Below are 57,671 nucleotides of genomic sequence, written 5' to 3' on the forward strand. Positions count from 1 at the left end.
TTAAATACTCTGGTTACACCTTTGGGTTACGTTATTGCTTGGTAGAAATTTTTAGACGCGATAAAGATTTATACTACGACATACTTTCCACAGTAAATAAAGGTATTTTAAAGAATTACCAAGAGGTTGAAGACTTTTGGAGATCTTATGAAAACCCTTTAGAGCCTATGTTTGAAAAAACATTCGATAGCTTTTTAAAAGCCAACAATCAATCTGCCGGAATGAAAAGCTACAGCTATGTTGTTGCACTTTTGGTTAATTATTATGATGACAAAGTTTTATAAACTTCAAACCTAGTTAAAATGATTCTGAAGAATAAGAAATCTTCTCAAGAACAATTTTAGAACAACACTTATACATCTCAATATAAATTTTTCTTGGTTACAATCGAAAAATTTATTCGAAGAAGCATTTCCTTGAGAACAATGGATTCTAAAAGTTAAAATAAACTTATCCAAGTTTCTTTTATCTATTATACTTATCTTTAGATTTCTAATTATTAACTAACCAGCTATATGATAAAAGTACATCTACGTCTGCTCATATTTATGTGCAGTGTTTCGCTGTTTGCACAAGACTACTTTCCAAGTAATACTGGAGTGAAAGCAAATAATTCCAATTACACAGCATTTACCAATGCAACTATACACTTATCACCGACTGAGACTATCGAAAACGCCACGTTATTAATAAAAGATGGCAAGGTGGTTAATGTAGGTAAATCTATAAATATTCCCAAAAACACTACTAAAGTTGACCTTACGGGAAAAATGATTTACCCTTCATTTATTGATATGTACACAACTTTTGGGGTTAAAAAACCAGAACGTAATGGTAACGGACCAATATATGGAGCGAGTAGAAGTGGGTTTTATTGGAATGACCATATTATGCCAGAACAAGACGTAATGGCTAGTTTTAAGTACGATAGCAAATCAGCTTCTGAGTTGCATAAATTAGGTTTTGGAGTCGTAAACACGCATATGCCAGATGGTATTGTAAGAGGTACTGGAGCACTTATTGCACTAAATAACGGTGCCGATAATTCTATGCGTGTTTTAGATGGTGAAACCACACAGCACTTTTCGTTTCGTAAAAGTGTAACCTCCCGTCAGTCTTATCCATCTTCTATTATGGGAAGTATGGCATTATTGCGTCAAATGTATAATGATGCAAAATGGTATTCAGACGGAAATGTGGACACTAAAGATTTATCACTCGAAGCTTTAAACAGCAACAAAAACTTACTTCAAATTTTTGAAGCTGGTAGTAGAGCCAATGTAATGCGAGCTGATAAAGTTGGTGATGCATCTAATGTACAATACACCATTGTTGGTGGCGGTGATGAATATGAGCGTATTAATGAAGTAAAGAATACCAATGCTACCATTATTCTTCCTATCGATTTTCAATTGGCCTACGATGTAGACAATGCATTCTTGGCTTCTACTCTGTCATTGAGCGACATGCGCGCATGGAATCAAGCACCACATAATCCGAGATTATTGGCAGAGAATGGTATTCAATTTGCTTTAACAACGCATGGTTTAAAATCTAAAAAGACCTTTAAATCCAATCTTATGAAAGCCATAGAAAGTGGTCTTTCCAAACAAAAAGCTCTGGAGGCTTTAACCACTATCCCAGCTAGTTTGTTAGGCAAGTCTGATGTTTTAGGAACACTAAAGCCTGGAAGTTATGCTAACTTTTTAATTACTTCAGGAGATGTTTTCGATACGAAAACGCAGTTATTTGAAAACTGGGTGCAAGGTAAACCTCATGTTATTACCAACATGGATGTAAAAGATATAGATGGAGATTATAATTTTAAACTAGCAGGCAAAGACTATAAACTTTCGATTTCCGAAAGCACAACTAAACCTAATGCCAAATTAGAAAGTAACAGCAAAAGCTTGGGCACTAAAATCAGTTATGCCAATGATTGGGTGAATCTCACTTTTAAAACAGCCGATAGTACTAAAAAAGAATACATAAGAGTTGTTGCAAATTCTGTGAACGTAAACAGTTTAAGTGGTAAAGCCATTATGCCCAACGGGAATGAATTATCATTTTATGCAAATAAATCAGAAAATGACACTGAAGAAAAGAGCGAAAAAGAAAAGAAAGCAGATTCTATATCTGAAAAGATGTACATGAGCCCAATTACCTATCCAAATTTGGCTTATGGCTTTAAAGAAAAACCAAAATCTGAAACCCTCTTATTTAAAAATGCAACCATTTGGACTAATGAACAAGATGGGGTTTTAGAGAATTCAGACTTACTTATAAAAAATGGTAAGATCTCAAAAATTGGAAAGAACCTCTCTGATGGGAATGCCAAAGTGATCGATGCTACGGGTAAACACATTACTGCTGGTATTATTGATGAACATTCGCATATTGCAGCAGCGTCAATTAATGAAGGTGGTCAGAATTCTTCTGCCGAAGTTACAATTGAGGATGTTATTGATGATGAAGATATTGATATATATCGCAATTTAGCTGGTGGAGTAACCTCTATACAGATTCTACATGGCTCTGCAAATCCTATCGGTGGACGTTCAGCCATCATCAAATTAAAATGGGGAGAATCTGCTGAAGATTTAATATATGACAACTCACCAAAGTTTATCAAATTTGCTTTAGGTGAAAATGTAAAGCAATCACGCTTCAATAGAAACGAGCGTTTTCCGCAATCGCGTATGGGAGTTGAACAAGTTTTTATGGATTATTTCTCGAGAGCAAAAGCTTATGATGATGCCAAAAAAAGAGGAAAACCTTACCGTAAAGACACCGAAATGGAAGTATTGGCAGAAATATTAAACAAAGAACGTTTTATTTCTTGCCACTCTTATGTACAGAGCGAGATTAATATGCTCATGAAAGTTGCTGAAAAGTTTGACTTTAATATTAATACATTCACGCATATTCTTGAAGGTTATAAAGTTGCCGATAAGATGAAAGCTCATGGAGTTGGAGGTTCTACCTTTAGCGATTGGTGGGCATATAAATATGAAGTTAACGATGCCATACCCTACAATGCTGCTATAATGCATAATGTTGGAGTTGTTGTTGCCATAAATAGTGATGATGCTGAAATGGCACGTCGTCTCAATCAAGAGGCAGCAAAGTCCGTAAAGTATGGTAACGTTAGTGAAGAAGAGGCTTTAAGATTTGTAACGTTGAACCCTGCAAAACTCTTGCATCTAGATGACCGTGTTGGCAGTCTTAAAGTAGGAAAAGATGCCGATGTTGTATTATGGTCAGATCATCCACTATCTGTGTACGCCAAAGCCGAAAAAACAATCATTGAAGGTATCACTTATTTTGATATTGAACGTGATAAACAAATGCGAGAAGCCATCAAAAAAGAAAAAAGCGAGCTGATTAATCTTATGCTTCAGGATAAGAATAAAGGTTTAAAAACGCAACCTGTAAAAAAGAAAGAAAAAGAATTATTGCATTGCGACTCAATGGATTCACACAATTAAAAACTATCAAACATGAAAAGATTAAATAAAATAAATATCGTATTGATTTTGTTGTGTATCACTATAAGTTTTGCACAGCAAACTCCTGCTCCAAAACAAACAAAAGATATTGCCATCGTCGGTGCTACTGCACATATAGGTAATGGCGAGGTCATTGAAAATAGTATTATCGTTTTTGGTAATGGGAAGATAAAGAACGTTTTAGACGCTAGCAAGCCCAATGCTATAACTTTGCAAGCTATGGATATCATTGATGCCAAAGGCAAACATGTCTATCCAGGATTTATTGTTTCTAACGGCACTTTAGGCCTAGTTGAAGTTGATGCGGTTAAAGCCTCTAATGATCTTTCAGAAATGGGAACTTATAACCCACATATACGCAGTATTATTGCATACAATGCCGAATCTAAAGTCATAGAATCCATGAGACCGAACGGTGTTCTATTAGGTCAAGTTGTACCCAGAGGAGGTCGTATCACCGGAACCTCTTCCATAGTACAATATGATGCTTGGAACTGGGAAGATGCCGCCATTAAAACTGATGATGGCATACACATTAATTGGCCAAATAGTTTTAGTAGAGGACGCTGGTGGCTTGGTGAAGATCCAGGATTAAAACCCAATAAGGATTATGCAAAGCAAGTTAAAGAGCTAACGGATTATTTTAATGAAGCTAAGAGTTATAGTAAAGGTGATAGTAAAGAACGTAATTTACCTTTCGAAGCTATGACAGGGTTGTTTGATGGTTCTAAACAGCTTTACATTAATGTGGATGACGAAAAAGGCATTACAGATGCTGTAAATTTTGCAAAATCTCAAGGATTTTTAAAAATCACTATCGTTGGTGCCTACCAAGCCGGTAATATTGGCAATTTTTTGAAGCAGAATAGCGTATCAGTAATGTTGCAGCGTGTACATACACGACCAGAGCTAGAAGACCATGATTATGATTACACCTTTAAGTTAGCTAAAAAATTAGTGGATGCAGGTGTTTTGGTATCACTCGAAACCAGTGGGCAAATGGAACGCATGAACTCTCGTAATTTACCTTTTTATGCAGGTACTACAGTGGCTTATGGTTTAACTAAAGAACAAGCTTTACAATTAATTACACAGAATGCTGCAAAGATTTTAGGTATAGATGATATGTATGGCACATTAGAGGTTGGTAAAAGCGCTACATTGTTTATAAGCGAAGGAGATGCTTTAGATATGCGTACCAATCAATTGATACATGCATTTATTGATGGTAGAAATATAAGCCTAGAAACTCATCAAACAGAACTTTGGAAGCGGTACTCAAATAAATACATTCAACAAGACTAAAACAAAAAAAGGCGAGCTTGAAAGCTCGCCTTTTTCACTGTCATTCAGAGTATTTCGAATATATTCTGTGTCTAAGAATCTATCATAAAATGTCACACTTTTCCCGCAATGACACTATAATTATATTATTCTATAACTTTCCCACCTTCAGGCATTTTAAATATAGTATCATCTGGTGCTTTTTCTGAGAGCATTACATCTTTAAACACTATCGTGTTACGCAATTCCGTAGGTACATTATTTTCATAGTTGTACCAACTGATACGTTTTGGTAATACCAACCCATTGATTTCTTGCCAATCGTTATAACGTATATACTTAAAATTATCGCTTTTCCCTTCTTTTCCAAATGTTACCGTGTAACTCAGCCATTCCATTTGCCCAGTCTCAGAATTATAATACACTACATATTGATCATCAGGAGATACACCTACTTCGGCTTCGTAGGAGATTAAGATACCCGGATAGCTCTTACCTTCAAAAATTAATGGTTCAACCTCTTCATAAATTATTCCATCATCACCAATAATAAATGGCATGGCATAGAAATACATCATTAAACCTTTATAAAATTTGGCATTGCCTTTATACTCGTTTTCATCTTTTTCATTCACCCACAAGTTGTTTCCATCATAACCCATGGTATAAGTAGGGGTATCTATCAACTCTGCTCGTGTCTGTAAGTTAGTCGTGGTTACTTCCTTTCCGTTTGGTTTTTCCATGGTAAAGGATAGTGTTTTCATTTTATTCCAGTTGTCTATTCCACCGTGAGCATCGAACACCTTGGTAATGGACTCAGGGTAAATACTTGTAGTGATGTCTTCTTTAGTAACCGTTTCAATTTCCGTGGACTTAACTTTTACTTCATTTTTACAGGAAACAAATACTATTGCAAAAAGAAATATTGATGTTAGTTTTTTCATCTGTTAATATTTATTGGTCTTTTTAGCTATTATGCATAAAACAAACTTAGTATTAAATCTCTTAGTCTTTTTTAAACCTAATGCAAAATACATTAATATTTACAGTATTTTAGTCAACTATTATATTTTTCATGACTAAGCTAATCACCAGTCCACAAAACCCATTAATAAAACAACTTACACAGTTAAAAGAAAAGTCGCGAGAGCGTAAAAAAACCAACACCTTTTTAATTGAAGGCAAACGTGAATTATCTCTTGCCATAAAAAGTAGTTATAAAATTGAAAAACTACTTTTCTATGCCGATTTATTTTCGGAAAGTGAAGCCAAAGCGATGAGTAGTTACGGTATAGAAATTATCGAAATCTCCAAAGATGTTTTTCAGAAACTAGCACACCGTGATACTACTGAAGGTATCATTGCTGTAGTAAAATCCAAAGCACATGAGCTAGAAGGCTTGAAATTTGAATCTAAAGACCCATTGATCTTAGTTGCTGAAGCACCAGAAAAACCAGGTAATATTGGTGCCCTTTTAAGAACTGCTGATGCCGCAAATGTTGATGCTGTGATTATTGCCAACCCAAAATCCGATTTATACAATCCAAATATTATCCGGTCTAGTGTTGGCTGTGTGTTTACTACTGAAATTGCTTTGGCTAGCTCTGAAAAAGCTATTGCCTTTTTAAAAAAATATAATTTCAATATTTTTTCAGCGATTCTACAAGAATCCGAACCTTACCATATCCAAGATTACACCTTACCAACAGCTATTGTCGTAGGTACAGAAGCTACAGGCTTAACGCAAGAATGGCGAGATGCAGCAACCAAAAATATCAGTATACCCATGCAGGGCATTATCGATTCTATGAACGTGTCAGTTGCCGCTGGAATTCTTATTTTTGAAGCCAAAAGACAACGAGATTTTAATTAACTAAATGATGTCAGTTCGAGTGATTCCGAATTTTCGGAATTGTACCAAGAACCCATAAAACTATCTAATGGAAGCAAAAACTCTTTTTTATATAATTATAGGAATCATTATTATCAATTTCATTAAAGACAAAGTCTTAGATGCTATAAACGCTAAACATTTTAATGATGCTGTGCCCGGAGAATTAAAAGATGTCTACGATGAAGATGAATATAAAAAATCACAGGCTTACAAAGCCACCAACTACAGATTTGGAATTTGGTCCTCTCTATTTTCATTAGTCTTAACCTTGGCCTTTTTGTTTTTAGATGGTTTTGAATATGTGGACAATATTGCCAGAAATTATTCAGACCAACCCATAGTTATCGCTTTAATTTTCTTCGGAATTATTATGATTGCCAGCGATATCATCACCACACCGTTTGCCTATTACAAAACCTTTGTCATCGAAGAACGCTTTGGATTTAATAAAACCACAAAGAATACTTTTGTGTTAGATAAGTTAAAAGGATTGTTAATGATGGCTATAATCGGAGGAGGTATCATCGCATTAATCGTTTGGTTTTATCAAGTGACAGAACATCAATTCTGGCTTTATGCTTGGGGAATAGTAACGGTTTTTACGGTGTTTATGAATATGTTTTACTCTAAACTAATTGTACCGCTATTTAACAAGCAAACACCTTTAGAAGACGGAGAATTACGCCATAAAATTTCAGATTATGCCAAATCTGTTGGGTTTAGTTTAAATAAAATTTTTATTATAGATGGCTCAAAGCGTAGTACTAAAGCCAATGCTTATTTCTCGGGATTTGGAAACGAAAAGCGTGTTACCTTATACGACACCTTAGTTAATGATTTAGAGGATGAAGAAATCGTTGCAGTTTTAGCCCACGAGGTAGGACATTACAAACGTAAGCACATCATTTTTAATTTGGTGGCTTCTGTACTACTCACAGGATTAACACTTTATATTTTATCCATATTTATTTCTAATCCCTTATTATCTAATGCTATTGGTGTGGCAACACCAAGTTTTCATGTCGGACTAATTACTTTTGGACTACTCTACTCCCCTATTTCTGAGCTTACAGGTTTAATAATGAATTACGTCTCACGCGTATTTGAATACCAAGCCGATGATTATGCCAAAAACACTTATAAAGCAGAACCATTAATTAGCTCATTAAAAAAGCTATCTAAAAACAGTTTGAGCAATTTAACACCGCACAAAGCCTATGTGTTTATGCATTATTCGCATCCCACACTTTTAGAACGTATTAGGAATTTGAGAAAGTAAACCTTGACTTTGTAAAAATTTTTAGCAAACTTCGTTAACAAAACCTCCAAAAATTTCCCTCAAAAAAACCATTGCACATTACATAAGCTTTCATTACTTTAGTTCTATGACCGAGGAAGCCATAGAAATAGAAAACAAAGCCATTGCCAAAGCTTACAAAGAATTACTTAAGGTAAGCTACCAGACCTTAACTGCAGATGATAAAAAATTGATTCGCCATGCCTTTGAGGTCGCTGTTGACGCACACAAAGACCAACGGCGTAAGTCTGGTGAAGCTTACATTTTTCATCCTATAGCTGTGGCTAAAATCGTAGCTCAAGAGATTGGCTTGGATGCCACATCCATAGCAGCAGCATTACTGCACGATGTCGTTGAAGACAACCCAAATTATACTATTGCTGATATGGAACAGCTTTTTGGGGAAACGGTAGCGAGAATTGTAGATGGCCTTACCAAAATATCTTCGCTCAAAAAAGATATGGACGTCTCCTTGCAAGCTGAGAACTTTCGTAAAATGCTATTAACGCTAAATGACGATGTAAGAGTTATCATCATTAAGATTGCAGACCGTTTACACAATATGCAGACCATGGATTCCATGCGGTCGGATAAACAAGTAAAAATTGCTTCAGAAACACTTTATATCTATGCACCCTTGGCACATAGAATCGGACTCTACAACATTAAAACCGAGCTCGAAGATTTAGGTCTTAAGTATACCGAACCCGAAGTCTATAATGACATTGCAGAGAAAATGCAAGAAAGTAAGGAAGAACAAGATGCTTATATTAAATCATTTTCAAAAGTCATAGAAAAATCACTAAACAAAGAAGGGCTTAGCTACGAGATTAAAGGACGACCAAAATCCATTTTTAGCATTCGACGTAAAATGGTAAAGCAAGGGGTTTCTTTTGAGGAAGTCTATGATAAATTTGCGATTAGAATTATTTTTAAGTCCGACCTTGACAATGAAAAGTTCCTCGCCTGGAAAATATATTCAGTAGTTACGGATCACTTTACACCAAATCCTATTCGACTGAGAGATTGGATCTCTTCACCTAAGTCTACAGGTTACGAAGCCTTACACATTACGGTTGTGGGCCCAAAAAGCCGTTGGGTAGAAGTTCAGATTCGTAGTGAACGTATGAATGAAATTGCCGAAAAGGGCTATGCTGCACATTACAAATACAAAAATGCTGATGATAAGGAAGATAATCTAGACCTTTGGATCAACCGTTTACAGGAAGCGTTGGAGAATAACGAAGCCGATGCCGTGGATTTTGTAGAGCAGTTTAAACTCAACCTCTACTCAAAAGAAATTTTTGTATTCTCACCAAAAGGTGACTTAAAATCGTTACCAAAAGGAGCCACTCCGCTCGACTTTGCTTTTAGCATTCATACCGAAGTTGGTATGAAAACACGTGGAGCAAAAGTCAATGGTAAATTAGTGCCACTGAGTCACGAATTACAGAGTGGTGATCGTGTGGAAATCTTAACATCCGAAAATGCCAAACCAAACGCCAATTGGTTAGACTATGCAACAACGGCCAGAGCACGAAGCAAAATTAAATCGGCCTTAAATGCTCATACTAAAGAGATTGCTGAAGAAGGCAAGGAAATCTTACGACGAAAATTAAAACAGCTAAAAATCACATTGAATGAAAAATCCATAAATGAGCTCGTCAGCTATTTTAAACTAAAAACGTCTTTAGATTTATTTTATCGTGTTGGTATTGGCACCATAGACAACACCAAACTCAAAGCTTATGCTTCATCACGAAGCAATATGTTTATGAGTTACATCAAAAATAAAATCCGAAAGCCAGAAACTCCAAAGGATATCAACAAAGACGAGATTACCTCCAAATATGATATGTTGGTTTTTGGCAAAGAGGAAGAACGCCTAGATTACACGCACGCCAACTGTTGCAATCCTATTCCTGGTGACAAAGTCTTTGGTTTTGTTACAGTTAATGACGGTATTAAAGTGCACAAAAAGAATTGTCCAAATGCTGTGAGTTTGCAATCTAACTATGCGTACAGAATTATACAAGCCAAGTGGATCGACTCCTCTCAGCGTACATATACGTCGCATATTAGACTTTCAGGAATAGATAATTTAGGATTGGTTAATGACATTACCAGTCTTATTTCCGAAAACCTTCATGTTAATATGAAAAGCCTAAGTTTTTCAAGTGACGATGGGATTTTTAACGGTGACATCACGGTCGAAGTAAAAAACCAGACCATGCTAAAAAACCTTATGGAAAAACTCAAAAAGATCAATGGGATTGATAAAGTCTCAAGAGTCTAATCTTGATTATTATAAAAGTCTTGAAAACTTGTTCATTTCTTTCGGCTTTAATACCTATTTTAATCATCCATATCCTATAAATTTACGTAAATTTGCACCTTAATTATGAATGCAACAACAGAAGAAAGTAATCAGGAAATCGTAAAGCGCGTTTTTACGCAATTCCTTGAAGACAAAGGTCATAGAAAAACACCTGAGCGTTACGCTATACTTCAAGAAATATATGATAGTGAAGAGCATTTTGATATAGAATCCTTATACATCAAAATGAAAAACAAAAACTATCGTGTAAGTAGAGCTACACTTTATAATACTATAGAATTACTATTGGAATGTGCCTTGGTTCGTAAACATCAGTTTGGACAAAATCAGGCGCACTATGAAAAATCATACTTCGACAAACAACACGATCACGTAATACTTACGGACACAGGAGAAGTTATTGAGTTCTGTGATCCACGCATTCAATCCATCAAAAAAACCATAGAAGAGGTTTTTGATATCGAGATAACTAATCATTCACTATACTTTTACGGCAACCGTAAAACAGACGACTAACTAATTTTTTAAAATGGCAGTAGATTTACTACTTGGATTACAATGGGGCGACGAAGGCAAAGGAAAAATTGTCGATGTATTTACCTCAAAATACGATATTATTGCACGCTTTCAAGGTGGGCCAAATGCAGGTCATACCTTAGTTTTCAATGGCAGAAAGCACGTGCTGCATACCATACCATCTGGGATTTTTCATGACAATACGGTTAATCTTGTTGGTAATGGTGTGGTGATAGATCCCGTCATTTTTAAAAAAGAACTAGAAAAACTCGATGAGCAAAATGTGGATTATAAAACCTCACTTTGCATCTCGCGCAAGGCACATATCATTTTACCTACGCATCGCCTATTGGATGCTGCGAGCGAAACTGCAAAAGGAAAAGCAAAAATAGGCTCTACACTTAAAGGTATAGGACCAACCTACATGGATAAAACTGGGAGAAATGGTATAAGAGTTGGTGATATTGAACTGGCAGATTGGAAAGATAAATACAGAGCTTTGGCCAATAAGCACGAAGCAATGATAGATTTCTATAATGTAGATATTGAATACAATTTAGATGAGCTTGAAGCAGATTTCTTTACTGCTATTGAAACACTCAAGACATTAAAATTTATAGATTCTGAAGAATTTATACATCAATCGCAAACTTCAGGAAAATCTATTTTAGCGGAAGGAGCTCAAGGCTCACTTTTAGATATCGACTTTGGAACTTACCCTTTTGTAACCTCTTCTAATACCACAGCTGCTGGTGCTTGTACAGGATTGGGTGTAGCGCCAAACCAAATCGGTGATGTATTCGGAATTTTTAAGGCTTATACCACACGTGTAGGTTCGGGACCATTTCCAACTGAACTATTTGATAAAGCTGGTGAAACCATGGCACGGGTTGGTCACGAATTTGGTGCCACTACAGGTCGCCCAAGACGATGTGGCTGGTTAGATTTAGTTGCTTTACGTTATGCTTGCCAAGTCAATGGCGTAACCCAACTCATTATGATGAAAGGTGATGTACTTTCGGGTTTTAAAACCTTAAAAGTTTGTACGGCATACAATTATAAGGGAGAAACGATTCATCATTTACCTTATAACATAGAAGCAGAAAATGTAACTCCAATTTACACAGAAGTAAAAGGATGGTCAGAGGATTTAACCGCTATGACAAAAGCTTCAGAATTACCTAAAGCGTTTAATGACTATGTAATATTCTTAGAAAAGGAACTCAATATACCAATTACCATAGTATCTGTGGGTCCAGATCGTAAGCAGACAATTGTAAGACAAACGGTATAGTTTTTTTAAAATTCTAGATTCTGTTAAAAAAACTGTTAACCGATACTAAAGCTAATCTAATAGGTGTTACTTTATACAAGACATATGGTTATGAATCCTTTAAAGAATCTATTTTTAATACTTACATTTTGCCTTTCAGTATTTGGTTTTGCGCAAGAAAAGCAAAAGATTACCATAGAATATGCTGGTATCGCAGCCTCTGACCCAGAAATTGAAGATGGTGCCTTAGTTTTTCTGCGTGACGAATCACAACAAGTACACTTTATCCACAAAGGCGTTAATATGTGGTGCGATAAAGCTATTTATTATGAAGACCAAGATTATATAGAAGCGTTTAGCAACGTCAACATGAAACAAGGTGATTCTATTAATATGGTCGCCAAGTATGTTGAGTACAGTGGTAAAACTGAGTTAGCTTTTGCACAAGGTGATGTGATCTTAACAGAACCACAATCTGTATTAACAACAGATAAGCTTTATTTTGATAGAACACGTCAATTGGCCTATTACAATACCAATGGCGAAGTAGTGCGAGATTCTTCCGGAACAATTACAAGTCAAATTGGTCGCTATTACATGAACGCCAAAAAATATCAATTTACCAAAGATGTGGTCTTAGTAAATCCAGATTATACATTAAATACAGATCGCCTCGATTTTTTCCCAGATAACGGCCATGCGTATTTGTACGGACCTTCCACAATTGTTGGAGAAACAAGCGAAGTATATTGTGAGCGTGGTTTTTATGACACCAATAACGATATAGGTTATTTTCAGCGTAACGCAAAAATAGATTATGAAAGCAGAACCGTAGAAGGTGATAGTCTCTTTTTTGATAGAAACAGAAGTTTTGCCTCTGCGACCAATAACATTACAGTTACAGATACTATTAACAATAGTATCGTTAGAGGCCATTATGCCGAAGTTTGGCGCGATAAAGATTCTTTATTTATAACCAAGCGCGCTTTGGCAATAACGGTTCAAGAAAAAGATTCTGTGTATTTACATGCAGACACTTTAATGGTTACAGGTAAAGAAGATAATCGTATTACAAGAGCATTTTACAATGCAAGACTTTACAAGAGTGATTTGGCAGGCAAAGCAGATTCCATTCACGTCAACCACCAAACTGGGTTAACACAATTCATTAACTTGGATCGCTTTAGCTCTACCGATGCATTTGCAATAGCCAGAAAACCTGTACTATGGAATTTAGATAACCAAATGACAGGAGACACCATTCATTTAATTTCTGATGTTAAAACTGAAAAACTTGATTCACTCAAAGTATTCAACAATGCATTTTTGGTAAGTAAGGATACGATTAGCGAAGATGGCTATAACCAAATCAAAGGACAAAGACTTATAGGTTTATTCAGGGAAAATGAGCTGTATAATGTAGATATTATTAAAAATGCTGAAACGATACGCTATATGCGAAATGATAAAAATGAGCTTATCGGTATACAAAAATCAAAATCTGGAAGTATTAACATTCAAATTGTAGAAAAAGCCATTGATGAAGTACGGTTTATAAACCAAATTGACGGTAATATTTTTCCCGAATCTGAATTCCCCAAAAGCGGAAGACGACTTAGGGGTTTTGATTGGAGAGGAGAAGAACGCCCGATTTCTGTAGAAGATTTTTTCAAGGACGATCCACCATTAATTTTACCAAAAATAAAAGGTCTTGAAGATTATATCCCGCCAGAAGAATTTACTAATGAAGACCTTGAAAAACGTATTGAGGAAGCAGGAAAAGCTACACCAAAAAAGATCAATAAAGCAGCTAGAAATGTACCAAAGAAAAGTACTTCTAAGCCTTCAAAGCATAAGCTCATGCCTTTTGACGCATCAAAAAAACAATAGTAATACTTGCAAGACGATTTTATTAAATATCAAGCACAAACGACACCGCATCCTTTAGCAATGGAAGTCAGCCATGCTAAAGGCTCTTACATTTATGATAAAAATGGAAAGGCCTATCTTGATTTTGTAGCTGGTGTTTCCGCATGTAGTTTAGGGCATTCGCACCCTAGGATAATCCATGCTGTTAAAACACAATTAGACAAATATCTTCATGTGATGGTTTATGGAGAATATATTCAAGAACCAGCACTTGAGTTATCTAAGCTTTTAGGAAAATATTTACCAGCACCTTTAGAAAGTACCTATTTGGTCAATTCTGGCACCGAAGCTATCGAAGGAAGCATTAAATTAGCAAGACGATATACTGGCAGAAGCGAAATTATTGCAGCCAAAAATGCTTATCACGGTAATACAATGGGAGCGTTGAGTCTAATGGATTATGAAGAACGTAAAACACCCTTTCTTCCGTTAATTCCAAATATAAAGCACATCACGTTTAATGCTGAAGTCGATTTAAATCAAATTACAGAACAAACTGCGGCAGTTATTTTAGAAACTATACAAGGAGGTGCTGGTTTTATAGAACCTAAACACGATTATCTAAAGAAAGTACAAGAACGTTGTAATGCCGTCGGCTCTATTTTTATATTGGATGAAATTCAGCCTGGCATAGGCAGAACCGGGAAGCTTTTTGGTTTTGAAAATTACAATTGCCAGCCAGACATAGTGGTTACAGGCAAAGGATTAGGCGGAGGATTACCTATAGGTGCTTTCACGGCTTCAACAGAGATGATGCTTACATTAAGTGATAATCCAAAATTAGGGCATATTACTACTTTTGGAGGTAATCCAGTTATAGCAGCCGCTGCTCTTGCAACTTTAAAGGAAATTACTGAAACCGATCTTATGCAAAAAGCTCTAGAAAAAGAGCAGTTAATAAGAAAACATCTTCAACACAAACATATTAAAGCAATAAGAGGTCGTGGTCTAATGTTGGCAGCAATTCTTGAAAATTCCGAGCTTGTCAATACTGTAATTCTTAAGGCACAAGACCAAGGATTGATTCTATTTTGGCTACTTTTTGAACCCAAAGCCATCAGAATTACCCCTCCACTAACTATTTCAAACGAAGAAATCATCAAAGGTTGTAAGATGATAACTTCAATTTTGGATTCTCAATAAACTAATCCTTTTAATTTCAACCAATTGACTCTCAATGTAAAGCAAACTTTAAGTGAAGTTTTATTTCAATGTTAATTAATTTGTTAAAAACATTAGTTCAACAATCGACAAAAAGCAAACGATAACTGTAATTTAGATTAGTGAATCATTAAACCGCTTATGAATTACAGTCACAACGACGAAAATTTTCCGCTTACCCGATTTGAATCCATGCTAAAAACAAATGATATTTTGTTTTTTGATTCAAGTGAATTCGAAAACATTATACACTACTATCTCGAAAACGGTAAAATTGCACTAGCAAAACGCGCCATTAAACTCGGTCTTGAGCAACATCCAACATCCATCAATTTAAGATTGTTTCAGGTAGAAATATTAGTCATTGAAAATAAATTTGAAGAGGCCGATGATATTTTAGATATGCTTCATAATTTAGAGCCTACAAATGAAGAAATCTTTATTCAAAAAGCAAATGTACTGTCTAAACAAGATGAGCATAAAAAAGCTATAGATACATTACTTATTGCCATAGAAATGTCTAGTACGCCAAGTGATGATGGAGACCTATATGCTTTAGTAGGTATGGAATATCTGTTTTTAGATCAGTTTGAGAATGCTCTAATTTATTTTAAGAAATGTCTAGAGACTGATACTTCCGATTATTCTGCACTTCATAATATAGTTTACTGTTACGACTTTTTAGACCAGAATAATGAAGCTATTGTATATCTTAATAATTTTTTAGATTCCAATCCGTATTGCGAAGTCGCTTGGCATCAATTAGGCCGCCAATATTTTGCTATAAAGGACTATGCCAAAGCTAATGCTGCTTTTGATTTTGCCATTATATCCGATGATACTTTTGTAGGTGCCTACATAGAAAAAGGAAAAGTACTAGAAAAGCTAAAGTACTACGAGGATGCCATAGAAAACTACAAAATTACCTTAGCACTGGACGAACCAACATCTTTTGCGCTCTTAAGAATTGGACATTGCTACGAAAAACTGGGACAAGAAGATATGGCCTTGCAATTCTTCAAGAAAACTGTCGAGGAAGATGCGCTACTAGATAAAGGATGGATAGCCATCACCAAGTTTTACATGAAACGGTTAAACTTTCCAAAAGCTTTACACTACATTAACAAAGCAGTAAATATTGATGGCGAAAATGTTTTATACTGGAAACTTTTTGCAACTATAAATAAGCGTTTAAACTTCCTTGAAGAAGCAGAAATTGGCTATAAGCGCACTTTGGAATTAGGCAACTATGAACTGGAAACCTGGTTAGACAGAAGTGATATTTTAACAACATTAGGTGAGTACGAAGCGGCTATTTATAATTTGATCCAAGCGGCTGAGTTTTATCCAGAAAATACAGAAATAGAATACAGACTTGGCGGTTTACATTTTACAATACACCAAACTGAAAAAGGACGTTTTCATCTAAAAAATGCGGTTTCGTTGAATTCTGATTACAGTTTTATCATTTCGGAATTATTTCCCAAACTTAATGAAAACTTGATGGTAAAAGCTATAATCTCAGAATCTAAAAACACTTCCAACTAATTCAGCTTCTTCCATAAATTTAAAATAGAACTCGTATAAAAAAACCATACCTTAGCAGTTCTTATTATTTGAGGAATGCACAGACGATTTTTTGATTATTTAATTATAGCCTTCAAAGGTATTGCCATGGGAGCTGCCGATGTTGTCCCTGGTGTATCTGGCGGAACCATTGCCTTCATTTCTGGCATCTACGAAGAACTAATAGAGAGTATCGACAAAGTAAATCTTGGCGTATTTAAGGTGTGGAGACGCAAGGGTTTTAAAACGGCATGGAAATCTATAAACGGAACATTCTTACTGGCATTATTTTCTGGTGTAGCTATTAGCATTCTATCTTTGGCCAAACTCATAAAATGGTTATTGCACAACGAACCCATTTTATTATGGTCGTTCTTTTTTGGGTTGGTTTTAGCGAGTATTCTTTATATCGCCAAACAAATTAAAGGTTGGTCTGCAAAGCTTATCGTAGCCATCGTAGTAACATCTGGACTTTCATACTATATAACACTTGCAGAACCTTTTGCATCTCCAGATAGCCCTTTTTATTTGTTGTTTTGTGGTTTCATTGCCATTATTGCTATGATTTTACCAGGTGTCTCTGGCGCATTTATACTATTAATTTTAGGTGCGTATCAAACCGCCATAGATACCATTAATAATCTTAGAGACGGTTTATTTAATGGAGACATGGAGCTTTTTAAAGATGCGCTTTTAAAGTTTGTATTACTTGCAGTTGGTGCTTTAGTAGGTCTTAAAGTATTTTCTAAAACTTTGAACTGGATGTTTAAGCACCAAAAGAATCTCACACTTGCCATTTTAACTGGTTTTATGATTGGATCATTGAACAAAATATGGCCTTGGAAAGAAGTGTTAAAAACCAGAATGAACTCAGAAGGAAAAGAGGTTACCCTGCTCGATAAAAGTATTTTACCTTCATCTTATGATGGAGACAATCAAATGCTATTGGCTTTGATATTTATTATTATAGGTTTTGTAACGATCTTAATATTAGAACGTTTAGGTAATCGAAAAAATAAAGCTTAATGCAAAGTACCAGAACACTTAAAGATCGTGTTTTTTTGGTCATTAAAGGTCTCGCTATGGGAGCTGCAAATAAAGTTCCTGGCGTTTCAGGTGGTGTTGTAGCTTTTGTTGCTGGTTTTTATGAAGAGTTTATTTATTCACTTCAACGTGTTAACAGTACGGCATTCAAGTTACTTTTCAATGGTCGCTTTAGGAGTTTTTATCGTTATATAAACGGCAAGTTTTTAGCTTTACTTTTCCTTGGAATGATTGTCAGTTATTTTAGTGTTTCTAAAATACTTGATTATCTCATTGTTAATTATGAGCTTTATGTATGGAGCACATTCTTCGGAATGATTTTAGGTTCCATCTATTATATCAGTAAAGATTTTAATGCTTGGAATGCAAAAACGATTATAGCGCTCATCTTAGGAGCTGTAATAGGTATAAGTATAAGTTTTCTAGATCCTGCAACGGAAAATGACAACCTTTGGTTTGTTTTTTTCTGTGGTATTATTAGCGTTTCAGGTATGACACTTCCTGGCTTTTCGGGCTCATTCATTCTCATTTTATTAGGTAATTATGTTTTACTTCTGGTAGATTCTGTAAATGCTTTATATGACTCCATAGCTGATGTGTTTACAGGTAATTTTGAGTTTGTAAAAAATGAGCCTAGAATCCGCATGTTAAAAGTTCTTGGCGTATTTACTTTAGGCTCTGTTACGGGTTTAGTGACCTTTTCTCATATTCTAAATTATATCTTAAAACATTACAAAAATATAACCTTAGCAACTATTGCTGGTTTTATTATTGGATCGCTTGGAGTGGTTTGGCCGTGGAAAGAAACCATATACAAAACGTACACTGATGGAACTTTTATTTTAGATTCTACTGGAAAACAAGTTATTGCAAATTATGAGCGGTATTTACCAGAATTCAACAGTGAAACTTATATCGCAATTTCTTATATTGCCTTAGGAATCCTTATTGTATTGGGGTTAGAATGGTATGGACAACGCACAAGAAAAATCAAAACTTAAGTTTGGTCTCGTAGGAAAAGATATATCCTATTCGTTTTCAAGAGATTATTTTGCAAAAAAGTTTAAACATGAAAATTTACCACATAGTTATGTGAATTTTGATATATATTCCATAAATGAGCTTGACGATATTATAAAAAATACACCTAATCTTAAAGGTCTTAATGTTACTATTCCGTATAAAGAAGATGTTATCCCATTGTTGGACGATTTAAATAAGCGTGCCAAAAAGATTGGAGCTGTAAATACAATTAGAATTACACGTTATCAAAAACTAATAGGTTATAACACCGATTATTACGGTTTTAAAAAATCGCTTAGGTCACATCTCAAAAAGCATCATAAGCGCGCTTTAATACTCGGCACAGGAGGAGCGTCGAAAGCTGTGGCCTATGCGCTCAAAAAACTGAAAATCCAATACGATTATGTATCTCGCTCAGAAAAAGAAGGTGTAAAGTTTTTGTATTCTGATCTAACAGATGATATTATTTCAACCTATACCATTATAATCAATTGTACACCGATTGGCACATTTCCTAATGTAAATGAATGTCCCGACATTCCGTACGATGCTATTACCGAAAATCACATTCTTTACGATCTCATCTACAATCCAGAACAAACTAAATTTTTGAGCTGTGGGGATATTAAAGGAGCAACAACAATTAACGGGTTAGAAATGCTAAAACTACAGGCAGAAAAAGCTTGGGATATATGGGGTAAGTAGAGGTTGGTGGAAAAATAATCAACCTTTAAACCACTAAAATTTCAAACTTTACAGTACCTAATTAATTAAACACCAAAACATTTAAACACCAAACTTTCCACATCTGACTCTTAAACTTTAACTTTGCTAGTATGAAAGTATACACAAAAACAGGCGACAAAGGCACAACTGCACTATTTGGTGGTACAAGAGTACCAAAACACCACATACGTATAGAGAGTTACGGTACTATAGACGAACTTAATTCGCATATTGGGCTCATAAGGGATCAATATATCAATCAATTTTATAAAAACACCTTGATGCACATTCAAGACCGTTTATTTACAGTTGGAGCAATACTGGCAACAGATCCAGAAAAAGCAACATTAAAAAGTGGTAAGGCCAGATTAAATATTCCTAAGATTTCTAACGAGGACATTGAACGCCTTGAGAAGGAAATGGACTTGATGGAAGCAAGTTTACCACCTATGACACACTTTGTTTTGCCTGGAGGTCACCAAACGGTGTCATTCTGTCATATTGCACGTACAGTTTGCCGTAGAGCCGAACGTCTAGCCTCTCATCTTAATGATTTAGAGCCGTTTCAACCCGAAACTTTGATGTACATTAATAGACTATCTGACTACCTTTTTGTATTGGCACGGAAGTTGTCACATGATTTGCAAGCAGAAGAGATTAAGTGGATTCCGCAAAAAGAATCGTGATTTATTAAATGCTTCTGCGATTAGATTTCAATAATGCAATATTGTAATCTAAATAAGTTGAAGATTACACGTTCTTTTTATTAATAAATAATTAATTTGATTTTTTCTTGAATTATTCAGCTAAAAAATTATTTTTGCAAAAAATTAAAATTACACGCAAATGTATTGGACATTAGAATTAGCATCATATTTAAGTGATGCACCTTGGCCAGCAACTAAAGACGAACTTATCGATTATGCGATTAGAACTGGTGCGCCTCTAGAAGTTGTAGAAAATTTACAAGCGATAGAAGACGAAGGAGATTCATACGACTCTATCGAAGAAATCTGGCCAGACTATCCAACTGATGAAGATTACCTCTGGAATGAGGACGAATATTAACACATAATATAATCACAAAAAAGTCTCTTGCGTTATCTTAACTGAGAGACTTTTTTTATTTTCGAAAAATTCGAAAATAAAATTGCTTCAATTGTCCCTTCGAGGTGACATTAGGGGTGTTTTATAAAATTAAAAATTTAAAGATTGATAACCAATCAATCTGTTACAAAATACAAACCATGGGCATATTAGATAAAGTACTTAAAGTTTTTGTTGGAGATAAATCCAAACAAGACGTTGGTGCTATACAACCAATTGTAAACGAAATAAAAACTTTTGAGCAAGCCCTCGAAGCTTTATCGCATGATGAGCTTAGAGCTAAGACTGCTGAGTTTAAAAATAAAATTGCTGAAGTCAGAAAACCACTTCTAGAGAAAAAGAATGAACTTTTAGCTAAGGCAGAAGAAACAGAAGACATCGACGAACGCGAAGATATTTATGTAGAAGCTGATAAGATTGAAGACGATATCTACGAAGTTACAGAAGAGGTTTTAAACGATATTTTACCAGAAGCTTTTGCTGTGGTCAAAGAAACCGCAAAACGTTTTGTACACAATACTGAGATTCCAGTTACAGCAAATGCATTCGATAGAGAAGTATCTGGTGATAAGGATTATGTGACCTTAGATGGAGATAAAGCCATTTGGGCAAATTCTTGGGATGCTGCAGGTAAACCAATTATTTGGGACATGATTCATTATGATGTACAGCTCATTGGTGGTATTGCCATGCATCAAGGAAAAATTGCGGAGATGCAAACCGGTGAAGGTAAAACCTTAGTAGCAACCTTGCCTGTATACTTAAATGCATTGGCTGGTAAAGGCGTACACTTAGTAACCGTAAATGATTATTTAGCAAAACGTGATAGTGCATGGATGGCACCAATTTTTGAATTCCACGGATTGAGCGTCGATTGTATTGATTATCACACACCAAATTCAGATGCACGTCGTAAAGCCTATAATACAGATATTACTTATGGAACAAATAACGAATTTGGTTTCGATTATTTACGTGATAATATGGCACATTCGCCAAACGACTTAGTACAACGTCGCCATCACTACGCTATTGTGGATGAGGTGGATTCGGTTTTAGTTGATGATGCACGTACACCGTTGATTATTTCTGGTCCTATTCCAAAAGGAGACGAGCACGAGTTTGATGCATTAAAACCTAAAGTTGAACAAATTGAATCTGTACAGCGCAAATACTTAGTTGGTGTGTTAGCCGAAGCTAAAAAACTAATCGCAGCAGGCGACACTAAAGAAGGTGGTTTTCAACTGTTAAGAGTTTATAGAGGTATCCCTAAAAATAAAGCCTTAATTAAATTTTTGAGTGAAGAAGGTGTAAAACAATTACTTCAAAAAACCGAAAACTTCTACATGCAAGATAACAACAGAGAAATGCCAAAAGTGGATGCTGAACTCTACTATGTTATCGATGAGAAGAACAATCAGGTGGAATTGACCGATAAAGGTGTAGAATTCTTATCTGGTAAAGACGATCCTAATTTCTTTGTGATGCCAGAAATGGGAACTGAAATCGCTAAGATTGAAGAAAAAGGACTCTCTTCTGAAGAAGAGGCCAATCTAAAGGAAGACCTGTTTAGAGACTTCGGAATTAAATCTGAACGTATCCATACGCTCAACCAATTACTAAAAGCTTATGCACTTTTTGAAAAAGACGTACAGTATGTGGTAATGGATAACAAGGTAATGATTGTTGATGAACAGACAGGTCGTATTATGGATGGTCGTCGTTATTCTGATGGATTACATCAAGCGATTGAAGCCAAGGAAAATGTAAAGATTGAAGCGGCTACACAGACTTTTGCGACTGTAACATTACAGAATTACTTCAGAATGTATCGTAAACTGTCTGGTATGACAGGTACTGCAGTAACTGAAGCTGGTGAATTCTGGGAAATCTATAAATTGGATGTAGTTGAAATTCCAACCAACAGACCAATAGCCAGAGACGATAGAGAAGATTTAGTGTACAAAACAAAACGTGAAAAATACAATGCGGTTATTGATGAAGTCGTTGGTTTATCCAATGCAGGTAGACCTGTATTGATTGGTACAACTAACGTTGAGATTTCTGAGCTTTTAGGAAAAATGTTGAGCATTCGTAAGATTCCGCATAATGTATTGAACGCAAAACAACACAAAAAGGAAGCAGAAATTGTTGCCGAAGCTGGTAATGCAGGTCAGGTAACTATTGCTACCAACATGGCAGGTCGTGGTACCGATATTAAATTAAGTGACGAAGTTAAAGAAGCTGGCGGTTTGGCTATTGTCGGTACGGAGCGTCACGATTCGCGACGAGTAGACAGACAGTTACGTGGTAGAGCTGGTCGTCAAGGTGATCCTGGAAGTTCGCAATTTTATGTATCCTTAGAAGATAACCTAATGCGTTTATTTGGTAGTGAGCGTATTGCTAAGATGATGGACCGAATGGGGTTAAAAGAAGGTGAAGTAATTCAGCATTCAATGATTTCTAAGTCTATTGAGCGTGCACAGAAAAAAGTTGAGGAAAATAACTTTGGAGTACGTAAACGTTTACTCGAGTATGATGATGTTATGAACGCTCAGCGTGAAGTGGTGTACAAACGTCGTCGAAATGCTTTACATGGTGAACGTCTACGTGTAGATTTAGCCAATATGATTTTTGACACCTCAGAAGGTATTGCCATTAGCAATAAAGAAGCTAACGATTATAAGAACTTTGAGTTCGAATTGATTCGTTATTTCTCAATGTCCTCGCCTATTTCTGAAGCAGAGTTTGCAAAAATGGGAGAGCAAGAGATTGCTGGTGTCATTTATAAAGAAGCCTTTAAGCACTATCGCGAAAAAATGCAGCGTGCAGCAGATTTAGCCTATCCGGTAATTGAAAATGTATATAATACCCAACGAGACCGTTTTAAACGTATCGTTGTACCATTTACAGATGGTGTTAAGAATTTACAAGTTGTAACCGATTTAGAAAAAGCATACGAGTCTAAAGGAAAGCAGTTAATTAATGATTTTGAAAAGAATATTACATTAGCGATAGTAGATGATGCCTGGAAAACACATTTACGTAAAATGGATGAGCTAAAACAATCGGTACAATTAGCCGTACACGAGCAAAAAGATCCATTATTGATATATAAATTTGAATCTTTTGAGCTGTTTAAAAGCATGATTGACCAAGTGAATAAAGATGTAATTTCATTCTTATTTAAAGGTGAAATACCTCAGGAAACTGCTAACAATATTAAGGAAGCTAAGCGTAGAAAGCAAGAAAATCTAGAAACACAAAAAGAGGAAATTCCTAATATGGACGAGCGTGCTGCACAAAGTAGAGCTGCAGGCCAAGGAGCATCTCGCCAACCACAAGTGGTAGAAACTATTGTAAGAGAACAACCAAAGATTGGTCGTAACGACAGAGTAACGATTAAGCATGTAATGAGCGGCGAAAGTAAAGTCGTAAAATACAAACAAGCCATTCCTTTAATTGATAAAGGAGAATGGGTTTTGGTGAATGATTAATTCCTGCGAAGGCAAGAATCTCTCGAAGAGAACCTAAAACATAAAAATTGTCATTTCGTAATTGATACGGAATCTAAAAATCCTGATGTAGCCCATCAGGATTTTTTATCTACTATAACCAAGCAAAATGAGGCTCTAAATCATTCATAAATTAACATAAAATAGCCCAAAAGCCACCATATTGTTAAAGTTGGTTAAATACAGTTAAAACTATTTTAAAAAGAAGTTCAAAAACACAAAAAGTTCTTGTTTTGTTCCCTAACAATTATATCATTCAAAATTATGAAAAAAAGTTTACTACTAACTGTAATCGCAGTTTTAGGATTGGCAAACGTAAATGCACAAAACGTTGAATTTGGTGCTAAAGCAGGTCTCAACTTTGCCAGTATTTATGGAGACAACACAAGTGACATTGGATTTGTAACAGCTTACAACTTTGGCCTAATGTCTGAAATCTCAATTTCTGAAAAATTTTCCTTTCAACCAGAATTATTATATTCTGGTATAGGCTATAGTATTGATGATGAAAGTGATGATGATACGGTAGCGTTAAATTATTTAACTGTTCCTTTATTGGGGAAATATTATTTAACCGAAAGGTTTAGTGTAGAAGCTGGGCCACAAGTAGGCTTCCTATTGTCCGCTAAACAAGAAAGCACAGATGTTAAAGATGCTTTTAAAACTCTAGATTTCGGTACTAGTTTAGGGCTAGGTTATAAACTAGACAGCGGCCTTAATTTTAGTGCACGCTACACATTAGGATTATCTGACATTAGTGAATCGGAAGATTTCTCAAACAATACTGGTGTATTGCAACTTTCAATTGGTTATTTCTTTTTCTAAGACTTAGCACAAAACAACTTTCCTAAATCCTGATGGGTTACATCAGGATTTTTTTATTGCATCAAAGAAAACCGCAAAGTCCGATGCGAACTACACGCTAAAACCATCAGCTGACAATAAGTCTCAATGCGAATCAACTCTTTTAAAGTAATCATTCATCATTACTTCTGACACCGCTTCAAAAATTACGGAACGTTTAAAGAAAAACCATTTTTCTATCCTCAGCACATAAGGTGAGAATCCTGAACGATGACAACCTTTTAACGAGGGAATATTACCAACTTCAACAAAGAGTATCACATACCGTACACCTAAATCCTGTACCTTTTTAGATATACTGTCTAATGCTGCTGGCATAATACCTTTTCTTCTAAATGCTGGAGTTGTAAATACACTTTCCACTAATGCTTCATCATCTTTTAATTCAGGAAATGATTCTCCCCAAAATGCCTTTATATTTTCATTTTGCTTTGATCCCATTAACCATTGTCTATAACATGGTTTACCTTCTGTATTGGTAGCTACATAACAGGTCGGTATATTTTCTTGTACTAAACCATAATTTTGCAAATCAGCTGTAAAATGAATTTCATCACTGGCTTTACAAGGTCGTGTTAATAGCTCAATTTGTGCGTTTGGCACTTCAAATTTAACAGTTAAATCGCGTTTTAAGCCGAAAGCTTCTGTTTTTGATAACACACGTTTAAAGATGCCTTTAATCATAAATTTGAGCTCTCCCTTTTTCACTAAATAAAAAATCCGAAGTATGGTATTTTTCATATTATAATCGCCTTAAGCCAAGTAAAAATAGACTTTAAAATATAAGTCCATAAGGATAATACAACTTTTTATTATATATTTACTTTATAACCTACTTAAAATCAATGTTATGAAACCTAACCTTGCCCATTTATTTGTATTGCTCCTTACCTTAATTTTAATGGCTTGTTCTTCTGACGACACCAATTCTAACACAGATGAAGCTAATAATGAATTTGTCTTTAACGGTATAACTTATCATTTAGTCTCAGCTATTATCACTGATGAGAATACCGCAACTGACGACCCTAGTGACATAGGCATTAGTCTATTTAACAAAACAAGCTCTGAAATTACAGGCAATAATGATTTAAATGATATTAGCTATATCTATTTTGACTTCAATGATGTTACAATTCAGAACACAACATATACTGAAATTGAAGATTATGACATTTCTATAAATAGTTCTATTGTCAATAGCGAATTTAATCATGGTACAGTTCTACTATCAGACAATGATCCAGAATCCGATGTCTATGCGCAATCAGCTTCTGTAACTGTAACTAATTTCACGGAATTTAATATTGTGTTTACCTTTACGTTTACCAGGAATGATGGACAAGTGATTTCCGGTAGTTACGATGGAAATTATTTTATGCCAGATAATTAATAGTGTGTATCCTTAGATTTATATATTTGAATTACAAAGGAAACACTAACCTAAACCTAAAAGTAAATTAGGATCTGGGCAATTGACTTTATAAAATTCTAAATCTAACTGATTACTGACACCAGGATAATCACCTTCATAATCTTGAATGTCTTTTATAATCTGAAAATGTAAATGCGGAGGGTAATCTCCATTAACCTTAGCAGTACCAAGCGATGCGATTTGTTGTCCTTGTTTTACGTATGCCCCAATCTTTAAATTTTCTATGGATTCCAGACTCAAATGTCCGTAAAGTGAATAAAATCCAAAGGCATCTATTTGATGCTGTAGTATAATTGTTGGGCCATAATCACCATAGTTGGTGTTATTTTTAAAGCTGTGTATCTTACCATCTAAAGGCGAAAATACGGATGTGTTTGCTTCAATCCAAAGATCTAGACCTAAGTGAATATCGCGTTCTATTTTAGGGTTCTGCTCATTAAAATAAGTACTTCGTTTATAGATACCACGATGTTCTAAATAACCTCCAAAAGCAGCTTTAGCATTGTTTTTTTCAATGTGATTAAAAATATAAGCTTCTAAATCTTTTGATGATGCAACATTAATGTTGTTTAATTCAGAATTATGGATCGACAAATCTAAAAATGTATAATCAGACTTAGGTACGTTCAATATAGGATGTGTATTTAGAGCGCAAAGAATTGCTTCAAAAATGGAAAGAGGCATAAAAACAAAATTTCCATAAAAATACGATTCTATTTTAATGGAAAACGGGAAGGCAAATAGATTCTGAAATTAATTCAGAATAACGTATCAGGTTTCAACAGTTTACACTAAAGCTAGTAACAAGCTTACTCGACCTGAAAGCTAGAAAATAGTTTTAGTTCATAATTAAATTACTGAATTTGGCATTGACAATAATGTTTCTATTAGAACTTTGCCCTTCAGAATTGGTTCTAATGGTTTTTTGTTCCGTTACTTTATTGTTGAATTTAGAACGACTCCCTTTAAAATACATATTGTAATCAATATTCTTAGGCAAGTTTACCAATGCATCACTATTTTCCAGTACCAAGTTTAAGTTCTTAAAAGACGCTGTGAGATTAGAAATGGTTAAATCACCGAAACTACCATCAATGATTCCTGTATCTGTTAAGTTTTCAATATTAATATTTGACGACTTAGAATTTAAAACTAGATTTTTAGCACTCTTTATTTGAGCCTTATCTACATAATTGAGGTTAAGCGTTCCTAAATCCCAAGTATTAATTACTACTGGCGAATAAGAAACATTGATGGAAGTGTCACTTCCATCAATGTGTTCTGCTACTAAAAAGGCATGTGATATATCTCCTCTTAAGTTATAAATAACTGAAGATAGCTTTAATTCACCATGTCTAATGTTTGTTTTTAGCTTCGCTTTCTTAGGGATTTTAATTTTGATTACTTTTTTTACTTTACTATTACTACCTGACTCTAAACGTCTAGCCAATATAGATTCTCTTTTGTTACGCATTGAATGACGTCTTTCTTCCATTTCGGCTTCTCGCTTAGACAATTCGTGAACACGTTCCGCGTGACGTTCTGCTATACGAGCCTCGCGCTCTGCCATTTTTTCGTGGCGTTTTGCCATAGCTTCGCTTCTTTTCTCCATTTCTCTGGCATATTTTTCTCCAAAGCGTTCTCCCCAAGCTTCCATCTTTTCGGCCCATTCCTCACCAAATTTTTCACCAAACTGTTCTCCCCATTTTTCCATGTCTTTGGCATACTTCTCACCAAATTTTTCACCAAACTCTTCACCCCACTTTTCCATATCCTCAGCCCATTTACCTTCAAAGCGCTTTCCATATTCTTCACCCCACTTTGCCATCTTTTCTTGATAACCAGATTCTGCAAACTTTTTAGCCCAGTCTTCCATACTTTTTTGCAATTCTTTGCCACCTTCCTTTTCATACTTTTTACTCCACTCCGCTAGGTACTTTTCTCCTTCTTTCTGATACCTGTCATAATCAAAAGATATTGTTTTAATACCATCTGGTAATTCTGGTAACTCAGGGAATTTTGGCATTGCTGGCATTGTAGGCAACTCTGGGAAATCGCTCATCATGGGTATGCTCGGCATTACAACAACTTCTGGGATGTCTGGTAAATCTGCAAGTTCAAACTCTAAGTCTCGCAATACATTAGCGTAATCTTCTTCTCCGAATAAGCCAACCGCTCTGCCACCTCGGGATGAAATAATCACATTATCATTAGAGCCATCTACTTTTAAATCCCATGCTTTTAAAGCACGCTCTAATTCTTCTGCAGAAAGCTTGTCACTTTCTATATAAGCTTCAACTTCAACAATGTCTTTATTCCAAGTGTCGATTTCTATTTCAACATAATTTGTATTTAAATCTACAACGACATCCTTACTAACCTTAATGGATTGCGATGTCTTGCTCAATTTTTTTTGTGCATACCCAAATGTGGTCAATAAGCACAATACCAAAACTTTAATTGTTTTCTTCATGATTTTTTTTGATTTAACTGTTCGTTTTTTGATTTGATTAATTATAAATATCTTCTCTAAAAATGCTTTGATGATAAGCAGCACACCCATAGGAAAATTGACTTATATGCTTTCTTGCTTAAAGGAATCGTCATCGAATTCTTGAAGCTTCTCTTTAAGGCGCGTTACAAGATTTAATCTAAATTTTAAGTTATCGATTAACGCATCTAACGTTTCGCCGTTAGGCCCATTCTCGTTGAGCTCAATAGTTAGTTTATTATATTCTTCATTTAATTCCTTAAGGCGCAATATGTAACCGTCAAATAACTCTTTGTTTTCTGGTGTTAGCTCTACCTTAGACAATTCTAAATTGATACTTGCTAAATAATAGTCTTCCACTTTCTTTAAATCCGGTACAACTTCTCCCAAACTTTTTATGTCATTTTTAGTCTCTGCAACTTCTACCGGTTCCTCTGTACTGACAGGTGATTGAAAAAACTGAAATGCGCCATAACTTAGTCCCAGCAGCACCAAAACACTTGCTGCAATATTTAAGAACCTAAATCGGTTTGATAATCTTTTTTGAGGCAACTCTTTTTCTAGCTTTTGAAGAAAACGTGCTTCATGACCTTCAGACATTTTTATGTTCTGAACCTTTTCATCTTTTTCAAATAAATTTCTAAGATCTTGTGCCATTTTTCTTTGTTTTTAATGCGGTTTGCAATTTTTGCTTTCCTCTAGACAATTGTGTCCTTGATGCGACTTCAGAAATATTCAGAATTTCAGAAATTTCCTTATGGTCGTAACCTTCAATTAAATAGAGTATTACAACATATTTATATTTTTCAGGTAACTGCTCAATAGCTTCTTTTACCAAATCTATTGTTATACCATCATCCACCAACCATTCACTCTCGTAATCTGCATCCACAACATTAAGGTGGTGGTCTTCTAATTCTATTAAGCGTTGACGCTTAGATTTTAAAACATCAATACATTTATTAACCACGATGCGTTTTAACCATGCCCCAAAACTCACTTCTGCCTTATACTGTTCTAATTTTGAAAATGCTTTTATAAATGCTTCCTGCACTGCATCCTCGGCCTCCATGGTATCTTTTAAAAAACGCATTGCGACGATAAGCATTCCATCACAGTATTGATTGTACAATTGCATTTGCGCCTGTCTATCGTTCTGTTTGCATTTTTCAACAATATGAATTTGAAACGTGCTGATGTTTAATTGGTTTTTGATTGGTTCACTCTAAAGACGACACAAAATTTTAAGTGTTGCAAAAAAGTTTTAAAAATCTTGAAATTTATAAGATTTACTTAAAATTCGACGTTTGTCTTCCATAAATTTAGGGAATTGAATTATCTTTAAAATCTAAATTTCAAAAACTGCTTAAGATAAACACCTATGCTAAAACGCCTTCTCATTATTTTATCTATCCTAGCCTTGGGATTACTTTTGTATTCCGTATTTGTTGAAAATATTTTTGCACCTCGATTAAGTCCAAAAGATACTGCAAAGATTACACTCAATGAGTTAGACATAAAAGTAGAATATAACAGACCTTCTAAACGCGAGCGTGATATTTTTGGAGCACTTGTACCTTATGACAAGGTATGGAGAACTGGCGCAAACGAAGCCACAACATTTGAAACCAACAAGGATTTAATGATTGATGGGATGCTGTTAAAGAAAGGAAAGTATACGCTTTGGTCCGTGCCCAAGGCAGATCGTTGGAAGGTGATGTTCAATTCTAAACAATACGAATGGGGTGTAAATGAAAAAATGGAACCTATGTGGGATCCTAATTTTGATGTCTTGGAAACGGAAGTTGCTACCCAAAATATTGAAGAAACCGTAGAACAATTTACTATTGCTTTTGATAATAAATTAGGCACATTAAAGCTTACCATGGCATGGGATAACACTTTAATTGAAATCCCTATGCAAATACATCCACACGCTAAATCTTAAAACAAAACTGCAAAGTGGCAAAAAAAGATCAAACATATAAATCTGCTTTGCATGAAAAAGATGGTATTGAGCCTCCAGAAACATTAAATAAAAATTCTGCAAAATCCATAAAATTCAAACGAAAACGACAACCTTCTGTTGATGATTTGGTTACCGGTATTACCTCAGGAAACATTACGGATTTAAGTAGAGCAATTACTTTAGTAGAAAGTACAAACCAAACACATACAGACAAAGCTCAAAAGATTATTACCAGCTGCTTACCTTATGCCAATGATTCTGTAAGAATAGGCATTACTGGTGTTCCTGGTGTTGGTAAAAGCACATTTATTGAAGCTTTTGGCAGTTACCTTACCAATATCGGAAAAAAGGTTGCTGTCTTAGCGGTTGACCCCAGCAGTACATTAAGCAAAGGCAGTATTCTTGGTGACAAAACCCGAATGGAAGACTTGGTAAAAGATAAAAATGCTTTTATAAGACCATCCCCGTCTGGAAATTCTTTAGGTGGTGTCGCTAGAAAAACCAGAGAAACTATCATTCTATGTGAAGCTGCTGGTTTTGACACTATCATCATCGAAACTGTAGGAGTGGGACAAAGTGAAACTGCCGTACATAGTATGGTAGATTTCTTTTTATTATTGAAGCTTGCTGGTGCTGGCGATGAGCTTCAAGGCATCAAACGCGGTATTATAGAAATGGCAGATGCCATAGTTATTAATAAAGCTGACGGAGATAATCTAAAAGCTGCCAAGTCTGCTAAAATTGAATTCAACAGAGCCTTACACCTCTATCCCGAAAAAGCATCTGGCTGGTCACCAAAGGTATCATTGTGCAGTGCTCTAAAACAAGAAGGCATTTCTGATGTATGGGAATTGATTGAAGACTATTTAAAAACCACGACCACAAATCATTATTTTGAACAAAATCGTAATAGTCAAAATACCTTTTGGTTACTGCAAACGATTGAAGAACGATTAAAATCCAATTTCTACAATTCGGCAATGATTAAAGACGAACTACAAAAGCAAGTTGAATTGATAGAAACTGGTAAAACAACCCCTTTTGCTGCGGCTGAATATTTGCTTTCACTTTAAAAAGTAGGTTCTCTGTGACATAATGACTAACTATATGAAGTACAAGCTCACTATCATAGTTCCTGTATTTAACGAAGAAGACAACCTTAAGCGTGTTGAGACTGAACTTTCTAAGTATTTAGAAATTGCTATAGTTTCTACTTCAGTGTTATTTATAAACGACGGCTCTTCGGACAACAGTTTGGCCTTAATTAAAGCTATTTGCCAACGTAATGAGGCCTTTGCTTTTATTTCATTTAAAGAAAATAAAGGCTTAAGCACAGTCCTTAAAGCTGGTTTTGATTATGTAGATTCCGAGCTAGTAGGCTATATAGATTCCGATTTACAAACCACACCAGAGGATTTTAATCTTTTACTAGAACATACGGGTTTTTATGAGTTAGTAACCGGTGTTCGCATCAACCGTAAAGATACCTTCGTAAAAAAAATATCCTCGAAAATTGCCAATAGCATACGACGTGCTTTTACCCACGATGGTATGGACGATACGGGTTGTCCATTAAAAGTTATGAAAACCGATTATGCCAAACGCATACCCATGTTTAGAGGTTTGCATCGTTTTCTTCCTGCTATGATTATATTACAAAATGGTAAGGTAAAACAAATTCCTGTTCAGCATTTTCCAAGAGTTGCTGGTAACGCAAAATATGGACTTCGAAACAGATTAATCGGCCCTTTGATAGACTGCTTTGCTTACCTCTGGATGAAGAAAAAGTATATCAATTATGGAATTAGGAATACAAACTTACCAAATAATAAGTCTTAATATTATTTGACTTCATCAACTTCTTTAATTGTAAAACGGGATTGCAAATACTTATCGAGTTTATAAAACATAAATCCTGAAAGCCCACCAAAAATAAATCCTGAAAGTACATCTAAAGGATAATGCACACCTATATAAATACGACTATAACCCATCATAAGTGCCCAAACAATTAAAATATAAATGAGATATTTATACTTTTCCTTGAGCATTAAGCCTACCAACATGGCAACTCCCATAGAATTACTAGAATGGCCAGAGAAGTAACCATATTTCCCACCACATCTAGATTTCACCAAATCCATCACTTCCTTAACACCATCTTGATGACATGGACGTAAACGTTCAAATCCGTGCTTAAATAAATTAGTAATTTGATCTGTAAACGACACCATTAAAATAGCTATCAAAAGAGTTAGAAGTACCATTTTTGTTCCAAGGCGCTTATAAAGTAAATAAGCCAAGAAAATATAGAATGGTATCCAATAGACCTTATTGGTATAGGCCAACCAAAATCCATCCCAGGTATCTGTTCCCAGTCCGTTGAGATATATAAATAATTCTTTATCAAATTCAATTAATTGATCTAGCATGTTAAATGGTATTAATCATCATATCTGGCCACTTCCCTATCGTAAAACTCGGTGGCTTCTTTTATATAATTTTCAGTTTCGGTTTCCAATTCTTTTTGGTCATGCTGATCAAATTCTTCAAACCATTCGACCTCATCGTTCTCAAGGTTGATTATAAATCTCGGAAACTCTGTGTGTATGATGAAAATTGCATTAGGATAATCTGTGTTATCTCCTAGTATGAACTTAGGTAATTCCATGTTTTGAGTTAAGAGTTATAAGTATTTAAAGTGTAAAAATACGAATTTAGTTATAGGATTCTGAACGTCAGTTCGAATGATTTTTTTATTAAAAAATTGTATGGGGAACCTTTCTAGCTAAAATTCTTGTTCTCGATACCTGCTATAAACTTTGAGCACTCTTAGAAATTAAACGTTTCGTCAAATGATTAAACCGAATAAACAACAGAATTGCTGCAACACTCAAACCCGCTAATAAACCAAGCCAGATCCCAAGGCTTCCATAAGCCTCTTCCTTACCTAAAAAATAACTGACCGGAAAACCAACAACCCAATACGAGATAAAAGTAATCACCGTCGGAATCATAACATCCTGTAAGCCTCGCAAAGCCCCAAGTGCAATCACCTGTAAGCTATCACTAATCTGAAATACAGCTGCAGCCAATAACAAGGTTGATGCTATTTTCACCACCTCTGCTGTATCCAGTGCATTTGCAGGGTCATCTAAATCTACATATAAATCTGGTAATGCCGTATGAAAAACTACAAATAATAAAGCGAATACAGCAGCAAAAACAAAGCCTACCAAAAATATAGATTCCGCAATACGCTTTAAGGCTTTAAAATCCTTTAACCCTTTTTGATTACCCACACGTATCATAGCCGCAACACTTAATCCCATAGCTACCATAAAGGTCATGGAAGATAGGTTCAGTGCAATCTGGTTGGCCGCTTGAGCATTTTTACCCAATGTACCGCTTAACCATATGGCAGCAGTAAAGATACCAACTTCAAAAAACATTTGCATGGCACTAGGCAAACCCAAATTGGTTAACTTTCTAAGTGGTTGCTTACTGAGTTTAAAGAATTTAATATTCGTCACATAGGCTTTAGATTTTTCCTTTTTGGCCAATAACCACCATAGGAAAAACAGCATAACAAAGCGTGACACTAAGGTGCCAACAGCAGCACCAACAATGCCCATTTGAGGACACCCAAACTTACCAAAGATGAGCACATAGTTGATAGCTACATTAAGCACATTAGCCACTATCGTTGCATACATAGGATATTTAGTTAAGGACAAACCATCACTAAATTGTTTAAAGGCCTGAAAAATAATAAGTGGCACCAATGAAAACGCTACCAAATCTAAATAAGGGATCGCTAGAACAACCACTTCTTCGGGCTGATCCATAATATACATTAAGGGCTTTGCGACCAATTCTAACAGAAAAAGTACAATGCCCAATACCGTACATAAAAAAAACCCATGCTTAAAAACAGATTTACCTTTTACAAAGTTTTCTTCGGAATCTGCTTCTGCAACCAAAGGTGTAATCGCAGTAGAAAACCCAATACCGATGGACATGGCTATAAAAATAAAGCTATTACCCAAAGATACGGCTGCTAATTCTGCCGCACCCAATTGCCCTACCATCACATTATCTACAAAGCTGACAAAAGTATGCCCAAGCATTCCTAAGATCACCGGAGAGGCGAGCTTAAGATTGTATTTAAATTCTTTGGTGTAGTGACTCAAATCCATGGCGCAAAAGTAGGGCTTAGGTTTTAGGTTTGCGAATTAATTTTGGGGTGGGTTTTGATGGTTGCGCTTATCGGTTGATAAACAAAGTTCGCTTTTTAAAATTAAGAAGTCAATACGTAACCTTACGTAGTTTTAGTTTAAAGCACTATAAATATCATAGATATTAGCGACAATAATAAAGACAAATCCCAATAAGAAAACACTATTAATAATCAACCCCAAGACTTTCTTATTAGTGTTTTTTTCTTTAATTCCCTTTAAAGATGCAATAAAACCAAATAATGATATAAAACCAATTAAGATAACTATAAATCCAGCAACCAGAGAAAATATATCTAGTTCAAAGCGTATTGATACTATTGTAACAAATAAAGCGACAATAGATAAAATCAAAGATATCATCGCATATCTAAATCCCTTTTGAGAATGCATATTCTGGTTCATATTAAGTTGATGCTCTTCTTAGCTTCCTCAAACTCAGTAACCATATCCTTTACAATCTCAGCTACAGGCTTTATATTATGAATTAAACCTGCGATTTGGCCAATTTCTAATTCGCCATCGTCTAAATCACCTTCAAACATGCCACGTTTGGCTCTAGCTCTGCCCAAAAGTTGTTTTAATTCTTCTATTGTTGGACCTGTTTTATAAAGGTCTTGCACCTCATTATAGAACTTGTTTTTAATGAGTCGTACTGGTGCTAATTCTTTTAACGTCAATTGGGTATCCCCTTCTTTGGCATCCACTACCACTTGTTTAAAGGCTTGGTGCGCAGAAGATTCTTCACTGGCGACAAATCGACTACCGACTTGTACTCCATCGGCTCCAAGAACCATACATGCTAACATGGCTTTTCCTGTGGCGATGCCACCAGCTGCTATTAATGGAATTTGCAACTGTTCTTTTACCATAGGAATTAAGGTCAAAGTTGTGGTTTCGTCGCGTCCATTGTGTCCTCCTGCTTCAAAGCCTTCTGCAACAACGGCATCGACTCCAGCGGCTTGCGCCTTTAATGCAAATTTTACAGAGCTTACCACATGTACCACCGTAATCCCTTTATCCTGTAACCAATTGGTCCACGTTTTTGGGTTACCGGCTGATGTAAAGACAATTTTTACACCTTCCTCAACGATGATGTTCATAATCTCTTCTATATTGGGATACAGCATAGGCACATTGACTCCAAAGGGTTTATCAGTCGCTGCTTTGCATTTTTGGATATGCTCGCGCAATACTTCTGGATACATAGAACCTGCACCTATCAATCCTAAAATACCTGAGTTACTTGCTGCTGAAGCCAGTCGCCAGCCACTGTTCCAAATCATTCCCGCTTGGATGATGGGATGTTTTATATTGAAAAGTTTTGTGATTCTGTTTGCCATTATTGTGATAATTTCGATAAAATTCGTCAATTTGAGTGAATTTCACGAATGAAAATGAATGAAATTTTAGTGTCACTTCAAGTGGTAAATTTGAGCTTTTTGCACATAAACATCACTCGAACTGATAAGCTTCTATTCTTTTATAAATTTAAGAGTCCTTGAATGTCTTTCAGAAGATACTTTCAACAAATAAATACCTGAAGCTAATCCTGATACATTGAGACGGTTTGATTCTAAACTAATATTAGCCATATTAACTTTTTGACCCAATTGATTGTAAATAGAAATTTCTATTTGACCTATCGTTGAAGGTATACTAAGATTAATGTCACCTTTAACCGGATTGGGATAAAAACTAATGTCTTCTTTGAACGCTTCTTCTAATCCTAAAGTCCTTGCCAAAGCTAAATCTGGAATACCATAGCCCAACAAGTCATCTGGTGCAGAAAACTGAGAAGCCGATTGCCTAACTAAATCCATAATTTCAGCTGGAGATGCATCAGGGATTGCTTGCCAAAGTGATGCAATTCCACCACATAAAATGGGACCACTAAAAGAGGTACCATTGTTCTGAGTAATAGTATTATTTTGATCAATAACGTAAGCTGAACCAGCTCTAGCAACAACATCGGGTTTTTGGTAACCCACTTGTGCTGCACCACCTTGCGAACTAAAAGCAACATAGTCACCGTTTTCGTTAACTCCCCCGATGGATAATACGTCAGGTGAGTCTGCTGGCGCACCAACAGTTTGCCAAGTCGTTGCACCTGCATTGCCTGCACTTACCACGACTAAAATTCCTTTTTCGGCTGCAATGGAAGCTCCCTTAGTAATAAATGCCACTTGCCCATTCATATCGGCAGGTGTGTAATCGTAATTAGAGTTGTCAAACACACGATACCCTAAAGAGGTATTGATCATATCAACTCCCAAACTATCCGCACGCTCTGCTGCTTCTACCCAATAGCTTTCCTCGACAGGATTTTCGCTACCAACATCTTCAGTTAAAAACAAATAATAAGAAGCATCTGGTGCAGTACCAACAAATTCATCTTGAACAAAAGCCGCCATTGTACTCAACACTCTCGTTCCATGTGAACTAGCTGTATTGGCATATACATCTGCGTTACGATTTACAAAATCATAACCATCTAACAAATCACCATTATCCCGTAAGCGTTGAAATGCCCCCATAGTATTCACATTTGGGAATCCCGAATCCATCACTGCGATTGTAATGCCTTCACCTGTAAAATCATCAAGGTGTAATTCATCTGCATTAATCATTTCAACCTGGTTCTGGGTATTTCCGTAGGTGAAAACAATACTTTCATCTTCGACTTCATTTTTATTTTCAATTGCTGATGAACGTGAAAGTGCGTCCAAGCTATTATTTGCAAAATCTATGCTATTTACATAAGGCAAACTATTTAAAGCTAAAATATCTGTTTCCGTTCCCCTAACATGTACCGCATTAAACCATTTGGACTTTGCTAAAACTGTGATTCCTGTTTGTAATTTTAAATCAGAAATATATGGCTCATGGACCGGAACATCCCTAGCATCAATGGCGATACCATGGTTCTGTTTTCTATCTATAGCTTTTTGGGTAAGCATAGAAATAGGATTACTTAATGCTGCAGATTCGTCTGGTTTATTGGTAAAATAAACCCAAGCATCTTCTTGAGCATGACTATTTATTGTAAAAAGGAGCAACAAAAGCACGGTTAATTTTCTAATCATGGCTTTTCTTTTATTGCAATTTACGGAATTCGTATTAAATTGTTCTCGGTACAAATTTCTTGATTTATCAATCAAGAATTTCACTCGGGCTGACATTTAGGATATTACTCCCGAACCTAATAATTCATTATTAACGTACCAGGCTACAAACTGACCTTCGGTAATAGCAGATTGTTTGTTTTCAAATTCTACATACAGCCCAGAATCTACCTTATAAAGCATTGCATTTTCTAAAGGTTGACGATATCTAATTCTCGCCACCACATTCATAGTTTCTCCTTCCTGTAAAGCTAAATCTTCTCTTATCCAATGTAATTCCTCATTGGAAACGAAAAGTACATTTCTAAGTAAGCCTGGGTGATTTTTACCCTGACCAGTATAAATCACATTGTCTTCTACATCGGTTTCAATAACAAACAATGGTTCTTTAGTACCGCCAACGGCTAAACCCTTGCGTTGCCCTTTGGTAAAATAATGTGCACCTTGATGTTGACCAACAATTTTTCCATCTGAAATTGAGTATTCTGGTTTCTTGGCCATGAATGCCAATTCATGCTCTTTAGAATTGAATTCTGGAATTGCTTCACCATACGTTTTAAAAGAATCTGGTACTTCAACAATAACACCTTCTTTTGGCTTCAATTGTTGCTGTAAAAAATCTGGCAACCTTACTTTACCAATAAAGCATAAGCCTTGTGAATCTTTCTTTTCTGCAGTAATTAAATCTTGTGCTTTTGCTATTTCCCTAACTTCGGGTTTGGTTAATTCCCCAATTGGAAATAAGGCTTTTGCCAACTGTATTTGTGACAACTGGCATAAAAAATAGGATTGATCTTTATTGGCATCAACACCTGCTAAAAGTTTATGAATTTCTTTACCATCCTTAGTGATTGTGTCCTTTCTGCAATAATGACCAGTTGCTACATAATCTGCTCCCAGTTCCATGGCTATGTCCATAAAGACATCGAACTTTATTTCGCGATTACATAATACATCTGGATTTGGTGTACGTCCCTTTTCATATTCGTTGAACATATAATCTACAATACGCTCTTTGTACTGTGCGCTTAAATCTACCGTTTGAAAAGGTATACCTAATTTATCAGCTACCAACATGGCATCGTTACTGTCTTCTAACCAAGGGCATTCATCGGAAATGGTCACAGAATCATCGTGCCAGTTTTTCATAAACAAGCCAATGACCTCGTAGCCTTGTTCTTTTAAAAGATAAGCCGCAACGCTAGAATCTACTCCACCAGAAAGTCCAACTATGACTCGTTTCATATGCATTGTATTATTTAAACATCCATTTCTCGATACAAATTTCACGTATTATAATCGTGAGATTTACTCGAAATGACGAATGTATCAAAAGTATTTGTCTGAAAAACTTCGGCAAAATTACAAAATAAAAAAGGCAATCTAAATAAGACTGCCATCCATAAAAACTATAGGTTGTATAGTTTATAGCTATTCATATTTTTTGATGACTTTTTGATTGGTGTGGTCAATTTCTTTGGTGATTTTTCCATCCTTATAATATTTCCATATCCCAGCCTTTTTATCTTTTTCGTAATTGCCTTCTGAGGTCACATTACCTTTACTATCATAATTAATAGTTTTACCGTCTAAAAGATCATTCTTATAATAGGACTGCCTGAGTGGTTTATTACTTTTAAAGAACCACTTAGATGCTCCATGTAGTTTTCCTTGTTTATAGTTAGCAATTTCTGCAACTATACCGGTTTCATAAAATACTTTGCGCTCTCCATGAAGTTCACCATTATCATTGTAATTTTCTATAATCATTTCTTTAGACGTATTCTTATGGTAATATATCCATTGGCCTATGTATTGCTTGCCATCCATTTTACCTTTACTAATGATGGCTTTCTTAGAGGTGTAGAAAGTCACTTCGGCTATACTATTTTTAGTATTAAAAACTTTTGTTGCACTCAAAACACTTTTTCCATTAGATAAAGTATAGTATTTAAATGTGTCTATTTCCTTTCCATGCTCAAAAACTCCTTTGTAACGTTTTTGATCGGTCTTGTGATAATTTTTCGTCCACAATCCATGCCGATTACCGTCTTTATCAAACCGATTAACCGATTTTTGAGCATAACCAAACGTTAAAATTAATGTTAAAATGAAAGTTAAAAATAATTTTTGTTTAATCATTTCTTATTTTTGATGAACAAACTCAAAGTTTGTGCAATGTTGAACAATTTAAAAACTCAAAAAAATGAAAATTATTTCAAAAACTTTCAAATTACTCACAGTATTTCTATTGGTTTTAGGTGTTACTGGATGTAGTGATGACGATGACAACAATGGAGGCGGTACACAATCAACCACCGTTGATGAAATCATTGATGACAACCCAAATTTATCAATACTAGAGGAAGCTCTAGAATTAACCGATTTGGACGATGTATTAGAACAAACTGGACCTTACACGGTTTTTGCACCCACTAACGCAGCCTTTGTTGCTTTGTTAGGTAGTAACCCAGCTTGGAACACTCTTAGTGATATACCAACAGCTACATTAAACAGTGTGTTGTTAAATCATGTCATTGTTGGTAATAATATACCTGCCCAAGCATTAATTGATGCAGGTTCTGGCTATGAAACTACGGCTTCACCGGGCCCGGCAGCAAATACCAATTTAAGTTTATATTACAATGTAGTTGCTGGAACAGTTGAAATCAACGGTGGTTCTGATGTTACTGGTGGTGCAGATGTTACTACGGCAGATTTAACAGCAACCAATGGAACTGTACACATAGTGGATGCTGTTATAGCATTACCAACAATTGCAACTTTTGCAACAACAAACGATGCTTTAAGTAGTTTAGTTGCAGCATTGCAATTAGCAGATTCTGGTACACCAACGGTAAACTGGATCAATACAGTTTCTGGTACCGAGAATGAGAATTTAGCTCCTTTTACTGTATTTGCGCCAACAAATGATGCCTTTGCAAGTCTTTTGTTAGAGCTTGATGATACCGGTAACACAGAACTTGCTGATTTAGATCCAGATTTAGTGAATAGTGTGCTTACTTACCATGTTGTAACCTCAGCAAATGTACAATCTAGTGGATTGGGTGCTCTAAACGGTGTTATACCTACTCTAGGTGGAAATCTAGATTTAGATGGTACTACCATAACCGATGCTAATGGTAGAGAAAGTGAAATATTAGCACCTAGCTTGGTAGATATACAAGCCACCAATGGTGTTGTACATGCCATTGATGTTGTAATCTTACCACCGCAATAATTGAGAGAAAGAAAGATCGAGGCTGATTACCTCATTTTTATATTGATTGATTTAGTTAGTAGAAAAACCCAGACAGTTGTCTGGGTTTTTTAGTAGTTCTATAATACAGAATCGCTCTCAGTAAACTTTAGGTTATTATAGGGCTGGGTTTTTTGTCTAAAAAGACTTTGAACTTTTCGGTTTAAAAATTAGGACAGTACATACATATAGCCAAAAGAGCATCTCATAAAGTCTCCTGTTGTAAATATAATTCTATCAAAAGTTCTCCCTTTAGCCCATAAATAAGGTAGTACAGAACCTCAAGGCTAATCTTTTAAAAGCTCTATGGGCACAGTATTGTGACTTTTGTAAGAAAACGGTGTCATATAAATAGCCAATCACCAAATCTAAACTCAAGAGCCCAGAAATTAACCTACAACATGGCAGACAGACACCTTAAATCGTATCTCAAACTTAATATTCTACTCTTCGGAATCACCTTTATCCTCACCACCTGTGAGAAAGACAACTTCCACGAGGAAGAAACTCTAGAAGCCACAGATGGCCAACGTCCCATATCCATAAAGACCATAGACATCACAGAAGCTGGTGAGACCTTTGACCACCTAAAGGATAAATTGCAACTCAAAAATCATCTGGGCATACAGCACCTTGGCAATACCCAACAGAAGAACGGAACTGGCACAGGTCATGTGCACAATATCATCATCTACACCGATGAGGTGAGGGAGATTACCCAGGGTGACTACACGTCCTACACCATGAAGATCGCCTCATTGGACGACGACCCCAACACGTTCTACAACATCACCATTGAGGACAAGAACGGTACCGAAGGCATGTTTGTCACCCAGTACAAAAAAGAAAGCTCAAGAGGCAGTGCCAACGGTAAAAGATACAGCAGCATCAGTACGCAGCGCGTCGACGACATCACTGAGCCGTTGGACAAGGAAGTGTTTGGCAGCGGCGATCCAGATGGCTTTGTCGGCGGGAGCGGTGGCGGTGGTGGAGACAGCACAGAATATCCTTACGATTGTGAGGGCATTGTTATACCCACCACCGTTGTGGTGCCCTATGACTGTACTTGTGAAGGGCATATGCCCTGGCAGGTCTGCGATTGTGCCAGCCAGCCCGGATGGAACAACATCACCACCTACGAATGTTGGGAAACGGGTATAGAAGAAATAGACGATCCCATAATTGGAGGACCCTATACGGTTGAGCCAGGTGGTGGCAACAACGGTAATATTATTGGAGGTTCAGGTGACGCGCAGAACCCATCGCTAACATCTCCTTTAGACCAAGAAGTGGGTACCGATAGTGATCCTTGCGCAAGGGCAAAAGCATTGGAAGAAGATACTTTTTTAGCAGATTTTTACACTGCGGCAGAACAATTTGCCAATAATGACAATGTAGATTATGAAGTTGGGTTTACGATGAAAAAACAAGACGATGGGAGTTACAGTTTTATTTCGTTATCTGGCACTTCCGAAAATCCTTATATTGCAATGCAGCTAGAAGCTGGCTACAAAATGGATATTTTTATACACACCCATTATAAGGGGTTGTTGTCCATTTTCTCGGTGCCAGACTTACAGATGTACCATACCATACTTAATGGCTATACTGCAAATGGCACGGATCTTGTTTTTATCCTAATTACAAATGCTGGTACGCGCTATGCCATTACAGTAAACAATGCCGCCAAGTTTAATGCCGTGGCCAACCTTAACTTTTTGGACGATGGAATGTTCAAGGAATTTATAGAAGACTATTTTGAAAATGTTAAAAAGGAATATGACAACGATATTAATGAACTCAACTTTTTAAGAGGTATAAAAAAAGCTGATATGGGCTTAAGCTTATTTGAAGCCAATGCCGATTATACCGAATGGAAAGAACTGACCTTAGACCCCAACAACGAAACCAATATTATAAAAACAGACTGTAATTAAAATATAAAAACAATGAAACAGCTTATATTAATACTAAGTATAATAACGACATTATCTTGTAAAGCGCAAAGTCCAATAGTACCTATTGAAGAAAAATCGAATAATCCTTATTCAGAAAATATATATTATAAAGACGTTAATGGTATTTATGATCCTTATATAGGGACTTGGGTATGGCAAGATGGGAACAGTTCTATTACTATAGAAATTGTAAAGTTAGAACAAGTTTATTATGAGGTTCATACTCGAAAGCTTTATAAGGATAGGTTAATTGGTAGAATAAAGTATATAGAAAATGGGGTTGAAATTTTTAATACATTAAGTAATAGCGACGATGATTTTACACTAATTAATAAAAACTATACGCCCAAAGATGATAAGTTTAATTTTAGATTCGAGGATCCTCTTTTGCCTAGTAAGACAGGCCATGTGGATTTTGATCTTATCAATGACGGAGCCCAAGCCACCTTTAGGCTCAGAAATACTGAAGGTGTTCGTTTTTACCAGCCCGGAGAGACCCCAGAGGACCCGGATTTTTCAATGCCAAGACGGGTGGAGTTTACTTTGACAAAACAATGAAACAGCTTATATTAATACTAAGTATAATAACGACATTATCCTGTAAAGTGCAAAGCCCAATAGTGCCGATAGATAGCGATGAATATTCAGAAAACATTTATTATAGGGACATCGATGGAGTCTTCGACCCTTTTATTGGGACCTGGGTATGGCAAGATGGGAACAATTCTATAACTATAGAAATTGTAAAGTTAGAACAAGTTTATTATGAAGGTCATAACTACAAGGAATATAGAGATAGGCTCATAGGTAAAATAAAGTATATAGAAAATGGTGTAGAAATTTTTAATACGCTAAGTTATAGTAATGATAATCATACTATAATTAATAAAAATAAGTCACCAATAAATGGAGGTTTTAGTTTTAGGTTTGAAGACCCATTATTATCAAATAAGACAGGCCATGTAGATTTTGACCTTATCAATGACGGAACCCAAGCTACATTTAGATTAAGAAATAGAGAAGGTGTAAGGTTTTACCAGCCCGGAGAGACCCCAGAGGATCCAGATTTTTCAATGCCAAGACGGGTGGAGTTTACTTTAACAAAACAATGAAACATATAGTATTAACAGTAGCACTTTTAATGAGTTTTCTATCTTGTAAAGCGCAAAGCCCAATAGTGCCGATAGATAGTTATGAGTATTCAGAAAATATTTACTATAAAGACATCGATTGTAAGCTTATCCAAAAGCCAAACCGTTTAAAATAACAAAGACATTAATTTACTAAAAAGGTTTAGTTTACAACTAAATATTACTTCTTACGTCTTTGCTGTGCTTGCTTTTGCTGTTCAGCTTGCTCCATCATCTCAGCCATTTTTCTCTGGAACTTATTCTGTTTTTTAGGCTTACTCTTACTCACTTCTATCTTAGCCAGTACTTTTTCTTCATCAATGATATAATTCTTTATCACTAACATAATACCTATACTAATAAGGTTAGATATGAAGTAATACAAACTTAATCCAGATGCATAGTTATTAAAGAAGATTAACATTAAAAGCGGTGAAAAATAAATCATATATTTCATCATCTTGCCCATATCTGGCATCCCTTCTTGCGGTGGGCCTTGCATTGCGGTTTGCTGCCCAGTGGTCATTTTCATATAAAAGAAAATGGCAATGGCAGCTAAGATTGGAAATAGCGCTACATGGTCACCATAAAACGGGATATTGAATGGTAAATCAGCGATAGAATCGTAAGAACTCAAATCGTCTACCCATAGGAAGCTTTTTTGTCTTAAATCAAAAGCTGTAGGGAAAAACATAAACAGTGCGTAGAATACAGGAATCTGCATTAAACCAGGCAAACAACCACTCAATGGACTTGCACCAGCCTTACTCTGTAATGCCATAGTTTCTTGTTGAGCCTTCATTTTATTGTTCTTATGCTTTTCTCTAATGGCATCTAACTCTGGCTTTAAAATTTTCATCTTGGCCTGAGATAAAAATTGTTTATACTGTACAAAAGACAGCATGATTTTTACCAATATGGTCATTACAATAATAGCGATACCATAAGGCAAGAAACCACTTAAAAACCCGAATAACGGAATGAATAACGCTTTATTGATCCAGCCAAAAATTCCCCAACCAAAGGGAATACTTTCTTCTAAACTTTTGTCGTAAGCCTTAAGCGTCTTTGCATCTGTTGGGCCATAATACAAACCTAAATCCTTATTGATTTCCCCTCCACTATAAGCTAAAGGCATCTTGGAAGTGTACATTTTTGTATATAAGGTATCAACTTCTTCATCTTCGACTAAATTCTTAGAAGTCATTTCTACCTTTTTAAACGGACTATCATTAGCTACTAAGATAGAACTAAAGAAATGCTGTCTGTAGGACAACCACTTCACATCTTCGACGATTTCATCATCATCACCCATCTGAGATAATTTGTCTACACGATTCTCATCGTGCATATACGTTAACCTTGTATAACGGTTCTCGTAACTTATACTCTTAGCATGGCGCATCCCTTTTTGTTTCCAATCTAAAGTAATGGGTTGGGATGTATTAAATATTCCACTTAAGCCTTGTGACTTGATTGAAAAATCAATCATATAATCATTTGGCTTTAACTCGTATCTGTATTCTAAGAAAGCGGTTTCTGAAATTTTAAGCTTCATGGATACTACTGTATTTTCACCACTCTTAGTAACACTAGGTTGAAAAGGAAAATCTTGAGTGTTTAAAGTTCTGTTATCAGAAGTACCGAATGTAATGTTAAAAGCACTATTTTGATCCTTTACCAAATAAATTGGCACTGAGTCATAATCTACAAAGTTACGTAGTTTAACTTCTGCTAAATGACCACCCATTCTGCTAAACTTAAGCTCAAAAACATCCGTTTGTACAGTGGTAATGTCTTTACCAGGCAGCGTTAATGCATAAGAAAGCGCTCCTACTTTATTTTTAAGCACTACTTGCTGCGTAGAATCCAAAACTTGCTCAGTACTATAATCTTGAGCCTTAGTAACTACAGCTTCATTTTGCTTGCTTTCCTTTTTCTCAGCTTCTACTTGCTCTTGCTCCGCTTGTTTCTGCGCCTCAACTTCTTCTGGTGTTGGGCTATTTTGGTACATCATATATACTAGGATTCCGAAAATGAGGATGAATCCTATGATTGAGTTGATGTCTAATTTCTTTTCTTCCATGCTGTTTGCCGCAAAAGCGGTAATCTGGTTAATTTAGTTTAATCTCTTATCTTATGTTTTAAAACACTTCGACTGCGCTCAGTGTGACATTCAAGATAATATTTATGATTTACTTGTCCCAAAAAGCTATCCAAAATTCATTTTGCGCCAAAGTGGCACGTTATTTCTTCTTCTTATACTTTAATGCTGCTGCAACAAACGCCACAAAAAGCGGATGTGGATTAGCCACTGTACTTTTATATTCTGGATGATATTGTACACCAACAAACCAATTATGATTTGGTATTTCAATGATTTCCACAAGTCCCGTTTCTGGGTTTAGACCTGTTGTCTTCATACCAGCAGTTTCAATCTGCGCCTTGTAATTGTCATTAAATTCAAAACGATGTCTGTGGCGCTCCTTTATGTTTGCTTTGCCATAAACTTTATAAGCAATACTATCTTCAGTAATGTCACAATCCCAAGCTCCCAAACGCATCGTTCCACCTTTATTCACTATATTTTTTTGTGACTCCATTAAATTGATGACAGGATTTTGTGTCTTCTCATCCATTTCAATAGAATTTGCATCACTAAGGTTCAGTACATTTCTGGCATATTCTATCACTGCCATTTGCATACCTAAACAAATCCCCAAAAAAGGAATATTATTTTCCCTAACGTATTTTACAGCATCAATTTTCCCTTCTATTCCACGCTCACCAAAACCAGGTGCTACCAAAATACCATCTAAATGCCTTAACTTAAAATCTATATTGTCCTCATTTAAGTACTCAGAATGAATGGGCTCTACTTTAACCTTTACTTCATTTTCTGCTCCAGCGTGAATAAAGGCTTCTAAAATAGACTTATAAGAATCTTGAAGCTCTACATATTTTCCTATTAAACCAATTGTGACTTCACTTTTTGGGTTTTTGTGACGCTTTAAAAATTCATTCCATTGGTCTAGATCTGGTACATCACTTTTGAGGTTCAATTTTTCGAGCACTACTTTATCTAAACCTTCTTCTAGCATTAAATTTGGCACGTCGTAAATTGTAGATGCATCTATAGATTGAATAACAGCTTCTTGCTTTACGTTACAGAAACGCGCCAATTTAGCTTTTAATCCATCACTTAATTCATGCTCTGTTCTACAGACTAAAATATCAGCATGTACTCCACTCTCCATTAAAGTCTTTACACTATGCTGTGTTGGTTTGGTTTTTAATTCTCCAGCAGCAGATAAGAAAGGAATAAGCGTTAAGTGAATAACCAAAGCATTATGTTCTCCCAAATCCCACTGCAACTGACGTACAGCCTCTATATATGGCAAAGATTCGATATCACCTACAGTTCCGCCAATTTCTGTAATAACAATATCATAATCTCCTGAATTACCAAGGATTTGAATTCTATGCTTTATCTCGTCTGTAATATGGGGAATCACCTGAACGGTCTTTCCCAAGAATTCACCTCGTCGTTCTTTATCAATAACACTTTGGTAAATTCTACCAGTGGTTACATTATTAGCTTGAGAAGTTGGTACGTTTAAAAAACGTTCGTAATGCCCCAAATCTAAATCGGTTTCTGCACCATCATCCGTAACATAGCATTCACCATGCTCATAAGGATTTAAGGTTCCAGGATCTATATTGATGTAGGGATCTAATTTTTGAATGGTAGTTCTATAACCTTGAGCTTGTAAAAGTTTAGCCAAAGATGCAGCTATAATGCCTTTTCCGAGTGAGGAAGACACACCGCCAGTTACAAAGATATACTTAGGATTTGTGGTCATGTTGCGCTGTTAAACGCAGGCAAATTTACAATAAAAAATGGCTTCAACAATCTTTACACCATTCAAAATTGATTTAGTTATAACTAATATTGAAACAAGAAAATAAAAATTATTTTCTATTTAGGTTCCGAAATACTGAAACAAGTTCATACAGGCAAGTTCGGAATGACAATTAAATAGGTTACAATATCAAAATACATTGAAAGGTTATTTTGAACGCAATGACTTCTCGCTTTTGTTTATACTTTGTTAATACGTTATTTTCAAGAAATGAGCCCTAACCCCTATTTTAGAATCTACGATAATAGGACTTTATATAATAAATTAGGATTATTAAAAAGAAAATTATATTTTTGTTGATATATCAATATTATATATATCAATATGTTTAAATTACCTAATGAAGTAATATTCTACACCATTGAAAGATCTATCAAAGAGTATAGGCACTTTGCTCAAAAACAACTTTGGAAAGCATTTCCTGACATTACAGTAGATCAAGCACTGATTTTCACTTTAATCTCCAGCAATCCCGAAATGACTCAAGAAGAGCTAAGCGATGTGCTGTTTAAAGAAAAGGCTTCGGTTACTCGAATGATTGAGCTGTTGAGAAAAAATGGTTATTTAAATCGTGAAATTCATGAAACTGATAGAAGAAGATTTAAACTAACCCCAAGTAAAAAAGGTAAAGCTGCCTTAGATAAAATAATAGAAATCATAAAGCAAAATAGAACGATTGCCCTTGAAGGCATCAATCAATATGACCAAACCCATTTAAATGAGACCCTAAATAAACTTATTAAAAATTGTACAAAATGAAAAACATACTATTAATAATACTTGCAACTACACTTCATTTATTGAGCTGTACAACACATGAAGAAAAAGTAAAAAAGATAGACGAATTAATACAAGCCAATGTAAAAAGTTTAAAACCATTTAGTGGTTCTGTTCTTGTAGCTCAAGACGGAGAAATTGTATACAAAGGAGCATTTGGATATTCGGACATAAAAAAAAGAACAAAAAACAAAATTGATTCAAAATATTTTATAGGTTCGATTACAAAGCAATTTACAACAGTAGCTATTTTGCAGTTAGTTGAAAAAGGAAGAATAGACTTAAGCGACAAACTAGAAAAGTGGATTCCAGAGGTAAACGGTTCCGATAAAATTACGATTCATCATCTCCTCTCTCATCAATCTGGACTAAAAAGGGACTCTTATCAAGATTATAATGAAAACGTAAGTCATTTAGAACGTGTTCTTTCGGTTAAAAATGACACTTTACGCTTTCATCCTGGAACAAAAAGTGAGTATTCGAGTGTGGGGTTTTATGCTCTGACCTATATCATAGAACAAGTAAGCGAGATGAAATATGAAGAATACTTAAATACATTTATCTTTAAACCAGCAAAGCTTAAAAACACTGGTTTAAGACAAAAAAAGGGACAAAAAATACCAGGTCTATCTATTGGTATTAATAGAGCCCCTGATGAATATGGAGTAGACAATTTTGCATTTGCTAGATATTTTGACAGTTATTCTTTAGGCGGAGGAGGCTCACTTTATTCTACTGTTGATGACTTATATAAGTTTCATGTTGCTGTTGAAGACGGAACGCTCCTATCCAAAAAGAATGTCGATCTAATGAAAAAAAGGTGGCCTTTACAAAAAGAACCAAGACCGTTTAACACCTATGGTTGGGAAGTATGGGATTACTTAAAATCTAAAAATGACCCAATTTTAGTATATGGCTTTTCAGGAAGAATTTATGGTTATAAATCAATGCACAGATATTACAAAAAGGATAATATTGTTGTTATCGTTTTAACCAATAGTGAATTTAGCGAAAGAAGCCTTTTAGGCTATGCGATAAGAGATATTTTATTGGATCGTAAATATAGTATTCCAAAATCCGCACCAAAAAAAATACCGTTAACCCAATCAATGAAAAAGCACATTGGAGTTTACGATTTCCCTTCAGAAAAAACCACAGTTGAAATAAAGATCATAAATGGAAAAATGACACTTTCCTCACATGGAGACAACCCTATGTATATCTATCCAGCAGATGAAAATACTTTTTATTCAAACCTCATCCCGCTTAAAATTAAATTTTATCCCACTACAGATAAGTTAACCCAAAAACTAGAATTCAACCATAATAATGAATTTATAAAAACCATAGAAAGAATAGAATAAACTTTAATTGTATAAGAAAGTGTAACTAAAACTTTAATTATGTTTTCTTAAAATCCCGTTTAATCCTATATATCAACTCTTCCAGTCCGTTGATTTTTATATCGTGCATTTGTAGCATCATTCTGCCCAGTTTTCCCTCTGGAAAGCCTTTTTGCTTAAACCACGTGTAATAGTATTCTGGGATGTCAATGAGGTATTCTCCTTTGTATTTTCCAAAAGGCATTTTGTAGTGAGCCAATTCAATTAGAGCATTTTTGTCTGGTTCCATTAATACAATTTTATTATTTATCTAAATAGATTACTGCCTCACTTCGACTACGCTCGGTGACCATTACAGGAGTGACAAAAATTCCCTTTTATTTATTGCGACTTATATTTATCCAACTTCACTAGTTCTTCCTCTATGAAGTTCTGCCAATACTTTTGGGCTTCAACATTTATAGAGTGTTTGGTCTGGGCATCGTAGCTTTTCTGCATCTTTTCTAAAGCCTCATTAATAGCCACATGGATTTGGCTCATCTGTTTCTTAATGTTTTGATTAGCTACCAAACGTTCTAACTGTTGTTTAAACTTACGTACGTAGAGTTCTGTTATATCAAAATGCAACTGCTCGTGTGCTAATATATAATCGTCGGCTCTATCGTTTAAATACCAAGATTTATTAGGGTAAAAATGTGCCTCTACCGTAGTGGTGAAGTCTATAATTCTGCGACCAGATGTTTTTACAGAATATCCAAAGGTAATACCAGAAGCCGTTAAAGCTACAGCATCTGAATTTGGATTTGGACTTGCTTTAAAATCTTCCCAAGTTAATTTCCGCGATTCACTCCATGTCATACTTTCTTCATTGGAAGTTGATCCAACAAAAAGAAACAACAGTGAGATTATAACATGTTTTATTTGCATCTATTGCCAGTTAAACGTGATACTCTTCTGAATATCTGGATGTAAACTGTAATGTACAGGACAAGTATTTGCGGTATGCTCTAAAATCTTTCGGGTTTTATTATCAGTTTCAAACGGAAAATTAAGAAAAACTTCTATTTTAGAGATACGCCTTGGGTTACTTGCCATGGTTTTTGTAACCTCGGCTGTAGTACCAGACATATCAATATCCATGTCTTGTGCCTTAATTCCCATAACCGTTAGCATACAACTTGCCAATCCTGTAGCAACAGTATCTGTTGGAGAAAACGCTTCACCTTTCCCATTATTGTCTGTTGGTGCATCCGTAATAAAAGAATTATTGGATTTTGCGTGAACATTTTCTGTTCTAAGATTGCCCAAATATGTGACTTTAGAGGTCATATTAATTAGCTTCTACAATTCTTAAATTATCGAACTTAACAATATAGACAGCTTCGTTGGTATAACCACCGAATAACGATTTGTTGTATCTAAATTTGTTTTCGATGTATTCTGTCTCAATACTATCATTTGACGCTTCATATAGATTATCCTCAGTTGCCAAACGCAATAGAATATCTAGGGTGAGATCAAAGCCACGAGCTACATACTTACTTGGTGAAACACCAAACTCTTTTCTATAGGCCTTCACGAAGCCATTGGATTTCTCTTCATCAAAATCTTTATTTACGGATGGATAATGAAACTTAAGGTTAGATAAATTATTATTATCAACATCCTTGCCTTCAAATGCCTCGTTTATTTTTAGAGTTACCAAAACAATCTCTTTTCTATCTACAACCAAACCATTAAGCATACTAATTACACTAGATGCCATAGGCATACTATTGGTTTCTAAAAACACATAAGTTTTACCTTTCGGGAACATATTTTCTAATCGTACAGGGTAGACAAAATATTCGTCCTTGCCAGTTTTCTTGTCTTTCTCCGAATATATCTGTGCAGCATTTGGAAACTCTTTTTTCAACATGTTGCTTACCTCACGATGTGCTTGGTCAGCAATTATCACAACTTTAGTTTTTAAGCTATCTGCTTTTACAAAATCAATCATTGCTTTTTGCAACAATTTATTTTCAGGAATAGTTTGAAACACATTACCATAAACCTCTTTAGGCTTATTTAAAGCTGCAATTACGGGGACCCTATCTCGTTTTAAAGCATTTGCGACTCTATCAAAGCTTTTTTCTTCCATAGGACCGATAACGGCATCATAATCGGAAAAATCATTCTCATTTAAGAGCTCACTGGTTCTTGAAGCCTGATAGTGAGTATCAAAAACTTTTAAATCTGTTGAAATACCTAATTGTTTAGCAGAATCTAAAGCCATTCTAACTCCTATATGAAAATCTAAGACAATAGACAATAACTTATCTTTTTTTATCATAGCCTTGGCTTCGGCAACAGAATCTGTATCAATTCTATTGAGGCGATATGGCATCATTAAAGCGATCTTCTTAGTCTCAAAGTTTTTTAAGCTAGTTTCTAATTTTGTAGTTTCTACATTAGACATATTTTCAGACGTATCAACTGAGGCAGGGATTTTTAAAACCATACCTACTTTTAATCCACCATCTTTCAATTCTGGGTTTAAGTCTTCGAGTTCCTCTTGAGTTAAACCGGTTTTTATTTTAAGCCTATAAAAACCTTCTTTTGGCAATACTTCATAGTAGTTGTACTCAGCTTCTATTGCCTTTTCTTCTTTATCTTGAATGTTGGGAACATTAAGCTCATCTCCCGGCTGAAGAGTTGGTTTCATATTAGGGTTTAAATCTTCCAACTCCGCTACAGTAATTCCAAATTTATAGGCAACCCTCCATTTACCTTCTTTGGGTAAGACCGTATATTTTCTAACCGTATTTCTTAGGGTTTGCTTAGAGACGAAAGTCTTGTATTTGGGGATACGGATTTTATCTCCCTTTTTTAAATTCTCTGAGTATAGAAAACGATTTGCTTTTTTTATATCATCTTCAGAGACATTGTATTTTTTTGATAAGCCGTAAAGTGTTTCTCTACGCTTTACTTTATGCTTTTTGTAACCTATTAACTCACGTGATTCTTCCTCAATAGGTTCATTCTTAATCTTAGAGTTTGGAATGATTAAAATCGTATTGGGCTGAAATTTTGTTTTGGCATCTGGGTTTAATGCAAAAATATCGAAGGGAGTTACCAAATATTTTTTGGCAATACTCTCAATGGTTTCACCAGTTTTTACCTTATGCTCAATATAATTTTGAGCACTTAGACTTATCGTAAAAACAATTAATATAACGGTTACAAAATTCTTCATGTATTCTATTTTACCTGTTTTAAGAAACAAATTAGGTTGACAAGTCACAAAATCTATTCCCACTCAATCGTTGCTGGTGGTTTAGAGCTGATATCGTACACCACTCTGTTAACACCTTTTACTTTATTAATAATTTCATTCGAGGTTTTTTGTAAAAACTCATAAGGTAGATTTACCCAATCTGCTGTCATGCCATCTGTACTTTCCACCGCTCTAAGCGCTACACATTTTTCGTATGTACGCTCATCTCCCATTACGCCTACACTGTTTACAGGTAATAACATGGCACCAGCCTGCCAAACCTTATCGTATAAATTCCAAGAACGAAGGTTATTTATAAAAATAGCATCTACTTCTTGTAATATACGTACTTTCTCCCGAGTTAGATCTCCAAGTATTCTAATTGCCAAACCTGGTCCAGGAAATGGATGACGGCCTAAAAGCTGAGAATCCATATTCATAGAAGTACCAACACGTCTGACTTCATCTTTAAATAATGTTTTCAAGGGTTCAACAACTTTAAGTTTCATAAAGTCTGGCAACCCTCCTACATTATGGTGACTTTTTATCGTAGCACTTGGTCCGCCCGTGGCAGACACACTTTCTATAACGTCTGGATAAATAGTACCCTGTGCCAACCATTTTACATCTTTAATACGGTGTGCTTCATCATCAAAAACCTCAATGAACATACGACCTATCGTTTTTCTTTTATCCTCAGGGTCGCTCTTTCCTGCTAAGGCATCCAAAAAACGTGCCGAAGCGTCTACACCTTTAACGTTTAATCCCATGCCTTCGTATTGATGTAGTACATCTTCGAACTCATTTTTTCGCAATAAGCCATTATTTACAAAGATACAATAGAGGTTTTTCCCTATTGCTTTATGCAATAGCATCGCTGCTACAGAAGAATCTACACCGCCCGATAATCCTAGAACCACCTTATCATCCCCAAGCTTACTTTTTAATTCTTCAACCGTTTCATCAACAAAAGCATTTGGTGTCCAATCTTGTTCTACTTTTGCGATTTTTACTAGAAAGTTTTGAAGCAATTGGTGCCCATCAGTTGTATGATAAACTTCTGGATGAAATTGAATAGAGTATGTATCTTCGCCTTCAATTTTATAAGCTGCATTTTCAACATCTTCTGTACTGGCCAATAAAACTCCACCATTTGGTAATTTTTTAATTGTATCACTATGGCTCATCCATACCTGACTGCCTTCATGGATATTCTCAAAGAAATCCTCATCAGCTTTAATAAAATCTAAGTTGGCTCTGCCATACTCACGGGTATTAGATTCAGCCACTTCTCCTCCAGAAAAATGCGCTAAATATTGGGCACCATAACAAACTGCCAATAGAGGTTTTTCACCTCGAATTCCTGAAAGATCTGGATGAAGTACATCTTCTCCCCTTACGGAATTTGGGCTACCAGATAAGATTACCGCTTTAAAACTATCTGAATCTGTTGGGATTTTATTGAAAGGATGGATTTCGCAATAAATATTTAATTCTCTTACACGTCTTGCTATAAGCTGTGTGTATTGCGATCCGAAATCTAAAATTAGGACTTTATTGTGTTGCATGTGCAAAAATACTAATTGATTTCAGATTTTAGATTGACGACTTTAGATTTTTTGAATAATTTTTAACAGTCTTTAAAATTAAAATCTAAAACGTAATTATGGAAAATTCTCCCTTTAAAGGTTCAAGAGATTTTATTAATTCTGGTATTAAACTGTTTCCATGCTCCAAATACAATTCTGAAAAATTAATATTTCTTTCCTGTAGACTTTGGTTGGGAAACAACTGTTCTTGCAGCTCAGTACAGCGTTCTATCTGATCTTTCAGTTTACGTTTTTGTGCTTTAAGCAATCGCATTTCAAGATGTTTTAAGCCCTTTATCTGTTTAACCTCTTGGGCTCTTACGGCTCCAATAAATGATTTATCCGTTTGTTCAGCTAGTTGATGCAGATTTTTGAACTGTTGCTCTAAGTGTTGGATTTGCTCTGAAAAATCAATATCTATATTTGATATTTTTCGAACCTTTTTATTTATGAATGAATTTCTATCCAAGAATAAATCTTGATCGGAAATATTTAATTTCTCCAACTTTTCTGACTGCTTTTTTGTTTTTACCAACGCCGAGTTTCGCAACAATAGCATTGGGAATGTTACTCCTTGTGCTTCAAAATTAGATTTTAACTGTAGCCAATAAATCATTTCCCCTCCACCACCAATGTAACAGAGATTTGGCAAAATAACTTCTTGATAAAGCGGTCTCATGATCACATTTGGTGAAAAGCGTTCAGGAAACTCATTGAGATGCTTTAATAATTCGTCTTTGCCCCAACTAATATCAGTTCCTAAAACAGAATAGACCCCATCAATTTCAACGATACGTTCGCGCAAATCATCTTTTATATAAAATAGATTGATTTCTCTTGGATTAACTTGAATCTTAAGTCCTAAGTCCTCAAGTATTTTATTAGTTTCAGAGACGTGTTTAAAAGCAGTTTTTTCGAGCAACTCACGTTTTATCTGTGGAACAAATAAACGCTTTAAGTCAGTGTCATCTGCATCTAAAACTACTAGGCCATGTTCACCAAATAATGCATTGGCCAAATGGCGTGTAGCATCAGCCAGATTATCAGTATTCAAATATGCGCTCTTAAACCAGTCTTTTAATTGTTCCGCATGCTTACTTACTCCAAATTCGGCTGAAATCACTTCAAAAACCTTATCCAACCCATCGGTATCAAAACGTCCTACAGCACCCGTCTGATTAGAATTCCATCGGATTTTCTTTCCCTTAAAATTAAAATAATTGATTTCTTCAAAATCGTGATCTTCTGAAGCCATCCAATACACAGGTACAAAATTGTAATCCGGATATATTTCCTTTAATTGCCTCGTTAAATTTATCGTCGATATAATCTTGTATAGAAAATATAATGGCCCGGTAAATAAATTGAGCTGATGACCCGTTGTAATTGTAAATGTGTTTTTTAAAGCTAGACTTTCAATATGTTTTTGAGTCAATTCCGAAGTTTCCAAATTAGAATGCTGTTCTTTTAACACCTCTACTAAAACTTTTTTACGGGATTCTGAAACAAGTTTAGAATGGAGCTTCTCGTCTATCTGAGCTTTAAAGTTTTCGAGAGTTGGAAACCGATTATAAAGTTGTTGTAATTCTGATTTCTCATCGAGATAATCACATATGAAATCAGAAAAGTAGTTGGTATCTCTAAAGGAAAGACAGTCGGTTGGCATAAAAAAATATTATAAAGGTATAAATATACGGCAAGTGTTAAATTCTAATTGCTAATTTTTAGTTAATTCAAATAACAAGCATCATATTCTCAATATCCCTAACTATATTTACTAGCTTTGAAACAAAACCAACATAACACATGCGCAATTTTTTCCTTATTCTTTTTATTGCTACATCGGTCATTTCTGCACAAAATATTCAATCTCCAAGTGAGTTTTTAGGCTATGATATTGGCACACAATTTAGTCGCCACCATCAGGTAGTAGATTATTTTAAAGCTGTTGCTGCTGCCGCTCCAAATCAAGTAAAGCTAGAGCAATATGGCTCAAGTTATGAAAGACGGCCTTTGTATTTGACCTACGTTTCTAGCAAAGCAAATATAAAAAACCTAGAGACCATTAGAGAAAATAACCTAAAGAACACAGGACTACTCAGCGGTATTCCGAGTGCCACAAATGTTGCTAT

Annotated in this window: 52 protein-coding genes (2 of these 52 cut by a window edge); 30 read left to right on the top strand and 22 right to left on the bottom strand. The window is 35.4% G+C overall.

Annotated features, from left to right (window positions below; all coding sequences use genetic code 11):
* From KCG49_RS01720 to KCG49_RS01730, 3 genes are all read left to right on the top strand, one after another.
* Positions 1–284, top strand: the final stretch of a protein-coding gene (locus tag KCG49_RS01720) for a DUF3810 domain-containing protein (RefSeq protein WP_218544444.1). 784 nt of this gene lie to the left of the window's left edge; the window shows 284 of its 1,068 coding nt (coding positions 785–1,068); the start codon falls outside the window, past its left edge; it ends in the stop codon at positions 282–284.
* 231 nt (positions 285–515) lie between these two features.
* A complete protein-coding gene (locus KCG49_RS01725; RefSeq protein WP_256259821.1) occupies positions 516–3,488 on the top strand; it encodes an amidohydrolase family protein in 2,973 nt (990 codons plus the stop codon).
* Between the two features lie 12 nt (positions 3,489–3,500).
* Positions 3,501–4,814 carry an amidohydrolase family protein gene (locus tag KCG49_RS01730; RefSeq protein ID WP_218544445.1) on the top strand — a complete coding sequence of 438 codons (1,314 nt, stop codon included), beginning with the start codon at positions 3,501–3,503 and terminating at the stop codon, positions 4,812–4,814.
* 125 nt (positions 4,815–4,939) lie between these two features.
* Here the strand turns inward: KCG49_RS01730 and KCG49_RS01735 are convergent, their stop codons facing one another.
* Positions 4,940–5,737, bottom strand: coding sequence for a DUF6503 family protein (locus tag KCG49_RS01735; protein WP_218544446.1), 798 nt, complete (start codon positions 5,735–5,737; stop codon positions 4,940–4,942).
* Positions 5,738–5,868: 131 nt separating this feature from the next.
* On the opposite strand from KCG49_RS01735, the gene KCG49_RS01740 reads away from it, so the two are divergent.
* The 15 genes from KCG49_RS01740 to KCG49_RS01810 all read left to right on the top strand — a co-directional run bounded on the left by KCG49_RS01740 (position 5,869) and on the right by KCG49_RS01810 (position 25,007).
* Entirely contained in the window at positions 5,869–6,666 is a 798-nt protein-coding gene (locus KCG49_RS01740; RefSeq protein ID WP_218544447.1) for a TrmH family RNA methyltransferase, read from the top strand.
* Positions 6,667–6,733: 67 nt separating this feature from the next.
* Positions 6,734–7,966, top strand: coding sequence for a M48 family metallopeptidase (locus KCG49_RS01745; RefSeq protein WP_218544448.1), 1,233 nt, complete (start codon positions 6,734–6,736; stop codon positions 7,964–7,966).
* Between the two features lie 106 nt (positions 7,967–8,072).
* On the top strand, positions 8,073–10,280 hold the full coding sequence (locus KCG49_RS01750; protein ID WP_218544449.1) for a RelA/SpoT family protein: 2,208 nt from the start codon (positions 8,073–8,075) through the stop codon (positions 10,278–10,280).
* 105 nt (positions 10,281–10,385) lie between these two features.
* On the top strand, positions 10,386–10,838 hold the full coding sequence (locus KCG49_RS01755) for a Fur family transcriptional regulator (protein WP_218544450.1): 453 nt from the start codon (positions 10,386–10,388) through the stop codon (positions 10,836–10,838).
* Positions 10,839–10,851: 13 nt separating this feature from the next.
* Entirely contained in the window at positions 10,852–12,132 is a 1,281-nt protein-coding gene (locus KCG49_RS01760; RefSeq protein ID WP_218544451.1) for an adenylosuccinate synthase, read from the top strand.
* 90 nt (positions 12,133–12,222) lie between these two features.
* Positions 12,223–14,001 (top strand): OstA-like protein, encoded by a 1,779-nt coding sequence (locus tag KCG49_RS01765; RefSeq protein ID WP_256259822.1) that lies wholly within the window; start codon positions 12,223–12,225, stop codon positions 13,999–14,001.
* Positions 14,002–14,007: 6 nt separating this feature from the next.
* On the top strand, positions 14,008–15,183 hold the full coding sequence (locus KCG49_RS01770) for an aspartate aminotransferase family protein (RefSeq protein WP_218544452.1): 1,176 nt from the start codon (positions 14,008–14,010) through the stop codon (positions 15,181–15,183).
* A 159-nt stretch (positions 15,184–15,342) separates the two neighbouring features.
* The gene (locus tag KCG49_RS01775) at positions 15,343–16,749 is read left to right on the top strand and encodes a tetratricopeptide repeat protein (RefSeq protein ID WP_218544453.1); all 1,407 of its coding nucleotides are present in this window, start codon (positions 15,343–15,345) and stop codon (positions 16,747–16,749) included.
* Between the two features lie 75 nt (positions 16,750–16,824).
* On the top strand, positions 16,825–17,793 hold the full coding sequence (locus KCG49_RS01780; protein WP_218544454.1) for a DUF368 domain-containing protein: 969 nt from the start codon (positions 16,825–16,827) through the stop codon (positions 17,791–17,793).
* On the top strand, positions 17,793–18,812 hold the full coding sequence (locus tag KCG49_RS01785; protein WP_218544455.1) for a DUF368 domain-containing protein: 1,020 nt from the start codon (positions 17,793–17,795) through the stop codon (positions 18,810–18,812). The genes KCG49_RS01780 and KCG49_RS01785 overlap by 1 nt, the downstream gene beginning before the upstream one ends.
* The gene (locus KCG49_RS01790) at positions 18,781–19,539 is read left to right on the top strand and encodes a shikimate dehydrogenase family protein (RefSeq protein ID WP_218544456.1); all 759 of its coding nucleotides are present in this window, start codon (positions 18,781–18,783) and stop codon (positions 19,537–19,539) included. Before KCG49_RS01785 ends, KCG49_RS01790 begins: the two co-directional genes overlap by 32 nt.
* Positions 19,540–19,670: 131 nt before the next feature.
* Entirely contained in the window at positions 19,671–20,246 is a 576-nt protein-coding gene (locus tag KCG49_RS01795; protein ID WP_218544457.1) for a cob(I)yrinic acid a,c-diamide adenosyltransferase, read from the top strand.
* Between the two features lie 160 nt (positions 20,247–20,406).
* On the top strand, positions 20,407–20,628 hold the full coding sequence (locus KCG49_RS01800) for a DUF2795 domain-containing protein (protein WP_008272287.1): 222 nt from the start codon (positions 20,407–20,409) through the stop codon (positions 20,626–20,628).
* A 179-nt stretch (positions 20,629–20,807) separates the two neighbouring features.
* Complete coding sequence (gene secA, locus KCG49_RS01805) at positions 20,808–24,164, top strand: preprotein translocase subunit SecA (protein ID WP_218544458.1); 3,357 nt, start codon at positions 20,808–20,810, stop codon at positions 24,162–24,164.
* 282 nt (positions 24,165–24,446) lie between these two features.
* A complete protein-coding gene (locus KCG49_RS01810; RefSeq protein ID WP_218544459.1) occupies positions 24,447–25,007 on the top strand; it encodes a porin family protein in 561 nt (186 codons plus the stop codon).
* Positions 25,008–25,130: 123 nt separating this feature from the next.
* On the opposite strand, the gene KCG49_RS01815 is transcribed toward KCG49_RS01810, so the two are convergent.
* A complete protein-coding gene (locus tag KCG49_RS01815) occupies positions 25,131–25,730 on the bottom strand; it encodes a GNAT family N-acetyltransferase (RefSeq protein ID WP_218544460.1) in 600 nt (199 codons plus the stop codon).
* Between the two features lie 166 nt (positions 25,731–25,896).
* Between KCG49_RS01815 and KCG49_RS01820 the strand changes: the two genes are divergently transcribed.
* Positions 25,897–26,439: a hypothetical protein gene (locus KCG49_RS01820; RefSeq protein WP_218544461.1), complete on the top strand. Its 543-nt coding sequence runs from the start codon at positions 25,897–25,899 to the stop codon at positions 26,437–26,439.
* Between the two features lie 45 nt (positions 26,440–26,484).
* Here KCG49_RS01820 and KCG49_RS01825 read toward each other — a convergent pair whose 3' ends face one another.
* From KCG49_RS01825 to KCG49_RS01840, 4 genes are all read right to left on the bottom strand, one after another.
* Positions 26,485–27,165 (bottom strand): peptidoglycan DD-metalloendopeptidase family protein, encoded by a 681-nt coding sequence (locus KCG49_RS01825; RefSeq protein WP_218544462.1) that lies wholly within the window; start codon positions 27,163–27,165, stop codon positions 26,485–26,487.
* Between the two features lie 154 nt (positions 27,166–27,319).
* Positions 27,320–28,954, bottom strand: a complete 1,635-nt coding sequence (locus tag KCG49_RS01830; protein ID WP_218544463.1) for a hypothetical protein — start codon at positions 28,952–28,954, stop codon at positions 27,320–27,322.
* A 102-nt stretch (positions 28,955–29,056) separates the two neighbouring features.
* Positions 29,057–29,629 (bottom strand): hypothetical protein, encoded by a 573-nt coding sequence (locus tag KCG49_RS01835; protein WP_218544464.1) that lies wholly within the window; start codon positions 29,627–29,629, stop codon positions 29,057–29,059.
* Positions 29,613–30,110, bottom strand: a complete 498-nt coding sequence (locus KCG49_RS01840) for an RNA polymerase sigma factor (protein ID WP_439901092.1) — start codon at positions 30,108–30,110, stop codon at positions 29,613–29,615. Before KCG49_RS01840 ends, KCG49_RS01835 begins: the two co-directional genes overlap by 17 nt.
* A 243-nt stretch (positions 30,111–30,353) precedes the next feature.
* Between KCG49_RS01840 and KCG49_RS01845 the strand changes: the two genes are divergently transcribed.
* Genes KCG49_RS01845 through KCG49_RS01855 form a run of 3 tightly spaced genes read left to right on the top strand, consistent with a single transcriptional unit; the run spans position 30,354 to position 32,780 of the window.
* On the top strand, positions 30,354–30,920 hold the full coding sequence (locus KCG49_RS01845) for a DUF2911 domain-containing protein (RefSeq protein ID WP_218544465.1): 567 nt from the start codon (positions 30,354–30,356) through the stop codon (positions 30,918–30,920).
* Positions 30,921–30,934: 14 nt separating this feature from the next.
* Positions 30,935–32,014 carry a methylmalonyl Co-A mutase-associated GTPase MeaB gene (gene meaB, locus KCG49_RS01850; protein WP_218544466.1) on the top strand — a complete coding sequence of 360 codons (1,080 nt, stop codon included), beginning with the start codon at positions 30,935–30,937 and terminating at the stop codon, positions 32,012–32,014.
* A gap of 34 nt (positions 32,015–32,048) precedes the next feature.
* Positions 32,049–32,780, top strand: coding sequence for a glycosyltransferase (locus tag KCG49_RS01855; RefSeq protein WP_218544467.1), 732 nt, complete (start codon positions 32,049–32,051; stop codon positions 32,778–32,780).
* 2 nt (positions 32,781–32,782) lie between these two features.
* On the opposite strand, the gene KCG49_RS01860 is transcribed toward KCG49_RS01855, so the two are convergent.
* The 8 genes from KCG49_RS01860 to KCG49_RS01895 form a co-directional block, all read right to left on the bottom strand.
* The gene (locus KCG49_RS01860) at positions 32,783–33,373 is read right to left on the bottom strand and encodes a phosphatase PAP2 family protein (protein WP_218544468.1); all 591 of its coding nucleotides are present in this window, start codon (positions 33,371–33,373) and stop codon (positions 32,783–32,785) included.
* 11 nt (positions 33,374–33,384) lie between these two features.
* Positions 33,385–33,612 carry a DUF8828 family protein gene (locus tag KCG49_RS01865; RefSeq protein ID WP_218544469.1) on the bottom strand — a complete coding sequence of 76 codons (228 nt, stop codon included), beginning with the start codon at positions 33,610–33,612 and terminating at the stop codon, positions 33,385–33,387.
* Positions 33,613–33,754: 142 nt separating this feature from the next.
* Complete coding sequence (locus KCG49_RS01870; protein ID WP_218544470.1) at positions 33,755–35,140, bottom strand: MATE family efflux transporter; 1,386 nt, start codon at positions 35,138–35,140, stop codon at positions 33,755–33,757.
* A gap of 132 nt (positions 35,141–35,272) precedes the next feature.
* The gene (locus tag KCG49_RS01875; protein ID WP_218544471.1) at positions 35,273–35,572 is read right to left on the bottom strand and encodes a hypothetical protein; all 300 of its coding nucleotides are present in this window, start codon (positions 35,570–35,572) and stop codon (positions 35,273–35,275) included.
* 8 nt (positions 35,573–35,580) lie between these two features.
* A complete protein-coding gene (locus KCG49_RS01880) occupies positions 35,581–36,522 on the bottom strand; it encodes an NAD(P)H-dependent flavin oxidoreductase (RefSeq protein ID WP_218544472.1) in 942 nt (313 codons plus the stop codon).
* Between the two features lie 132 nt (positions 36,523–36,654).
* Complete coding sequence (locus tag KCG49_RS01885; RefSeq protein ID WP_218544473.1) at positions 36,655–38,265, bottom strand: S8 family serine peptidase; 1,611 nt, start codon at positions 38,263–38,265, stop codon at positions 36,655–36,657.
* 96 nt (positions 38,266–38,361) lie between these two features.
* On the bottom strand, positions 38,362–39,549 hold the full coding sequence (mnmA, locus tag KCG49_RS01890) for a tRNA 2-thiouridine(34) synthase MnmA (protein ID WP_218544474.1): 1,188 nt from the start codon (positions 39,547–39,549) through the stop codon (positions 38,362–38,364).
* A 186-nt stretch (positions 39,550–39,735) separates the two neighbouring features.
* Positions 39,736–40,446 carry a toxin-antitoxin system YwqK family antitoxin gene (locus KCG49_RS01895; RefSeq protein ID WP_218544475.1) on the bottom strand — a complete coding sequence of 237 codons (711 nt, stop codon included), beginning with the start codon at positions 40,444–40,446 and terminating at the stop codon, positions 39,736–39,738.
* Between the two features lie 64 nt (positions 40,447–40,510).
* Between KCG49_RS01895 and KCG49_RS01900 the strand changes: the two genes are divergently transcribed.
* The 5 genes from KCG49_RS01900 (at position 40,511) to KCG49_RS01920 (ending at position 44,788) form a co-directional block, all read left to right on the top strand.
* Entirely contained in the window at positions 40,511–41,545 is a 1,035-nt protein-coding gene (locus tag KCG49_RS01900; RefSeq protein ID WP_218544476.1) for a fasciclin domain-containing protein, read from the top strand.
* 419 nt (positions 41,546–41,964) lie between these two features.
* Complete coding sequence (locus KCG49_RS01905) at positions 41,965–43,500, top strand: hypothetical protein (protein ID WP_218544477.1); 1,536 nt, start codon at positions 41,965–41,967, stop codon at positions 43,498–43,500.
* A gap of 12 nt (positions 43,501–43,512) precedes the next feature.
* On the top strand, positions 43,513–44,079 hold the full coding sequence (locus tag KCG49_RS01910) for a DUF6705 family protein (protein WP_218544478.1): 567 nt from the start codon (positions 43,513–43,515) through the stop codon (positions 44,077–44,079).
* A complete protein-coding gene (locus tag KCG49_RS01915; RefSeq protein ID WP_218544479.1) occupies positions 44,076–44,633 on the top strand; it encodes a DUF6705 family protein in 558 nt (185 codons plus the stop codon). Before KCG49_RS01910 ends, KCG49_RS01915 begins: the two co-directional genes overlap by 4 nt.
* Positions 44,630–44,788 (top strand): hypothetical protein, encoded by a 159-nt coding sequence (locus KCG49_RS01920; RefSeq protein WP_218544480.1) that lies wholly within the window; start codon positions 44,630–44,632, stop codon positions 44,786–44,788. The genes KCG49_RS01915 and KCG49_RS01920 overlap by 4 nt, the downstream gene beginning before the upstream one ends.
* 44 nt (positions 44,789–44,832) lie before the next feature.
* Here KCG49_RS01920 and yidC read toward each other — a convergent pair whose 3' ends face one another.
* Both yidC and pyrG read right to left on the bottom strand, forming a co-directional pair.
* On the bottom strand, positions 44,833–46,737 hold the full coding sequence (yidC, locus tag KCG49_RS01925) for a membrane protein insertase YidC (RefSeq protein WP_218544481.1): 1,905 nt from the start codon (positions 46,735–46,737) through the stop codon (positions 44,833–44,835).
* A gap of 160 nt (positions 46,738–46,897) precedes the next feature.
* Positions 46,898–48,514 carry a CTP synthase gene (gene pyrG / locus KCG49_RS01930; protein WP_218544482.1) on the bottom strand — a complete coding sequence of 539 codons (1,617 nt, stop codon included), beginning with the start codon at positions 48,512–48,514 and terminating at the stop codon, positions 46,898–46,900.
* Positions 48,515–48,898: 384 nt separating this feature from the next.
* Between pyrG and KCG49_RS01935 the strand changes: the two genes are divergently transcribed.
* Together KCG49_RS01935 and KCG49_RS01940 are read left to right on the top strand one after the other, a co-directional pair.
* Entirely contained in the window at positions 48,899–49,333 is a 435-nt protein-coding gene (locus tag KCG49_RS01935; protein WP_218544483.1) for a MarR family winged helix-turn-helix transcriptional regulator, read from the top strand.
* Positions 49,330–50,715, top strand: coding sequence for a serine hydrolase domain-containing protein (locus tag KCG49_RS01940; RefSeq protein ID WP_218544484.1), 1,386 nt, complete (start codon positions 49,330–49,332; stop codon positions 50,713–50,715). The genes KCG49_RS01935 and KCG49_RS01940 overlap by 4 nt, the downstream gene beginning before the upstream one ends.
* Positions 50,716–50,752: 37 nt before the next feature.
* On the opposite strand, the gene KCG49_RS01945 is transcribed toward KCG49_RS01940, so the two are convergent.
* The 6 genes from KCG49_RS01945 to bshC form a co-directional block, all read right to left on the bottom strand.
* Positions 50,753–50,983, bottom strand: a complete 231-nt coding sequence (locus KCG49_RS01945; RefSeq protein ID WP_218544485.1) for a DUF3820 family protein — start codon at positions 50,981–50,983, stop codon at positions 50,753–50,755.
* Between the two features lie 92 nt (positions 50,984–51,075).
* Positions 51,076–51,621 (bottom strand): DUF922 domain-containing protein, encoded by a 546-nt coding sequence (locus KCG49_RS01950; RefSeq protein WP_218544486.1) that lies wholly within the window; start codon positions 51,619–51,621, stop codon positions 51,076–51,078.
* Positions 51,622–52,023: an OsmC family protein gene (locus tag KCG49_RS01955; protein ID WP_218544487.1), complete on the bottom strand. Its 402-nt coding sequence runs from the start codon at positions 52,021–52,023 to the stop codon at positions 51,622–51,624. It lies immediately after the preceding gene.
* A 1-nt stretch (position 52,024) separates the two neighbouring features.
* Positions 52,025–53,929, bottom strand: a complete 1,905-nt coding sequence (locus KCG49_RS01960) for a LysM peptidoglycan-binding domain-containing protein (RefSeq protein WP_218544488.1) — start codon at positions 53,927–53,929, stop codon at positions 52,025–52,027.
* A 53-nt stretch (positions 53,930–53,982) separates the two neighbouring features.
* Positions 53,983–55,518: a glutamine-hydrolyzing GMP synthase gene (guaA, locus tag KCG49_RS01965; protein ID WP_218544489.1), complete on the bottom strand. Its 1,536-nt coding sequence runs from the start codon at positions 55,516–55,518 to the stop codon at positions 53,983–53,985.
* 85 nt (positions 55,519–55,603) lie between these two features.
* Positions 55,604–57,205 carry a bacillithiol biosynthesis cysteine-adding enzyme BshC gene (gene bshC, locus KCG49_RS01970; protein WP_218544490.1) on the bottom strand — a complete coding sequence of 534 codons (1,602 nt, stop codon included), beginning with the start codon at positions 57,203–57,205 and terminating at the stop codon, positions 55,604–55,606.
* 140 nt (positions 57,206–57,345) lie between these two features.
* Between bshC and KCG49_RS01975 the strand changes: the two genes are divergently transcribed.
* Positions 57,346–57,671, top strand: partial view of a M14 family metallopeptidase gene (locus KCG49_RS01975; protein WP_218544491.1) — the beginning only. It continues 2,146 nt past the right edge of the window; the window shows 326 of its 2,472 coding nt (coding positions 1–326); its start codon is at positions 57,346–57,348; its stop codon lies beyond the right edge, outside the window.

This window comes from Winogradskyella luteola (genome assembly GCF_019203985.1).
GTDB classification, from domain to species: Bacteria; Bacteroidota; Bacteroidia; order Flavobacteriales; family Flavobacteriaceae; genus Winogradskyella; species Winogradskyella luteola.

Bases quoted from the DNA above. Each gene is read 5' to 3' on its own strand.
- KCG49_RS01725 (WP_256259821.1), top strand. From the start codon at position 516: ATGATAAAAGTACATCTACGTCTGCTCATATTTATGTGCAGTGTTTCG.
- KCG49_RS01730 (WP_218544445.1), top strand. From the start codon at position 3,501: ATGAAAAGATTAAATAAAATAAATATCGTATTGATTTTGTTGTGTATC.
- KCG49_RS01735 (WP_218544446.1), bottom strand. From the start codon at position 5,737: ATGAAAAAACTAACATCAATATTTCTTTTTGCAATAGTATTTGTTTCC.
- KCG49_RS01740 (WP_218544447.1), top strand. From the start codon at position 5,869: ATGACTAAGCTAATCACCAGTCCACAAAACCCATTAATAAAACAACTT.
- KCG49_RS01745 (WP_218544448.1), top strand. From the start codon at position 6,734: ATGGAAGCAAAAACTCTTTTTTATATAATTATAGGAATCATTATTATC.
- KCG49_RS01750 (WP_218544449.1), top strand. From the start codon at position 8,073: ATGACCGAGGAAGCCATAGAAATAGAAAACAAAGCCATTGCCAAAGCT.
- KCG49_RS01755 (WP_218544450.1), top strand. From the start codon at position 10,386: ATGAATGCAACAACAGAAGAAAGTAATCAGGAAATCGTAAAGCGCGTT.
- KCG49_RS01760 (WP_218544451.1), top strand. From the start codon at position 10,852: ATGGCAGTAGATTTACTACTTGGATTACAATGGGGCGACGAAGGCAAA.
- KCG49_RS01765 (WP_256259822.1), top strand. From the start codon at position 12,223: ATGAATCCTTTAAAGAATCTATTTTTAATACTTACATTTTGCCTTTCA.
- KCG49_RS01775 (WP_218544453.1), top strand. From the start codon at position 15,343: ATGAATTACAGTCACAACGACGAAAATTTTCCGCTTACCCGATTTGAA.
- KCG49_RS01780 (WP_218544454.1), top strand. From the start codon at position 16,825: ATGCACAGACGATTTTTTGATTATTTAATTATAGCCTTCAAAGGTATT.
- KCG49_RS01785 (WP_218544455.1), top strand. From the start codon at position 17,793: ATGCAAAGTACCAGAACACTTAAAGATCGTGTTTTTTTGGTCATTAAA.
- KCG49_RS01790 (WP_218544456.1), top strand. From the start codon at position 18,781: ATGGACAACGCACAAGAAAAATCAAAACTTAAGTTTGGTCTCGTAGGA.
- KCG49_RS01795 (WP_218544457.1), top strand. From the start codon at position 19,671: ATGAAAGTATACACAAAAACAGGCGACAAAGGCACAACTGCACTATTT.
- KCG49_RS01800 (WP_008272287.1), top strand. From the start codon at position 20,407: ATGTATTGGACATTAGAATTAGCATCATATTTAAGTGATGCACCTTGG.
- secA (WP_218544458.1), top strand. From the start codon at position 20,808: ATGGGCATATTAGATAAAGTACTTAAAGTTTTTGTTGGAGATAAATCC.
- KCG49_RS01810 (WP_218544459.1), top strand. From the start codon at position 24,447: ATGAAAAAAAGTTTACTACTAACTGTAATCGCAGTTTTAGGATTGGCA.
- KCG49_RS01815 (WP_218544460.1), bottom strand. From the start codon at position 25,730: ATGATTAAAGGCATCTTTAAACGTGTGTTATCAAAAACAGAAGCTTTC.
- KCG49_RS01820 (WP_218544461.1), top strand. From the start codon at position 25,897: ATGAAACCTAACCTTGCCCATTTATTTGTATTGCTCCTTACCTTAATT.
- KCG49_RS01825 (WP_218544462.1), bottom strand. From the start codon at position 27,165: ATGCCTCTTTCCATTTTTGAAGCAATTCTTTGCGCTCTAAATACACAT.
- KCG49_RS01830 (WP_218544463.1), bottom strand. From the start codon at position 28,954: ATGAAGAAAACAATTAAAGTTTTGGTATTGTGCTTATTGACCACATTT.
- KCG49_RS01835 (WP_218544464.1), bottom strand. From the start codon at position 29,629: ATGGCACAAGATCTTAGAAATTTATTTGAAAAAGATGAAAAGGTTCAG.
- KCG49_RS01840 (WP_439901092.1), bottom strand. From the start codon at position 30,110: ATGCAATTGTACAATCAATACTGTGATGGAATGCTTATCGTCGCAATG.
- KCG49_RS01845 (WP_218544465.1), top strand. From the start codon at position 30,354: ATGCTAAAACGCCTTCTCATTATTTTATCTATCCTAGCCTTGGGATTA.
- KCG49_RS01855 (WP_218544467.1), top strand. From the start codon at position 32,049: ATGAAGTACAAGCTCACTATCATAGTTCCTGTATTTAACGAAGAAGAC.
- KCG49_RS01860 (WP_218544468.1), bottom strand. From the start codon at position 33,373: ATGCTAGATCAATTAATTGAATTTGATAAAGAATTATTTATATATCTC.
- KCG49_RS01865 (WP_218544469.1), bottom strand. From the start codon at position 33,612: ATGGAATTACCTAAGTTCATACTAGGAGATAACACAGATTATCCTAAT.
- KCG49_RS01870 (WP_218544470.1), bottom strand. From the start codon at position 35,140: ATGGATTTGAGTCACTACACCAAAGAATTTAAATACAATCTTAAGCTC.
- KCG49_RS01875 (WP_218544471.1), bottom strand. From the start codon at position 35,572: ATGCATTCTCAAAAGGGATTTAGATATGCGATGATATCTTTGATTTTA.
- KCG49_RS01880 (WP_218544472.1), bottom strand. From the start codon at position 36,522: ATGGCAAACAGAATCACAAAACTTTTCAATATAAAACATCCCATCATC.
- KCG49_RS01885 (WP_218544473.1), bottom strand. From the start codon at position 38,265: ATGATTAGAAAATTAACCGTGCTTTTGTTGCTCCTTTTTACAATAAAT.
- mnmA (WP_218544474.1), bottom strand. From the start codon at position 39,549: ATGAAACGAGTCATAGTTGGACTTTCTGGTGGAGTAGATTCTAGCGTT.
- KCG49_RS01895 (WP_218544475.1), bottom strand. From the start codon at position 40,446: ATGATTAAACAAAAATTATTTTTAACTTTCATTTTAACATTAATTTTA.
- KCG49_RS01900 (WP_218544476.1), top strand. From the start codon at position 40,511: ATGAAAATTATTTCAAAAACTTTCAAATTACTCACAGTATTTCTATTG.
- KCG49_RS01905 (WP_218544477.1), top strand. From the start codon at position 41,965: ATGGCAGACAGACACCTTAAATCGTATCTCAAACTTAATATTCTACTC.
- KCG49_RS01910 (WP_218544478.1), top strand. From the start codon at position 43,513: ATGAAACAGCTTATATTAATACTAAGTATAATAACGACATTATCTTGT.
- KCG49_RS01915 (WP_218544479.1), top strand. From the start codon at position 44,076: ATGAAACAGCTTATATTAATACTAAGTATAATAACGACATTATCCTGT.
- KCG49_RS01920 (WP_218544480.1), top strand. From the start codon at position 44,630: ATGAAACATATAGTATTAACAGTAGCACTTTTAATGAGTTTTCTATCT.
- yidC (WP_218544481.1), bottom strand. From the start codon at position 46,737: ATGGAAGAAAAGAAATTAGACATCAACTCAATCATAGGATTCATCCTC.
- pyrG (WP_218544482.1), bottom strand. From the start codon at position 48,514: ATGACCACAAATCCTAAGTATATCTTTGTAACTGGCGGTGTGTCTTCC.
- KCG49_RS01935 (WP_218544483.1), top strand. From the start codon at position 48,899: ATGTTTAAATTACCTAATGAAGTAATATTCTACACCATTGAAAGATCT.
- KCG49_RS01940 (WP_218544484.1), top strand. From the start codon at position 49,330: ATGAAAAACATACTATTAATAATACTTGCAACTACACTTCATTTATTG.
- KCG49_RS01945 (WP_218544485.1), bottom strand. From the start codon at position 50,983: ATGGAACCAGACAAAAATGCTCTAATTGAATTGGCTCACTACAAAATG.
- KCG49_RS01950 (WP_218544486.1), bottom strand. From the start codon at position 51,621: ATGCAAATAAAACATGTTATAATCTCACTGTTGTTTCTTTTTGTTGGA.
- KCG49_RS01955 (WP_218544487.1), bottom strand. From the start codon at position 52,023: ATGACCTCTAAAGTCACATATTTGGGCAATCTTAGAACAGAAAATGTT.
- KCG49_RS01960 (WP_218544488.1), bottom strand. From the start codon at position 53,929: ATGAAGAATTTTGTAACCGTTATATTAATTGTTTTTACGATAAGTCTA.
- guaA (WP_218544489.1), bottom strand. From the start codon at position 55,518: ATGCAACACAATAAAGTCCTAATTTTAGATTTCGGATCGCAATACACA.
- bshC (WP_218544490.1), bottom strand. From the start codon at position 57,205: ATGCCAACCGACTGTCTTTCCTTTAGAGATACCAACTACTTTTCTGAT.